The organism is Nitratidesulfovibrio sp. SRB-5 (assembly GCF_019931275.1).
GTDB lineage: Bacteria > Desulfobacterota > Desulfovibrionia > Desulfovibrionales > Desulfovibrionaceae > Cupidesulfovibrio.
On the sequence record NZ_JAIOTY010000001.1, the window covers coordinates 57,672 to 115,342 of the forward strand.

The window sequence follows — 57,671 nt, forward strand, 5'->3', positions numbered from 1 at the left end:
AGACCTCCATCGACAGCGAGGTGTTCGTGCACCTCATCGCGCACAACATGAACGGCAAGAGCTTCGAGGAAGCCGTCATGGCCGCGTGCAAACGGGTGAAGGGCGCGTATTCGCTGATCATCCTCGCCAACGACAAGCTTATCGCCATGCGCGACCCGAACGGCATGCGTCCGCTGGCGCTGGGCCGTCTGGCCGGTTCGCCGGTGCTGGCAAGCGAAACCTGCGCCTTCGACCTGATGGAGGCGGAATTCATCCGCCCGCTGGACCCCGGCGAAATGCTGGTCATCGAAGGCAACAGCGTGAAAAGCTACAGCCTGCTCGACGAGGGCAACAAGCCGCCCACGCGCCAGTGCATCTTCGAACTGGTCTACTTTGCCCGGCCCGATTCCATCGTGTTCGGTGAAGACGTGTACCAGTGCCGCAAGGAGATGGGCCGCCAACTGGCCCTGGAATCGGCACCGGATGTGGACTTCATCATGCCCTTCCCGGATTCGGGCATCTACTGTGCGGTGGGCTTTGCCCAGCAGTCGGGCCTGCCGTACGAACACGCCATGATCCGCAACCACTACGTGGGCCGCACGTTCATCCAGCCCTCGCAGGACATGCGCGACTTTGGCGTGCAGGTGAAGATCAACCCGGTCAAGAGCATGATCAGGGGCAAGCGGATTTGCATCGTGGACGATTCCATCGTGCGCGGCACCACCATCCGCACCCGCGTGAAGAAACTGCGCGAACTGGGCGCCAAGGAAGTGCACTTCCGCGTCAGCTGCCCGCCCATCAAGCACCCGTGCTTCTATGGCATCGACTTTTCGTCCAAGGGCGAACTGATCGCGGCCAACCATTCCATTGCCGAGATCGAGCGCTTCATCGGGCTGGATTCGCTGCACTACCTGTCCATCGACGGGCTGCTGCGTTCCGTGTCCCACCCCGAAAACTACTGCCTGGCCTGCTTCAACGGCGACTACCCCATCCCCTGCGCGGGCGGCGGGTGCAGCCGGGCGTGCCTGGAAGTGACGGACTAGACGGTAGACGCGGGGCGGGCATGGGGCGGACACGCCACCTGCCGGGCTGCCACTTTTGATAAGGATATCGCGCCGGAGTACGCTTCGGCATGCACAAGGGGGCCGCAAGGCCCCCTTCGTGCGTGTGATGCCATGGAATGTGCCGAGAGGCGTGAGGGGGGCTTGCCGGTCTGACGGGCGGACACCCCGATTTTGTTTCAACCTACGCACCAGCGAGGAGGGCGACTAGGCGGACACCCCCTACCGGCGATTTCTGGGGCTGTTTCAACCCACGCACCCGTGAAGGGTGCGACAGGCGCAGCGTATGGCCGTCGGCAGGGTCGAACCGGTTTCAACCCACGCACCCGTGAAGGGTGCGACTTCGTTCGACGACTCCGCCAATCTGTCCCTGGTGGTTTCAACCCACGCACCCGTGAAGGGTGCGACTAGCGCACCCTGGAGTTCTGCGGCACAGGGAGCTTGTTTCAACCCACGCACCCGTGAAGGGTGCGACGCGCTACCCCGACGGCGTTCCGCAAGATGCGCTGGTTTCAACCCACGCACCCGTGAAGGGTGCGACGCCCCTCCCTCTTGTATCCAGCCCACTCGAAACAGTTTCAACCCACGCACCCGTGAAGGGTGCGACGCAACGGCGGTTTCGATGTTGCCCCGGCTGGTATGGTTTCAACCCACGCACCCGTGAAGGGTGCGACGCCATGACCGTGGACCTTTCCGGCCTGCCCGTGTTTCAACCCACGCACCCGTGAAGGGTGCGACGTGACGAGGCCCTGCGGGGCTGCGGACGCGATGTTTCAACCCACGCACCCGTGAAGGGTGCGACGATCAGCGGCTTCAGCGGGCGGCTGACATCGAGGAGGTTTCAACCCACGCACCCGTGAAGGGTGCGACTATGACACCGCCCTTGCGGGCGTGATTGCCGGGGTTTCAACCCACGCACCCGTGAAGGGTGCGACCCTCGCCAGGCTCTTTCAGCCACCATCCCTCGGCCAGTTTCAACCCACGCACCCGTGAAGGGTGCGACCTGATCCCAACGCCAATCCCTACCGCAAGAAATAGTTTCAACCCACGCACCCGTGAAGGGTGCGACTTGGCGCAACCCCTGTGCAGCAGACGCTCGAATGGTTTCAACCCACGCACCCGTGAAGGGTGCGACGGCCGCAGTATCGTGCGGACCCGCGCCGCGATTCGTTTCAACCCACGCACCCGTGAAGGGTGCGACATGCAGGGGCAGCTTTCCGCGTTTGCCGCGTACCTGTTTCAACCCACGCACCCGTGAAGGGTGCGACGCGCAATCACTTCCTTCCAGCGGGGGTGCTGGTGGTTTCAACCCACGCACCCGTGAAGGGTGCGACTTGCAGCACGATGGAGACCATTGCAGACGGCGGGTTTCAACCCACGCACCCGTGAAGGGTGCGACAACCCGCCTTCACATTGACGGACTCAACAATGTGTTTCAACCCACGCACCCGTGAAGGGTGCGACTGCACTACTATCGCAACAGGGGGCGCAACCGATGGTTTCAACCCACGCACCCGTGAAGGGTGCGACGAGAGCGCCAGCCCCATGAAGAGCGTGGCCCGAGGGTTTCAACCCACGCACCCGTGAAGGGTGCGACACGCAAAAGGTTGTCCCAGGCATTGCCAAGACGGGTTTCAACCCACGCACCCGTGAAGGGTGCGACGGGCTCCGGCCAGGGCCAGCACCTCGCAGTCCCAGTTTCAACCCACGCACCCGTGAAGGGTGCGACGTGCCGGTGGAGGATGCAACCCCCACCGAATGAGTTTCAACCCACGCACCCGTGAAGGGTGCGACGGCTTGGTTGGCAAGTCCCACACCGTGCGCGGACGGTTTCAACCCACGCACCCGTGAAGGGTGCGACCCTCTTTGGGGGGGGGCTTGCGCCCCCCTTGGGTCAGTTTCAACCCACGCACCCGTGAAGGGTGCGACTGGTGGACTACCGCAAGTTCCTGTCCGGATGGTTGTTTCAACCCACGCACCCGTGAAGGGTGCGACCAGGCAAGCTGTTGCGAAGGCGCGGCACAAGCACGTTTCAACCCACGCACCCGTGAAGGGTGCGACCTGTATGACATCGGCATCAACCGCTACGGCAAGGTTTCAACCCACGCACCCGTGAAGGGTGCGACGTTGGCCGTCTGCGACATCGTCATTACCGCGCGCGTTTCAACCCACGCACCCGTGAAGGGTGCGACTTGGCCGCAGCGGTTTCACGGAGCGTCACTGGGAGTTTCAACCCACGCACCCGTGAAGGGTGCGACGCGAAGCGCCGCCCCGCCCCATGCTGCCCTGGGAGTTTCAACCCACGCACCCGTGAAGGGTGCGACACGGGCGGAACTGGCTGTGCAACTCACCGCAAAGTTTCAACCCACGCACCCGTGAAGGGTGCGACGGAGACGAGGAAGCAGAGGCCGAGGCACCGGGAGTTTCAACCCACGCACCCGTGAAGGGTGCGACAACGGGCGCGAGTTGCTAGGAAAGAGTGCAAATGTTTCAACCCACGCACCCGTGAAGGGTGCGACGGACCTGGCGGGCGGCATCGGCGGCGTGCAGGGTGTTTCAACCCACGCACCCGTGAAGGGTGCGACTATCGCGCCATGTGACGCGGCGCGTCTCACTGTTGTTTCAACCCACGCACCCGTGAAGGGTGCGACGCCCCCCAGCGTGACATTCCGGAGGGCTTTTATCGACGACCACTATTCCGCGAATCGGTCGGACTGTCCATGCGCAAAGGGGCAAAGTGTGTTGCCCTGCGGGGGGACGTGTGTGATTGCAGGCTGTTGAGCAACCGCGGACCCGCTGGGATTTTTCGGTGCATATGAGGTTCGCGGTTGTCGCGTGCAATGCGGCTAGGGGCTGGCGTGCGCCTCGCCCGGTGACCGGTGCTGCCACTACGGCTCTGTCTTTCGTGTGCTCGCGGGTACAGGTTGACCCGCCCCGCATTTCGGGGGAAGAGAAGGACGCCGCGCCAGCGCAGCCCGTCAGGCAATGTCAGGCAATGTCGGGCAATGTCGGGCAATGTCTGGCAATGTCCGGCCCATCCGGTTGTACCCGGCTCGTCTGGTCGTAACCGGTACACCCGGTCATGACCGGCCTGCCCGGCAACCCCGGCATATCCGCAACATCCACAGGATTTCCACGGCATGAGCGATTGCACCTGCGGCGAACGCCGCACCGACTGGATACCCCTCGGGCGCGACGTGCTCGATATCGAAATAGAAGGCCTGACGGCGGTACGCGACAGGCTTGGCCCCTCGTTCGAGGCGGCCTTGGCCCTGCTGGCGGGCTGCCGGGGCCGCGTGGTGGTCACCGGGCTTGGCAAGTCGGGTCTGGTGGGCCGCAAGCTGGCCGCCACCCTGTCTTCCACCGGCACCCCGGCGTTCTTCCTGCACCCGGTGGAAGGCGCGCACGGCGACATGGGCAGCCTGCGGGCCGAGGACGTGGTCATCGCCATCTCCAATTCCGGCGAGACGGACGAACTGAACGCCATCCTGCCCAGCCTGCGGGCCATCGGCACCTCCATCATCGCCATGACCGGCAAGGCGCAGTCCACACTGGGCCGCGCCGCCGACGTGGTGCTGGATTCCGGCGTCCCGCGCGAGGCGTGCCCCCACAACCTGGCCCCCACGGCATCCACCACGGCGGTACTGGCTCTGGGCGATGCCCTTGCGGTGTGTCTCATCCATTGGAAATCGTTTACTGAAAACGACTTTCTGCGCTACCACCCCGGCGGTTCGCTGGGCCAGCGGTTGCGCCTGCGCGTGCAGGAGCTGATGCACACCACCGGCATTCCGGTCACCCAGGACGACGTGGGCCAGGAAGAGGCCGTGCGCGTGCTGGACAAGGGCGGCTTTGGCGCGGTGGCCGTGGTGGACGGCAGCGGCAGGCTGATGGGGATACTTACCGACGGCGACGTGCGCCGTGCGGTGATCCGGGGCGACTATGCCCCGCGCACCCCGGTGACGGCCATCATGACCTGCAACCCGCGCAGCGCCCGCAGTGACCAGTCCGTGGCGGAACTGCTGGACATCATGGAGCAGAAGGCCATCACCGTGCTGCCCATCGTGGACGATGCGCACCGCCTGCTGGGCCTCATCCACCTGCACGACCTGCTGGGCAAGGGCGGCGTGAGCTTTGCCGGGTAGCCACGGCGCGCGCCCCGCAGCGTACGTTTCCGTCCCCCGCGTTTCGTCACCCCAACACCGCCCGGAGCCAGCCGCATGAGCGCCAAGCGCGTGCAAGACAGCGAAGTGGTGATGACCCACCGCCCCCTGCCAGAGGACGCCAACCCCGCGGGCAACGTGCACGGCGGGGTGATCCTGAAGCACATCGACCTTGCCGGGGCCGTGGCCGCCATGCGCCACTGCCGCACGGCCGTGGTGACGGCCTCCATCGACCGCATGGACTTTCGCGCGCCGGTGCACGTGGGCGAGCTGATGCAGCTGAAGGCCAGCGTGAACCTTGCCGGTGGCACCTCGCTGGAAGTGGGCGTGCGGGTGGAAGCGGAAAACCTGCTCACCGGCGAATCGCGCCATGCCGCCTCGGCCTACCTGACCTTCGTGTCCATGGGGCCGGACCGCAAGCCCGTGCCCGTACCTGAACTGTTGCTGGAAACACCCGCCCAGCACCGCCGCAACCGCGAGGCGCAACGCCGCCGCGAACAGCGGCGCGACGAGCGCAAGCGCGAAAAGGCCGCGCAAGAAGCGCTGGCCACGGCCACCGTGGAAGAGGTGGAGCACTATTACTGAACTGCCGCTCCGGCGGCGCAAAGGCGGAAAGCCGCCAGCGCGCCACGCCGCGCCGGGCTGCGGAAGCAGGGAGCGCAGAATGGAAATGGGGGATGCCGCGAACGCGGCGTCCCCCATTTTTCTGTGTTGGTGCATGTTCGGCGTGAAGCGCCATGTCTTCGCACGGAGCGTCCGTGCATCGTCCCGCTATCTGCCCAGAAGTTCCAGCACGGCTTCCGCCAGCCCGGCCCCGTCCTCCGCGTCGGGCCGGTCGCGGTAGGTGTAGCGCACCCGCAGCCATGGCCGGTCGATGCGGATCAGCCGGTCCAGACGCACCGGTGTGCCCAGCAGCACCAGATCGCAGGGGGTGGCGTTGATGGTGGCTTCCAGATCGTCCAGTTGCTGGCGCGAATAGCCCATGGCGGGCAGGGCCTTGCCCAGGTGGGGGTAGTTCTCGAACACCTGCTTCAGCGAGCCCTGCGCATACGGGCGCGGATCGGCGATGCGGCCCGCGCCGTGCATCTCCGCCGCAGCCTCGGCCGCGCCGAAGGGCAGGCCGCCGTGGGTCAGGGTGGGGCCGTCTTCCACCAGCAGCACCCGCGCCCGGCGGATGGCGGCGGGGTCGTCCACCTCCACCACCGAATCGGCCAGCAGCACCCGCGCGGCGGGGTTGGCGGCGGCGATGCTGGCGCGCACCGTGGCCACCTGTTCCGGCGTGGCCGTGTCCATCTTGTTGATTACGGCAACGTGGCACATGCGCAGGTTGGTTTCGCCGGGGTGGTAGGTCAGCTCGTGCCCGGCGCGCAGCGGGTCCAGCACGGTCAGATGCACGTCCGGGCGAAAGAAGGGGGTGTCGTTGTTGCCGCCGTCCCATAACAGCACGTCGGCCTCGGCCTGGGCCGCCGCAAGGATGCGCGCATAGTCCACCCCGGCGAACACCGTGATGCCCGCATCCACCAGGTGTTCGTATTCCTCGCGTTCCTCCACCGTGCAGTCGGCGGCGTCCATGTCCGCGTGGCTGGCGAAGCGTTGTACCGCCTGCCGTTCCAGGTCGCCGTAGGGCATGGGGTGGCGCACCACCACCGGGCGGATGCCCCGCGCCAGAAACGCCGCGCACAGGTGCCGGGTGACCGGCGACTTGCCGCAGCCGGTGCGCACGGCGGTGACGGCCACCACGGGCTTGTCCGCGCGCAGCATGGTGGCGGCGGGCGACAGCAGGCGAAAGTCCGCCCCGGCGGCCAGCGCCAGCGAGGCGGCGTGCATGACCGTTTCGTGCGATACGTCGCTGTACGAAAAGATCACCTCGTGCACGTCGTTGTCGCGGCACAGGGTCGTCAGCTCGCGTTCGGCCAGGATGGGCACCCCGTCCGGGTAGTGCGGCCCGGCCAGCGCCGCCGGGTAGCAGCGCCCGTCGATGTCCGGGATCTGGGCGGCGGTGAAGGCCACCACGTGCACGGCGGGGTCGTTGCGCAGCAGCACGTTGAAGTTGTGGAAGTCGCGCCCGGCTGCGCCCATGATCACCACGTTGCGCACTCCAGCGCCGTCGGCGGGCACGGGCGCGCGGCAGGTGGCGGCCAGTTTGGCCGATTGGGCAGGTCGGGCGGAGAGGGCGGGGCTGGTGGCGCGGGATGATCTGGTCATGCGGCGGACCTCCTGTGGTGGCGGAACTGCGCAGGGGGTAGCTTGCGATGGTCCGGAGAGATTGGATGGGCATCCCCCGCATTCACACGGGGGATATTTCTTATGACATGGCAAGCTATGCGGACGGCGTCAACCCGCGGGCAGGGAGACCTGCGGGGGGTGCGCAAGTCTGTCGCGTCTGGTCGTGTCCGATGACAGCTGGCAGCATCCGGTTGCGGACCGGTTGCTGACCGGCTGCGGATCGGCACGGGCCTGCCCGAACCGGCGCGGCACGGGGCCGCGCCGACAGCTCAGGCGGCGGTTATGGCGCCGCGTTCCACGGTGAACAGGGCGGCATCGGGCGCCGCCGTGCGCAGCATGTCCACGGTGTGCGGGTGGCAGGTGAAGAACAGTATCTGGTGCGGCTTGCCGCCTGCGATTGTGGCGGCATCGTTCGGGGGGGCGTCGGCAGCATTCGGGGCCACGTCGTCCCGCCCGTCGCGTTTCCCGCACAGTTCGGCCAGGGCGGCGGCGGTGCGCGCCGCCCGTTCCGGGTCGAAGTTGACCAGGATGTCGTCCATTATCAGGGGCAGCGGCTCGGCGTGCAGGGCGTGGGTGCGCACGTAGCCCAGGCGCAGGGCCAGGTATAACTGCTCGCGGGTGCCCCGGCTGAGGTGCTCGTGCGGCACCGGTTCGCCGTCGGCGGGCACGGCGCGGGGCACGCCGTCTTCCAGCGATGCGGCGATGGACTGCCAGCGTCCCCCGGTGATGGTCCGGAAGATGGCCGCCGCCTCGCGGATCACGTGGGGCTGGCGCTCCCGCTCGAAGCGCCGCCGCGCCGTGTCGATGAGGTGGCGGGCCAGGGCGTTGCGGCTCCATTCCAGGGCCATCTGGCGGGCAGATTCCAGCAGGGCGGCTTCCTGCCTGCGCAGGGCGGCCACTTCGTCGGCGGTGGCCACCTGCTCGCGCTGCACGCGCAACGCGGCGGCCTTGTCCACCAGTTCCGCTTCCTGCGCGGCCAGAGAGGCCAGTTCCCCGGCCAGTTCGTCGCACCGGGCCTGCATGGCCTCGCGGTCGGCGCTGGCCATTTCGGCGCGCAGCGCGGCCAGTGGGTCTGCCTGAGGGGTGGCGGATGGGCCATCGGACCCGCTGCCCGTTGCGGGAACCGAAATGTCGGGCAGGGCGGCGGTCAGGTGGTCGGTCAGGTCGCCCTTGCGGCGCAGCAGTTCCTGCCGCTCCGCAAAGGATGCGGCGCGGCGCAGGAAGTCTTCTCCGTCGGCGGCGTCGCCAGCGGCCAAAAGCTCGTCCACGGCGGCTTTGGCCGCGTCGTGGGCGGCCTCCGCCTCGTGCAGTTCGGCCCGCAGTTCCGCGTGTCGGGCGGCCAGCCTGTCCCGCTCGGCGGCCATGGCCACGGCGGTCTGGGCGGCGGCGGCCAGCGCGTCCAGCGTGGCTACGGGGTCATCGCCACGGGCGGCGTCGGGCAGGGCGTTGGCGCAGTCCGCTGCAATGCGCGCCAGCGGGGTTTCCAGCGCGGCCAGTTCCGCGTCCAGCGCGGCGCGTCGGGCGGCAAGACCGGCAGCTTCGTTGTCCAGGCGCAGCCAGTCGTCCATGATCCCAAGGGCATCGCGGGCGGTGGCCGGGGTCAGGTCCGGAGAAAGGCCGCGCTGGGCCAGCCAGGCGCGCCATGCGTCCGTGGCCGCGTCCGCCGTGGCGGTTGCGGCGTGCAGCGCGGCGTCGGCGTCCTGCACGGCGGCCAGGGCCTGCTGTTCCCGGTCGCGCCGGGCGGCCAGTTCCGCCAGCGCCCGTTCCCGCTCCTGCCGCCGGGCCTCGGCGGCGCGCAGGTCGGCCAGCAGGCGGTCCACACCGGCCAGCAGGGCGGCGGCGGCTTCGTCAGTCATTGCCGGGCCGTCCGCCTCATTGGGACATAGCGGGGCAAGGGCGGGCACGCGGCGGGCCATATCGGCCAGAGTGGTCACCTGCGCCGCAAGGGCGGCAACGCGGGCGGCCAGTGCATCGGCCTGCGCCGCGCGGGCCATGCAGGCCTCCACCCGGTCGAACAGGCCGGGGGCCGCTTCGGGGGGGAAGGATTCCGGCAGGGCGAGCGCGGCGCAGTGCGCGGCCCAGTCCGCGCGGGCCTGATGCAGGGCCGTTTCCGCCGCTTCGCGGGTGTGCAGGGCCTGCATGTGCCGGGCGCGCAGGGTGGCGCAGTCGGATTCGCGGGCGGCGGCCTCGGCATCGGCCCTGTCGCGCTTGGCGCGCTCGTCGCGGGCGCGCTCCAGCGCGCGTTCGGTCATGTCCACGCGGTCGGCAAGGCCGGATACGTCAAGGAAATATCCGTCGGGGGAGGCTTCGGCATCGGATATTCCCGCCTCGCGCAGCAGGCGAGCGGCATCGGCGCGCAACGCGTCGCGGCGTTCGGCCAGTTCACGTTGCCGCGCGGCAAGCTGGGTGGCGCGGGCCGCGTGGGTGGCCTGTTCCGCCGCATCGCGCCGGGGCCAGCCCGCTGCCAGCAGTGCAAGGCCGCACAGCGCGGCCACCCCGCACAGGTACACGGGCGCAAGGCCCATGGCCGCAAAGGGGGCCAGCCCGGCGAGGGGAGAGGCGGCGGAAATGTCCAGCGCGCCCCGCATTGCCGCCAGCAGCAGCCCGGCGGACAGCGCGCCCCCGGCCAGCAGCACGCCGCCAAGGGCCAGCAGCGCCACCGACGTGCGGGCCACGGGCGCGTTGGCGGCGTGGTCCCGCTCCGAGCGGGCGGCTTCGGTCGTGCGTTCCGTCTCCAGCGCAAGTCCGTTGACCACATGGCGCAGGCGGCGCACGGCCTCTGTCCGGCGGTCCAGTTCCTCGCGACCGGGCGCGGCAATGGCCCGTGCGGCCATGATGGCCTGGTCGCGCCCGGCGGACAGGTCGTCCAGCTGCGCGGCCAGTTCGTCGGCCCTGCGGGCGGCCTCGCGGGCGGCGTCGGCGGCATGGGTGACGGTGCGGGCGCGGGCGGCCAGCGCCTCGCGGGCGCGGGGAGAAGTGTCGAAGCCGCGCAGGGTGTCCGGGGTCCAGCCGGGGGAAATGTCCGTCAGTGACCGGGCCAGTGCGGCGGCCTGCACGCCCTGTTCGGCGCGCAGCCCCGGCAGCTCGGCCTGCGCGGCACCGGCCTGGGCGCGCAGGGTGCGCAGCCGTTCGGCCTGTTCCGCGCCGAGGGTATCGACGGAGTCCGCGCCCAGCGCGTCGGTCTGGGCCTGCGCCAGTTCCGCCGCGTGGCGGGCGGATTCGTGTTCTGCGGCGCGTCGGTCACGCTCGGCGCGGGTCTGGCGCAGGTCGGCCCCGGCGGCGTCCATGGCGCCCTCGTGCGTGGCGATGGCCTCGCGCGTGAACAGGGAACGGTCGAAGCCGCGCACCCGCTCCGGGGTCCAGCCCGCGCCAAGGACGGCTAGCAGCCGTTCCCGGTCGGCGCGGTTGCGTTCCAGATCGGCCAGCAGGGCGGGCAGGGCGGCACGAGCGTTGCGGTAGCTGGCCTTGCGTTCCAGCAGGGTGCGCAGTTCGGGGGCGGCGGCCAGCAGCCGGGCGTCGGGGGTGCGCTGGGCCAGCGTTGACTCCAGCCCCGCCAGTTGGGTGCGCAGCCCCTGTGCCCGCAGGCCCCGTTCGGCGGCGCGCTCTCGCTCCCGTTCGAAGCGGGCCTTGCCGTCCTGCGGAAAGCGTTCCACCACCACGTCCAGCCGGGCCAGCTGCCCTTCCACGGCCACCAGTTCCTGCCATTGCCGCCACACGCCCAGACGGCGTTCCAGCGCGCGGTGTTCGGCCTCGCGCCCGGCGCGATCGGCGCGCACACCGGCCAGCCGGGCGGACAGGTCGTCCAGCTCGGCGGACAGGGCGTCGTAGCGGGCGGTGTCCCGCTCGTGGGTGCGCAGGGTGGCGCGCAGGGTTTCCAGTTCCTTCAGCGCCTCGTTGAGCGGCGGCTTGCGGCCCTCCGGCAGGTACAGCGCGGCCATGCGGCCCGCAAGATCATCCAGCAACTGGCTGGGCGGACGCAGCCCCTGCCCGGCCCCGGCACCCAGCAGCACGTTGCGCGCGCCTTCCGCCGAGAGCGAGGAAAATTCCTGCAATTCCGAAAGACTGAACCCGTAGATGTTGCGGTAGAGGTCGGGCGTCACCCCGTGCAGCAGGGCGGCGGCCAGTTCCGCGTCCAGCGGCGTTCCGTTGGCATCGGTAAAGGTCAGCGTGCCGCCGTGCGCGCCGGGTCGGCGGGTAAGCCGCACCACGCCGCAGCGGTCGGTGTGCAGGGTGAGCGTGCCGCCCGCATCCGCCGCGCGGCCCGAAAGGGGCACGCGGTGCGCGGCGCGGCTGCGCGGGTAGCCCGCCAGCATGGCCCGGAAGAAGTCGAGGCAGGTGGATTTGCCCGCCTCGTTGCTGCCGAGGAAAATGGACAGCCCCGGCGGCAGTTGCTGGATGGTCTGGCCCGCCAGAACGCCGAAGCCGTCGATGTGCGCGCGCTGGATGTACATCAGTCGGCCTCCAGCATGTCGCAGCAGATGCGTTCGGCGTCGTCCAGCAGGGCGGCCAGGTCTTCGGGGGCAAGGGCGTCGGACGGGCCGAGGAAACGGCGACCGCGCGGGCCGTCGTACAGCGGGGCGAGCACGGCTGCGGCCAGGGCGCGCAGGGCAGCGGGGTCTGGCTGTGGGGAAAGATCGGGTGCCGGGGTGCCGGGGGGCGCGCCGTCTGATGGCGCGTCGGGTGATGCGGCGTGGGGCTTGCCCGTGGGGCAGGCGGCGTCATCGCCCGCTGGAGGTTCCGGCAGGCCCCGCGCGGCGGCGGCCACGCGCAGCACCTCGCCCAGCAGGTCGTCGCGGCGGCGCAGTGCGTCCATGTCTACGTCGGGCCGGGTGCGCAGTTCGATGTCCTTGACCCAGGCAAGGGGATCCAGCGAGGCACCGGCCTCGCGCAGCATTTCCAGCAGGCCTTCCACCGCGCCGGGGCGGCGCAGGTGGCGGTCCAGCGGGCCGCGCCCGTGCAGGATCACCCGGAACAGGGCGGCTTCCACCGGGAAGGCGGGCGCGCCAGACACACCGGGCGTGCCGGGCGCGCTGTCCGCCGCATCCCCTGCGGCGGCGCGTTCCATGGCCTCCAGGATGCGGCCATGCAGGGCTTCCAGCGAGGCCGCGCCGGTGGGCGTGCCCGCGTCGTCGCCATTGGCTCCAGTGTCGCCGTCCGCTCCGCCATTGCCATTGGCCCCTATGGCCACCTCCACCACCTGCCAGCGCACCGGGGCCAGGGGCCGGAATTCCGTTTCCACCTCGCCGTCGTCGTGCACGGTGACCAGGTGGCAGCCGCGCGGGCCGTCCTCGTTGATGTGCAGCCCCTGCGTGGAGCCGGGGTAGACCACATGGGGCCGCGTGCGCAGCACCTGCGGCAGGTGGATGTGCCCCAGCGCCCAGTAGTCCAGCCCCGTGCCGATCAGGTCGTCCAGGGTGCAGGGGGCGTAGCGGCCCGCGTCGCGCGTGCCGGGCGTGGCGCCCACGTTGCAGTGCAGCACGCCGATCTGCGGCGCGCCGGGGGGCACGTCCACGTCCTGAACCATGCCGTGAACCATGCCCTGCACGGTGGCCGCGCGGGCAAAGCGTTTGGCCAGGTTGCGGCCTTCGCGGTCTGTCTCGTGGCTGATGCCGTGCACCACGGCCACCACGCGCCCGTCGCGGGTCAGGGCGTGCGATTCCACCTGCGGGCCGAACACGGTGACCCCGTCCGGCCAGTGCAGCGAATGCACCCGCGAGGTAAGCGGGTCGTGGTTGCCGTGGGCGATGAACACCCGCACCCCCGCGTCCGCCAGACGCGCGCAGCCGTCGCGCAGGGCCACCTGGGCGCGCAGGCTGCCGTCCTCGTGGTTGTGTACGTCGCCCGCGATGAGCAGGGCGTCGGGCCGTTCGGCAAGGCACAGGTCCACCAGCCGCTCCCACGCGGTGAAGGTGGCGCGGTGCAGCCGGTCGGCCAGGCGGGGCGAAAGGTCGCGCGAGACGCCCGTGAAGGCGGCGTCGAGGTGCAGGTCTGCGGCATGGACGAAGCGGAACGCTGGCATGGGTGACCGTGGGTTGAAGTGCGGGGTGCGGCGGAAATTGCGCCGAACGAACGTGCGCCCTGCGGCTTGCGTGGCGAGCGGGGTGCCCGTCAGCAGGATGGCCGTGCGGGGATGGCCGTGCGCAGGAGGCCGTGCGGGGATGGCGAAATGTCCCGTGCGGCAACGGCACCCACCCTGTCTAGCACGGCGGGCGGCGGGCCGTCACCGTGTCCGCGCCGCAAAGGGCGGTCAGGCGGGATGAGGTTGCCTGTCAGGGCCGGATGTGATTGCCGGTCTGGCGGGATGTGATGGCGGCCAGGGCGTGATCGCCAGCCCGGGCGGTATTCTTCGCCGGGTGAACCCACCGGGCCCGACAACCGCGCCCCGCTTCCGGCCCCGTCGCCCCTCTGCTAGAACGTGGGCATGGCGCAACGCTGGATCATGCATATCGACATGGACGCCTTTTTCGCGTCCGTGGAGCAGATGGACGACCCTTCCCTGCGGGGCAAGCCGGTGGCCGTGGGCGGCTCGCACCGGGGGGTCGTTTCCGCCGCGTCGTACGAGGCGCGGCGCTTTGGCGTGCGTTCTGCCCTGCCCATGAGCACGGCGCTGCGGCTGTGCCCGCACCTGATCGTGGTGCCGGGGCGCATGCGCCGCTACGCCGAGATTTCGCACCGCATCATGGACGCGCTGCGCGAATTCTCGCCGCTGGTGGAACCCGCCTCGGTGGACGAGGCCTATCTGGACGCCACGGGGCTGGAGCGGCTGTTCGGCCCGGTTGAGAACATGGGCATGGCGGTGAAGGCCCGCGTGCTGGACGTGACCGGGGGGCTGACCTGCTCGGTGGGCGCGGCGCCGGTGAAATTCCTGGCCAAGATCGCCTCGGACGTGAACAAGCCCAACGGCCTGTTCATCCTGTACCCGGAAGACGTGGCGGAATTTCTGCGCACCCTGCCCGTGGGCCGCATACCGGGGGTGGGCAAGCGGTCACTGGATGCGCTGGAACAGCTGGGCGTGCGCTTCGCGGGCGACGTGCTGCGCTATTCGCGCGAATTCTGGGAGCGGCGCTTCGGCAAGGGGGGCGTGCACCTGCACGAACGGGCCAGCGGCGTGGACCCGCGCGAGGTGGAACCGTATTCCGAGCCTAAGTCGGAAAGCGCGGAGAACACCTTTTCCGAGGACACCGCCGACCGTGCCGTGCTGCGGCGCTGGCTGCTGGCGCAGGCCGAGCGGGTGGGGGCATCGCTGCGGCGGCAGCGGCTGGCGGGCCGCACCATCACGCTGAAGGTGAAGTACGCGGACTTCCGGTCCATATCCCGCAGCCACAGCCTGCCGGAGCCCACGGCGTCCACCGAGACCATCTTCGACGAGGCGTGCCGCCTGCTGGACGCCCTGACCCTGGCGGACAGGGTGCGGCTGATCGGGGTGGGGGTGTCCAACTTCGGCCCGGCGCACCACGGCCCGCGCCAGCTCACCCTGCCGCTGGAGATTCCCGGCAGGGGAAAGGGTGGGAAGGGGGTTGGCAGGGACGGGCCGGGACGGGGAACGGCAGGCGGGGGGGGCGGCAGGGACGCCGGGGCGCGGGGCGCGGACGGTGCGCGCCGCGTGGGGGCATCCGCCGAGCATGACGAGCAGGACGGGCCAGATGCGCCAGATGGGCCAGATGCATCGGGTGACCACATCGCCGCCGCCGCCATTCCCGCCGAATCCATCCCGCCGCCGGACGAGAAGCGCCGCAGGAAACTGGATGCCGCGCTGGACGCCCTGCGCGATCGGCATGGCCGCGAGGCCGTGGTGCGTGGCCGCCTGTTCGGGTTCGATTCCAGGAAGAAGTAGGTCGCTCCGTTGCGGCTGCCTTTCAAGAGGCAGTTTCCGGCAGTCTTTGCTTATTCCCCCAGCAACACCGGATTGCACCGCTCGCAGGTGGCGAAATCGGGCGTGAAGGCATGCGAGCCGATGACCGTGACCGGGCGCATGCCTTGCAGCGAATTCAGCATATAGGCGTGGCGGAAGGCGCGCAGCTCGCCGGCGCGCACGGTGCAGTCGCGCACGGGCAGCAGCTCGCGCACGGCGGCCAGGGTGGTGCTGGGCAGGCGGCAGCCGCCGGTGGGGGTGCAGAAGCAGTCGCCGTCGCCGAACAGCAGCGCGGCGGTGGTGGCCTCGGTGACGATGCCGCCGGGCTGGGTGAGCACGGCGTCGTCCTGGCCCAGGGCGCGGGCGGCCCTGCGTTCCAGGTAGCAGAGCATGTAGTTCATGGACTTGTGCAGGGCCAGCGAGCCCAGCGTGGCGGGCGGGGCCAGGCGCAGGCTGTAGGTGCGGTCGGGCGCGGGCGGGTCGTAGGGGGCGGCGGTGACCAGCGGGGCCATGGCAGCGTCCTCGTCCTCCAGCGGGGCGATGATGTTCACCCGCGCCTGCCGTTCGGCAAGGCCGTTGGCGCGCACCACTTCCGCGATGACCGCCGGGTAGTCCACGGGCTCGGCCACCAGGCCGAAATGGTCCAGGCTGGCCTGCAGGCGCGCCAGATGCGCGTCCAGGCGGCTGGGCCCGTGCCCGTTCCACAGGATGGTTTCGAAGAACCCGGCCCCGTACCGGAATGCCGGACTGCCGATGTCCAGCCGTACCCCGCCCTCGTGCAGCGCGCCGCTCCGCCAGTGGATCATGCGCATACCTCCCGGAAGTTGGCTGCCTTGGCCCATGTTTCTTCGTATTCGCTTTCCGGGTCCGAGTCCACGACGATGCCGCTGCCCGCGCAATGTTCGAAGCGGCCCGTTGCCGCGTCGTGCCAGCCGGTGCGGATGGCGATGGAGGCGTCCATGGTGCGGGCGTCGGCCATGGCCAGCAGGCTGCCGCAGTACACCTCGCGGCTGTGCGGTTCCCCGGCCTCGATGATGGCCAGGGTGCGCCGCTTGGGGCAGCCGGTCACCGATCCGCCGGGAAAGGCGGACAGCAAGAGGTCCAGACAGGTGCGGTCGGGCCGCAGGGTGCCGGTGACGTCGGAATACATCTGCACGAGGCCGCTGGCCGCGCCGCCCACGCGAAAGGTGGCGCAGTGCCGGGCCACGGCCACGCTGCCGTGGGCGCAGTCCGCCGAGATGTCGTTGCGCACCAGGTCCACGATCATGGACAGTTCGGCGCGCTCCTTGGGGGTGGCGGCCAGCAGGCCCGGCAGGCCGGGATGCCAGACGGGATGCGGCGTGCCGGGGCCGAAGGCCAGTGTGCCCTTGATGGGCTGAGACAGCACGCGGGCCGGGCCGCCGCCCGGCGCATCCACGCGCAGGAATCGCTCCGGCGAGGCGGACACCACGTGGCGGCCGCCGATGCGGAACAAGCCGTGGAAAGGGGCGGGCCGGGTGCGCCACAGGTGCAGCGAAAGGGCCGCCGGGTCCAGTCCCGCCGAGTCCAGCCCCGGCGCGTGCAGGCCGAAGCGGGTGGACAGGTTGCACTGGTAGGTATCGCCCGCGCGGATGCGGCGCAGCACCTCGCGCACGCCCGCCGTGTACCCCGCGCGGTCCAGCGAGGGCGGCAGGGCGGCGCAACTGGCAAGGGTGGTGAACGCGGCGGGCGGGGGGGCGTCGGCCAGCAGGCGGGCGCAGCGGACGGCCATGTCCGGCGGGGCGTCCGGGTGCACGGACAGGGTGAGCGCGCCGGTGGCCGGGTTCCAGCGGGCCACGGCGTGATAGCGGCGCAGCAGGGCGTGGGGCAGCACGCGGGGCTTGGCGCTGCGGATGCCGAAGCGCGGCAGGCCGTAGGTGTAGGCCAGAAAGCCGAGGGCGATGTCGTGGTCGGCGCGGGCGGGCTGCCAGGGGAGGGGCGCGCCGTCGCGCGGTGGTGTTGTGGAATGCGCCCCGAGCGGCGGCGGCAGGCCGAGGAAGGCGGCCAGCGCGGCGTCGGTGTGCGGGCCGGGTTCATGGTCCGGGGGAAGCGTGTCGGACGCCGGGTCGCCCAGACACAGTTCCGCGCGCGGGCCGATGCCCACGAGGCAGCACGGGCCTTGGCCCTCGCCGCCGGGCCAGACCGTCCAGCCGGGCGGCATGGCGGTGTGGACGTGCGGGGCGGCGGTTATGACGGTTGCGCCAGTTACGTTAGTTGTGCCAGTTACGTTAGTTGCGCCAGTTGCGTCGATTGCGCCGAGGGTGGCGCCGAGGGTGGCGCCGGGGGGGGCGGCGGGCAGGCCGGACGCGCCGACACCCGCGCGCAGCACCTCCCCCATGCCGGAATCCGCATGGCCCGCATCCGCGTGCCCGGAATCCGGATGGCACAGCAGCAGGTCCGCACCCTGCCGGGCGCAGGACAGGGCAAAGGACGCGAAGGCGTCGGCGTCAGCGCAGGCAGAGAGCGTGCAGCGCATGGCGTATCCACCACACCCCGTCCGGGGTGAGGAATGATTCGGGGTGAAACTGGTAGCCCAGCAGGGGCAGGCAGCGGTGCCGGGCGGCCATGACCACCCCCTGCCCGTTGCGGGCCAGCACGCGCATGCCCGCGCCCATGGCGGACAGGTGCAGCGAATGGTAGCGGGCCACGGTGCGGGCCTGCCCGGCGTAGTGCAGGGTGTCCGGCTTGCCGTGCACGCAACCCGGCAGAGGCGCTGTGACCCCGCCGAAATGGGCGTTGATGATTTGCAGGCCAAGACAGATGCCCAGCACGGGCACCGGCACGGGGCAGGCTGGGGCGCAGTGGGGAGACGCCGTGGCGGCGGGGGAGACTGCGGATCGGTCGGGAGATGATGTGGCAGCCGGAACGGCGGGCACGGCCACGGACGGATCGGGGGACGAGGTTGCGGCCAGTGCGGTGATAATCCCGGCGGATTGACCGGCGCGCAGGGTGGCATCGGTGCCGTCGCCCGTTGTGCCCGTTGTGCCTGTTGTGCCTGTCCCGCCCATTGCGCCTGTCGTGTCCGTTGCGCCCGCCATGCGAGACGCGCGCGCCACCCGCGTGGCCTCGCCGCCCAGCAGCGGCGCGTACTGCGGGTATTCCTCCGGCGTGCCGGGGCCGGGCGAGATCACCAGCAGGTCCCAGCGGGCGGCGGGGTCTGCGGGGGCCGGACCGTCGAACGCATGGGGCCAGCCGGTCGTGACTTCATCCAGCCGGTCCACCGGCACGACCGTGGGCACGCAGCCGGTGGCGGCCACCAGCAGGTGTTCGAGGTTGCGCGTGAAGCTGTCGTGATTGTCGGCAAGCAGGATGCGCATGCGGTTGTGGTGCGGCGTCCGGTGGTGGCGGGCCGGCCTACCCCTGGCCTTCCATCCAGATGATGGACGCCTGCCGTCCGGTGGTGGCGGCGCGGCGGTAGGAGAAGAAGTCGTCGGTCAGGGTGTGGGTGCACAGGTCCAGCCCGTAGATGCGTTCCGGCAGCAGGCCCGCCTCGGCAAGCTGATGGCGGGTCAGCGTCCACAGGTCCATGGTGCGGCTGGCCGAGCGGAACCAGCGGGCGAAGTCCTGCCCCCATTCCGTGGCGAAGTTGACGAATTCCGCCGCCGCCGGGCCAAGGCTGGGGCCGCGCACGGCCAGCACCTCTTGCGGGGGAAAGCCGTAACGTTCGCAAAAGGCGCGCACGCCCGACTGCGGAAAGCCGATGCGGTTGCCCCGCCACCCGGCGTGCAGCGCGGCCACGTACCTGCCGCTTTCATGGGCCAGCAGGATGGGTTGGCAGTCCGCCGTCTTGATGACCAGCCCCACGCCGGGGCGCGCGGTGGCAAGGCCGTCGGCCTGGGCCACCGGGGTTGCGGCCAGCGCGGCGGCCAGTTGCACAGGTTCCGGGTCGATGATCATGGCATCGCCGTGCACCTGCTTGGCCTCCACCCATTCGGCCAGGTTCAGGCTGGCGGCCAGGGCGGCGCGGTTGGCGGCCACGGCGGCGGAGTCGTCGCCCACCTCGTAGGAAATGTTGCCCCCGGCCCACGGGCCGTCGGAGATGCCGCCGCGCCGGGTCTGGAAGGCGCAACGCACCCCCGGCACGCCGGGAAAGGCGAAGCGGATGCAACGCGGGGTGACGTCGTCAGGACTGGTGGCGGGGGAGCCGGAACGGGAAAGCGGCGGAAAGGCCAGCGACGGGGTGGTTACAGCCATGTCAGTCCCTCCTCGGTGCACAGTGCGTGGACGGGGCGGTCCCATGGGGCCACGGGCAGCGCCGGTACGATCTGGAAGGCATAGGCCAGCCCCACCAGCGCGGTGCGGGCCATGGCCGGATGGGCCAGGAAACGGTCGTAGTAGCCTGCGCCGTGACCAAGGCGGTTGCCCTGCCGGTCGAAGGCCACGCCGGGGATCACGGCAAGGTCGGGTGCGAAGGAGGACGCGGAACCGGGGGCAGCGTCCATGTCGATGGCCGGGCAGCGAGCGGGGTCCGGTTCCGCGATGCCGTAGCGCCCCGGCTTGAGGTCCGCCGCGCAGGCGCAGGGGGCCAGGCACATCTCGTTGTCGCAGTTGGCGGTGGGGGCGGATGTGGAGCCGGATGCGGCAGCATTTGCGGAGGATGCGGCAGCATTTGCGGAGGACGCGGCAGCATTTGCGGAGGATGCGGGAGCAGACGTCACGCAACGCGGCAGCAGCACCTGCTTGCCGTCCGCCCAGGCGGCGTCCAGCAGGCGGGCGGTTGCGGTCTCGTTGCGCACGGCCACGTACAGCAGCACCTGCCGGGCGGCCTGCCACGCGGGGGATGCCAGCAGGGCATCCTGCGCGGCATGGCCCAGGCGGGCGACCTCGTCGGGGGGCAGCGCGGCGCGACGGGCCAGCATGGCGCGGCGCAGGGCCTGCCGGGCTTCGGCGTCTGGCGGGGTGGAGTGCGTCATGTGGGATGCCGGGTTGGAGTCGTGTTGGTGCGGGGGCTTCGTAGCCGCCGGATGTCTGGCGGATGCCCGCCGGGCGCCTGTCAGGTATGGGATGTCTGGTGGAGCCGGTGGGGACCGGCGTGCCGCAACGCCTTCGAAATGCCCCCCCCCCCAGGGTGTTTTGTCAGGTGGCGGGTGCGTGGTGTAGAGTGCGGGCGCGGGTGGTACCAGCGCTACACATCTCCCTCCCCGTCACGCAATCTAACAAGGAAGGCTCCGCATGCAAAGCGCACCCTACTGGATAGCGTTCGGCGACATCCACGACGACGTTTCGCCCATCGCGGACATTCCCGGCCTGTCCGAGGCGGCGGGCGTGATCATTACCGGCGACATCACGGTGGTGGGCGGCGTGCGCCAGGCCGAGCGCGTGCTGACGGCCATTGCCGCGCGCAACCCGGCCATCCACGCCCAGATCGGCAACATGGACAAGGCCGAGGTGACCGACTGGCTGGACGGGCGCGGCTGGAACATCCACCGTGCCGCGCGAGAACTGGCCCCCGGCGTGGGCCTGCTGGGCGCGGGCCATTCCACGCCCACCCCCTTCGGCACGCCCAGCGAGGTGCCGGAAGCGCGGCTGGCCGAATGGCTGGACGCGTTGCGGGCAGAGGCGGGGCGCTGGCCCCGGCTGGTGCTGGCCGTGCATACCCCGCCCAAGGACAGCCTGTGCGACAGGCTGGGCAACGGCGCGCACGTGGGCAGCCCGGCGGTGCGGGCGTTCATCGAGGCGGTGCAGCCGGACGTGTGCCTGTGCGGGCACATCCATGAATCGCGCGCGGTGGACCGCATCGGACGCACCGTGGTGGTGAATCCCGGCGCGCTGGGCGCGGGTGGCTACGCCGTGGTCAGCGCACCGGAAGACGGCCCGCTGACGGCGGAACTGAAGGTCTTGCGCGGGTAGCAGGCCTGGGGCGGTTGGCGGGACGGGCGGACCGTGCGTCCGACCCGCGCGAAAGCAGGTTTTCGCGAAAGTTTTTATCCATCTGTGTCAGTGTGTTGTTGCTCTCCCCCGATCTTTTTTCAGTTTTCTGTTGACACCGGGGGGCGACGGGCATACTTCTAACGACCCGACGGCAAGGCCCTGCCAACGCCGTCGGACCCGAATACCGCAGGTGACGCGGGGTGGAGCAGCTCGGTAGCTCGTCGGGCTCATAACCCGAAGGTCGTCGGTTCAAATCCGGCCCCCGCAACCATATTTGAAGGCCCTGAAAGGCAACTTTCAGGGCCTTCTCTGTTTTTTGTCACGTTTTCGCAGGATATTTGCACGAGCATGCGTGGTGCGGTGAATACGGCGCCAATCGCCGCAAAATGTGCGGAGATTGGCTCGGCGCCTTCCGGCCATGGTGCCACGTCACCCGACCGCATCTGCCCCCAGCCCCCGGCTCCCCGGCGCTACTTCCGGAACAGCGCCACCACGCTGGTCAGGTTGGCGTCGCCAAGGCCCTCGTCCATGCCGCGCCGGAACACCGAGCGCGCGGCGGCGATGGTGGGCGCGGCATCGGGAGAACCGGCGGCCTCCAGCGCGTAGCCGAAGTCTTTTTCGACCAGCTCGACAGGAAACATCACGGGCGCCTCGCCCGAAAGCAGCGCGCCAATGGCCCGCTGGGCGTAGGGGCTCCACACCGCCGTGCCGGCGATGATGCCCATGATCTTCTGGGCGTCCGCGCCGTTGCGGCGCAGCATGCCGATCAGTTCGGCGATGGCGGTCACCTGGACGCCCAGCAGGGCGTTGGTTGCCAGCTTGGTCAGCGCGCCCGTGCCGATTTCACCCGTGTGGTTCACCGCGCTGCCCATGGCCAGCAGCACCGCTTCGGCCTGCTTGCAGGCGTCCGCGTTGCCGCCCACCAGAAAGATGAGCTGCGCGGCGTCGGCCTGCGGCAGCGACCCGGAGACAGGGGTTTCCAGCAGGGTCACGCCTCGGTTGGCCGCCTCCGCGCCCAGCTTCTTGATCCAGTCCACCGACAGGGTGGAGCTGTCCATGGCGATGGCGCCGGGCCGCATGCCCGCGAAGGCGCCGGTTTCGGGGTCCAGCCAGACCCCGGCGGATGCCGCGTCGTCGCGCACCATGGCCAGCACGAAGTCCACCCCGGCGGCGGCTTCCCTGGGGGTGGCGGCCTGCGTGGCGCCCAGGGCCAGCAGCGGCTCCGCCGCCCTGGCGGTGCGGTTCCAGACGGTGACCTGATGCCCGGCCTTCAACAGGTTGGCGGCCATGCGCCTGCCCATGGCTCCAAGGCCCAGTATGGCGATATGCGACATGATGGTGCTCCTTGCTTGCGATGCTGGTTGGCTCCCCGATGTGGCCGGAAGTGCCCGGATGTGGCCCGGTGTGAGCCCTGTGCTGGAAGACATGCGCGGACGGGGCTGGCGATGGCGCACACCCGTGCCGCGCCCGCCGCAGGGGATGGCGCCCTTCGTTCAATATAGGATGCTTGGCGCGCTTTACAATACGAAAAGGCGGACCGTGCGACCCGTGCCCGTGCGAACGGGGGGGGCGTGCGGTCCGCCTTGCTTGTGGGGGGCGGGGTGGAGTGCCGCCGTTGGGACGGCAGTGACGGGCATGCCGCCTTTGGCGGCCTGTGTGGCCCGTCGGGTCCGTCGGGTCCGTGTGGTTCGTGCGCGCCGCGCGGGCAGTGCGCCCTATGCCGCCGTCACGCCGCGTCCGATTTGCCGGGTGTGGCCCGCCTGTCGCGCGAGCCGCTCACGGTCCCGCAGGTGCTGAAGCAGGGCAAGCGCCTCCTGCGGGGGGCGCTGTTCCACGCGGCGGTACTGGCGGCCATCCGGGGTGCGGGTGGCCATGCCCAGGTCGCACAGCCAGCGGCGCAACAGGGCATGGTCGCCGAAGTGATGGCAGGCGCGCAGGGTGTCGTCCATCCGGGTGCCGGTCAGTTCCTGTCCGGCGGGCAGGCGCGACCACACCCACCACAGGCAGAGCCGTTGCAGGCTGACCTTGCCGGGCCAGCGGGCCAGCAGCCCGTCCGGGCCGAAGTGGCGGGCGGCGCGCTCCACGCGGCGCAGGTCCACCGGTTCTTCCGGGGCGGCGGGTTCCGGCGCGGCAAGGCGCTGAAGCCGTTCCTGCGCCGCGAACTGGGCGCGATAGTGCTGGAAGTTGCGGTAGCCTACGGCGCGGACCAGCATGTTCAGCAACTGGACATGGCTGATGTGGCCGGGGTCGCGGGGGTTGGTGCGGCCCGTGCCGTGCGCGCCTGCCGTACGGGGCGCGACCGGTGCATTGCCCGCGCCGGGGGCATTCGCGGGAATGCGCGGGGCATCGCCGGCGGAGCCGCCGGGGTTGTTCGGCGCTCCGTCGGTCAGGTTGGCCGACTCCGACGGCATGGCGCACGCCGCCAGTTCGCGTTGCAGCGAACGGGCCAGCGCGGATACGTCCTTGGCGATGAAGGGAAAGCGGGGTCTGGACATCACCTATCCTCTCGACGTGCCGATCCGGATGGGGTGTCGATGGTCACTGGCTTTCGACGCGGCACGAGGCAGGTGCGTGTCGGGATGGAGAGATGGCAGGTTTAGCTTCCCGCAGGGGGACAGTGACGCCTTGGTGAACTGCCGACCGGTTCAGGGTCTACACCGGGGCGCGGGGTTTTTCAAGCCGGGGGGGGCAGCGCCGCGGGCGGGCCAGCCGGTGAGGTGGGCGCGCCATGCGATACGGGGCGGCCCGGCTTTCGGCGGGTCCGTGTCATTCGAAACGGGGCGGTCCAGCTTTCGGCTGGTCCGTGCCATGCAAAAGGGGGGCGGTCCAGCTTTCGGCTGGCCCGTGCCATGCAAAAGGGGGGCGGTCCAGCTTTCGGCTGGTCCGTGCCATGCAAAAGGGGGGCGGTCCAGCTTTCGGCTGGTCCGCCCCGTCGGGCATGCATTGCGCCTTGTTCCCCGGCTACCCCGCCTTGGCGGGGGGCAGCGAGGCCAGCGGCGCACCGTAGTACGCCTTCAGGTACAGTTCGCGGATTTCGGCGATCAGCGGGTAGCGCGGGTTGCCGCCGGTGCACTGGTCGTCGAAGGCCTGTTCGGCCAGCAGGTCCACCCGCTCCAGAAAGTCCGCCTCGGCAATGCCCGCCTCGCGCAGCGAGCCGGGAACGTTCAGGTCGGCCTTCAGTTTTTCAATGGCCTGCACCAGCCGGGCCACCTTGCGGTCGCGGTCGTCGCCGCAGCCTTCGGTCAGCCCCAGCATGTCGGCGATGCGCGCGTAGCGCCCCTTGACGAAGGGGTAGCGGTACTGCGGCATCAGCCCCTGCTTGGTGGGGGTGTCGGTGGCGTTGTACTCGATGACGTGCGAAAGCAGCAGCGCGTTGGCAAGGCCGTGCGGCATGTGGAACGCGGCCCCCAGCTTGTGCGCCATGGAATGGCACACCCCCAGGAAGGCGTTGGCGAAGGCCATGCCCGCGATGGTGCCCGCATAGTGCATCTTTTCGCGGGCCATCACGTCGCGCGCGCCATCATTGTACGCCCGGCGCAGGTACTTGAAGACCAGCCGGACGGCCTCCAGCGCGTTGCCGTCGCTGAAGTTGTTGGCATAGGTGGAGGTGAAGGCCTCCACCGCGTGGGTCAGTGCGTCCAGCCCGGAATGGGCGGTAAGCGTCTTCGGCATGTCCATGACGAATTCCGGGTCAACGATGGCCATGTCCGGCGTCAGTTCGTAGTCGGCAATGGGGTACTTCATGCCCGTGGCGTCGTCGGTGATGACCGCGAAGGGCGTCACCTCCGACCCGGTGCCCGAGGTGGTGGGCACAGCGACCATCACCGCCTTCTTGCCCAGCGCCGGAAAGGCATGGACCCGCTTGCGGATGTCCATGAAGCGCAGGGAAATTTCCTCGAACTTCAGGTCCGGCTGCTCGTACATCAGCCACATGATCTTGGCCGCGTCCATGGGCGAGCCGCCGCCGAGGGCGATGAACATGTCCGGCTGGAAGGCGCGGATGGAATCGAGCGCCGCGTAGGTGCCGGACAGGTCGGGGTCGGGCTTCACGTCGCTGAACACCCGGAACTGGATGCCCAGCTTTTCCAGCACGGCGGTCACCTTGCCCACGTGGCCCAGGTCTTCCATGGTGCGGTCGGTAACGATGAAGGCGCGCTTCCTGTCGCGCATGTCTTCCAGCGCCAGGCGCAGCGCCCCCATCTTGAAGTAGATTTTCGGGGGCACCCGGAACCACAGCATGTTCTCGCGCCGTTCGGCCACGGTCTTCACGTTCATGAGATGCTTCACCCCGATGTTTTCGCTGACGGAATTGCCCCCCCACGAGCCGCAGCCCAGCGTCAGCGAGGGCGCCAGTTCGAAGTTGTACACGTCGCCGATGGCGCCCTGCGACGAGGGCATGTTGACCAGGGTGCGCCCGGTGGTCAGCACGTTCTGGAAGTGGACGATGCGCTCGCGGTTGGCCTCGTCGGTGTACAGCACCGAGGTGTGCCCGGCCCCGCCCAGCTCCACCAGGCGCTGGGCCATGTCCACGGCGGCGGCGAAGTCGGGCGCGCGGTAGAAGCCCAGCACGGGAGAAAGCTTTTCGTGCGCGAACGGGTCCAGCGGGTCGATGGCGTCGCGTTCCGCAATGAGGATCTTGGTGGTCGGCGGCACGGTGATGCCCGCCATGGCCGCGATTTCCGCCGCCGATCGGCCCACGATGGCCGCGTTGATCCTGCCGTCGGTGAACACCACGCCCGCAAGGGCCTCTGCCTCTTGCGGCGAGGCAAAGTGGCAGCCGCGCGCCGCGAATTCGGCCTTCACCGCGTCCGCCGCCGTGTCCTCCACGATCACCGCCTGCTCGGAGGCGCAGATCATCCCGTTGTCGAAGGTTTTCGACAGGATGATGGAGTTCACCGCCATCTTCACGTTGGCGGTGGCGTCCACCACCACCGGGGTGTTGCCCGCGCCCACGCCGATGGCGGGCTTGCCCGAGCTGTAGGCGGCATGCACCATGCCCGGCCCGCCGGTGGCCAGTATCAGCGCCACGCCCCGGTGCTGCATGATCTGGCGGGTAAGGTCGGGCGTGGGCGCTTCCACCCAGCCGATGACCCCGCGCGGCGCGCCAGCGGCCACGGCGGCCTCGTGCACGATGCGCGCGGCCTCCACCGTGGATTTCGCGGCGCGCGGGTGCGGCGCGAAGATGATGCCGTTGCGCGTCTTCAGCGCCAGCAGCGCCTTGAAGATGGTGGTGGAGGTGGGATTGGTGGTGGGGATGATGCCCGCGATGACCCCGATGGGCGCGGCCACCTCGCGGTAGCCGTAGGCCGGGTCGTCGCGGATGACCCCGCAGGTCTTTTCGTCCTTGTACTTGCTGTAGATGTATTCCGAGGCGAAGTGGTTCTTGATCACCTTGTCCTCCAGAATGCCCATGCCCGTTTCCTGCACGGCCATGCGGGCAAGGTGGATGCGCTGGGCCGTGGCGGCGGCAGCGGCGGCGTGGAAGATGGCGTCCACCTGCTGCTGGGTGAAGTTGGCGAAGGCGCGCTGCGCCTCGTTCACGCGGGTGACGATGTCGTCGACTGAGATGCTGTTCGGGGCGATGTCGTTCAGGGAAGTGGCGTCCGGCGTGGCGACCGGTTTCGCGTCCTGTGCGTTGGGCTTCTTGCTCATGGGGGCTCCTTGCCGACGGGAAGGCGGTGCCTGCCCGGCGGACGGGTTCCGGCGTCCGTTGCGCCGCTTGCGGGTTGCCCGTGGCCGCCGCCGTGTCGGGATGGGCGGAGGTTGCGTCTATATTTGTGCATGCAACCATTCATGGGCAAGGGCGTCAAGACCGGCATGGTCCGGAATGGGAGCGTGCCGGTGTGGTGGCCTTGCCAGTGACGCGCATTGTGATGATTTTGTGAATCTGTCCTGTGGTTGGGTTTTTCTGAATAACACTTCATGAAAATTCAGAGTGATGTGGTGTTGTGTGTAATGGCGGCGCAGCCCGCTCGGAGTGGGGGAAGCCCTTTGCCCCTCGACGGATGGTCACGGGTTTGGCATGCTATGGGTGTGAATTCACGTTTTCGGCAATAGGCAGGCGGGGCGCGTGCGCCCGCCTGCGGGATGTCAGCGCTTTCGGGCGGCGGCAGCCCCTCAAATGCGGCAACGGAACAGCCAGGGAGGCCACATGAGCGACCATCGGACAGCGCAGCCGGACGTCACGGCGGTTCCGGACGCGGTGGTGCAGTGCCTCCATCCGGACGGCAGTCCGGCAGAGGTGTTGTTGGTGGAACGGGTGGAGCTGGCCAGCCCGGCGGGCGTGCTGGTGCCCCAGTACGAGCCGGAAGACCCCCGCAGGCAGCGGGTGCAGCCGGTGGAGTTGCACCCCGGCGGCGGGCTGAAGGCGGTGTCGTTGCAGGAAAAGGCGGTGATCGAAACGCCCGTGGGCCCCATGGCGGCGGAGCGGGTCACCTTTCATCCCGGCGGCCAGCTGCGCCGGGTGTTTCCGCTGGACGGCAAGATTTCCGCCTACTGGAGCGTGGAGAACGAAACTGCCCTGGCCGGGCCGCAACGCATGGAAACGCCCATCGGCGTGGTCAGTGCGCGGATAATCTCGGTGCACTTCTTTCCGTCCGGGGCGTTGCGCAGCGTCACCCTGTGGCCCGGCGAGCGGGTGACCATCGCCACCCCGCAGGGACCGGCCAGCGTCAGCGTGGGGTTTTCGTTCCACGAATCGGGCGCGCTGCGCTCGTTCGAGCCGGACGCCCCCTTCGAGGCCAGGACACCGGTGGGCACGGTGCTGGCCTTCGACACCGACCCCGAGGGCGGCATGGCCGCCGACCTGAACTCGTTGCAATTCGACGAGGCAGGCAACGTGACCGCCCTGACCACCGCCACCGACAAGGTGGTGGTGACCTGCAAGGCCGTGGCGGATGCGGGGCCGGGGGAGGATGGTGGTGGCGGGAATGGCCCGAACACGTCAGACCCGAGCATGTCCGGCGCGGCCGCCTGGCCCGCCTGCTGTCCGGACTGCGCCCGCTGGGCCGCCGCCACCGGCAGGCAGGTGCGCCAGCCCGGACGCCTGGCCCTTGGCCCCGGCTTTCGGGAAAGCCTGTGCGGCACCACGCCCACCGACCTCGTGCCGCTGCGCATGGGTTTCACCGCCGATGCCGTGAGTCTGGACGGCCACGCCTTTTCCCGCGCCGGGCACGGCTTTTCCGTGCTGCGCGGACTCATGCCCGTGGCGCGCACCACCTATTCGTGCTGAGGGCGAAGGCTCCTGCCTGGGTGCCTGGGGCAGGAAATGCACGGGCCGAAGTGGAAAACCTTCGCTTTGCCCCGGTTTGTCCCGGTGCGCGTTGCCGCAACCTGCCGTGTGGCGCGTGTTGCGGCGGCTATTTCGATGAGCCGTGCCGCGCCTGCATGGCGCGCAGGATGGCCTGCCGCAGTCCGCTCATTTCCACGGGTTTCGATACGTAGTCGTCCATGCCCGCTTCCAGGAAGGATTCGCGGTCGCCCACCATGGCGTGGGCGGTCATGGCCACCACGGGTATGGCCGCGCGGGCGGAGAAGGCCGGGTCTGTGCGGATGGCGCGGGTGGCCGTCAGCCCGTCCATGACCGGCATCTGCACGTCCATGACCACGCAGTCGAACGCGGCGTGGTGCAGGGCGTCCAGCGCCTGCTGGCCGTCGGTGGCCAGGGTTACCGTCATGCCCGACTTTTCCAGCATGCGCCGCACGGCAAGCTGGTTCACGGCATCGTCCTCCACCAGCAGCACATGCAGCCCGGCCTGGTATTCCGGCGGCGCGGCGTTGGCGGGGACCGGTTCCGCCTGCTGCGCGGGCGTTGCGCCGCGCAGCCCGGCATGGTCCTTGCCGGACCGTGCCATGCCCCGGGGCAGGGCGGAAACATCGGCGTGGCGGGCGGGCATGGCCATCCCGCCGTCACTGCCGCCGGCGTCGTCATGTCCGACTGCCGTGCCGGATTCGTTCGTTCCGGTGGGGCCGGTGGCGTCCGGCAGGGCGAACGGCCCGCGCGCGGGTGCCCGGTCCGCGCCGTCGGCATCCCACAAGGCGCCAAAGGGCAGCGAGATGAAGATGGTGGTGCCTGTCCCCGGCGTGCTTTCCAGCGAAAGTTCGCCGCCCATCAGGGCCACCAGCCGCCGCACGATGGACAGGCCCAGCCCCGCCCCGCCGTGCCGCCGCACGTGCGAGCCGTCCAGCTGGCTGAACGGCTCGAAAATGCGTTCCAGATGCGATTCCGGAATGCCGATGCCGGTGTCGCGCACCTCCAGCAGCAGGCGCAGCTGGGCGGGCCGGTGGGCCGGGGTGTTTCCCGCCGGGCCGCCGGTCGCGTCGTCTGCTGCGTTCCCGGCGGTGCGCGCAGCCGGGGGCAGGCCCAGCGGGGTCAGTTCCACGGTCACCGAGCCCGTATCGGTGAATTTTATGGCGTTGCCCACCAGGTTGAAGGCGATCTGGCGCAGCCGGGCCTCGTCGCCCACCAGTCGCGCGGGCAGGCGCGGGTCCAGCCGGATGTCCAGTTCCAGTTCCTTTTCGCGCGCGGGCAGCAGAAAGATGTCGCGGATGGACCCGGCCACCCCTTCCAGCGCGAAGGGCGCGGCGCGCAGGGCCAGCCTGCCCGCTTCCACCCGCGAAAGGTCCAGCACGTCGGACAGCAGCTGGGTAAGCCGCCGGGCCGAGGTGATGGCGCTGGTCAGGTAGTCCTGCTGCTCGTCGTCCAGGGTGGTGGTGTGCAGCAGTTGCAGCATGCCCAGCGCGCCGTTGAGCGGGGTGCGTATTTCGTGGCTCATGTTGGCCAGGAATTCGGACTTGGCCAGGTTGGCGGCTTCCGCCGCGCCCTTTTCGCGCAGCAGGGCGGCTTCCGCTTCCTTGCGCCCGGTAACGTCCACGGCCATGCGAATCACCGCGCGGCGGCCATCGGGCAGCGAGCCCAGCGGGGCGGAACTGAAGTCCCACACCCTGGCCGAGCCGTCGGCGCAGGTCACCGGGTGTTCGCCGTCGGCCCTGCGTGCGCCAAGGGCGTACAGCGTGTCGGTATCGCTGGTGGGGTGGCCGGTGCCGCCCGCCGTGGTGCCGCCCGCCGTGATGCTGCTGGTCTGGTCGGCTGCCCTGCCGGGTGCCTGCCCGCCCTGCCCGCCCTGTCCGTCCAGTCCGTCCTGTTGGCCACCAGGGCCCGCGTCCGCATCCGCATCGGCCACGTGCACCGGCTCGCCCTGCATGGCCAGTTCTTCCCAGCGGGCCAGGGTGGGCACGTCGCCGGGGGTGTAGCCGGAAAATTCGCACCAGCTGCGGTTCAGGGCCAGCACGGTGCCGTCCTCGTCGTGGATCATCACCGGCACGGGCGCTTCCTCGATGGCCGCGCGGAACTGCCGCTCGCTGGCCAGCAACTGGCGGCGCGCCGCGTACTGGGCGCTGACGTCGGTGAACACCAGCACCGCGCCGGTGATTTCGCCCGCCGCGTCGTGGATGGGGGCGGCACTGTCCGCGATCTGGTATTCCGCGCCGTCGCGGGCCAGCAGCAGGGTGTCGTTGGTCAGTTCCACCACCTTGCCGGTGCCTACCGCCTGCGCCACCGGGTCGGGCACGGGGTCACGCGTGCGGCCCGCCACGATGACGAAGACTTCTCCGATGTGCCGCCCTTTGGCGGCGGCAAAGGGCCAGCCGGTCAGCCGCTCGGCCACCGGGTTCATCAGGGTGATGCGTCCGGCCCGGTCGGTGGCCATCACCGCATCGCCGATGGAGCGCAGGGTGACGGCCAGGTTTTCGCGGCTGGCGCGCAGGGCTTCCTCGGCCTGGCGGCGGGCGGTGATGTCGGAATGGGTGCCCACGAAGCGCAGCGGCGTGCCGTCTTCCGCCAGGGACATCACCCTGCCGCGGGCCAGCACCCAGATGTAAGCGCCGTCCTTGCGCCGCATGCGGTATTCCGACTGGTAGGTGTCGGTGGCGCCGGAAAGATGCATGTCCATGTCGGCCTGCACCCGCTGCCTGTCGTCGGGGTGGACGCGGCCTTCCCATTCGCGGGGCGAGGTGCCTATCTCGTTTTCTTCGTAGCCCAGCAGCCCCTTCCAGCGGGGGGACAGGAACACCTGGCCGGTGCGGATGTTCCAGTCCCACACACCGTCTCCGGGGCCCTCCAGGGCAAACTGCCAGCGCTCTTCGCTGTCCACCAGGGCCATTTCGGCGGCGCGGCGGCGGTCGGCGGCGATCTTGAACAGCAGGGTAAGCCCGCACAGAAAGATCATCCACAGCACGAAGACCACGCGGGTCAGGCGGCTCTGGCGCTCGGCGTCCTCCACGAAGCGGGAGAACACGCTGCGCTCCAGCGCATCGCCCAGCCGGTCCAGTTCGGTGAAGGCGCGGCGCTGCTCCAGCACCAGCAGGGGATGTTCTCCGCGCGGGGCCGCGAGCCGGGCGTTGGTGGTGCGGTTGAGGGCGCTGATGCCGTCTGCGTAGATGCGCAACTGGGCCACCAGCATTTCCGGGGCGTCCTCCTGAAAGGGCCGGATGGCCGAAAGGGCGGGCAGGGCGCTGCCGCCGGGGGCCAGCAGTTCGTCAACGGCATCGTACAGCCTGCCTGCTCCCTGTTCGAAGTAGGCGCCGTGGATGCCGGGGGGAATGTCGGCGTCGCCCGCCAACTGGCGCTCGGCGGCCAGCTGGCCCTTCAGCAGGTCGGCCCTGGCGATGCGCAGCGCCTTCACCACCGGCAGAAAACCACGCAGGCTGGCGTGCCAGCCGTGGTTCACCCACAGCAGCAGGATGCCCGAGCAGACCAGCGCCATGATGCCTCCGGCGATGGCGATGTTGCGGCTCTGCGAGATGGCGGGGCGTCTGGTCATGCGGCGGACCCTGTGGAGGTGGCGGGTGTGGTGCGACGGACGTGGTGTGGCGACGCGGGGAGCAGGATTCACGCAACCGGAGGATGCGGCGGCGGCCCGGTGCCGCTCACTGGCCGGGGCCTGGCCCGTTTCGTCCGTCCTGCCCGTGCGGCGTGCCGGGAACGGACCAGGGGGGCAGGGTGGAACCATCAAAGCCGAAGGGCCGCACCAGGGCAAGGTGCTCCGGTGTGCCGATGAAGGCGCGCAACTGCTCGTTCACCCTGTCCGCGAGGGGTGCGTCCTCCTTGCGAAAGGCAAAGGCGCACAACCCGGCCACGGATTTGCCGTTGATGACCGGCTGGGCGAAGGGATGCGCGGACTCCAGTTCTTCGGGGTGCTGTCGGGCCAACAGTACCACCGTGGGGCCGGAAAGGGCCAGACCGTCCACGCGGCCCTTGCGCACGGCGGTCATGCCCGCGTGCGCATCGGCCACGGGGAACAGCCTTTCGGCGGGCATACCCAGCAGCAGCAACTGGCGATGTTCCACCGCACCGTCCAGCACGGCAAGGGTGACATCGCTGCGCTCGGCAAGGGATGCGTAGTCGTGCAGGCCGCGCGGGTTGCCGCGCCGCACCAGCAGCCCCTGCCCCACGGAGCTGGTGGGCAGCGAAAAGGCGACGCGGGCGGTCCTGTCGGGCGTGATGAACATGCCCGCCGCGATCATGTCGATATGCCCGGCCAGCAGGTCCGGGATCAGGGCGTTGAAGTCGCCGAGCACCCAGCGCACCCGGGTGATGCCCGCGCGGGTCAGCGCGGCGCGGGCCACTTCCGGGGCCTCGCCGGTCACGGTGCCTTCCGGGGTGAGGTAGGCGTACGGGGGTTCAAGGGCGTAGCCCACCCGAATGGTGCCCCCACGCCATGCCGCATTGTCCGGGTCGGGCAGTTCCAGCAGCGCGTAGAGCAGGGGCGTCACCGCGCAGACCACGGCGATGACGCCGAGCAACGAGGGGGCGGAGCGGGGAAATCTGGGCATGGAGTACGTGTCCTGTGGCGCGGCGCGCGGGGCGCATGCCGGAGACGGTATTGCCGTCGCTGTGCCATATGCCAGCGTAGCGGAACATTATTCTTTGCCGCGGAATGGCGCGGCGTCAATTGGGGGGTTCCGCACCTTTGCCGGTGCTTTCCCATGGAGAAGGTAGGGTTAGCCCGACATGTGGAGCATGGGAGCCCGCAATGGTGCGCAACGGTCTTGACATGGCGGGTAAGGAAATGAAGTATGCGACAATCCACTGCCCGGGGAGGGCAGGACACCGGTCGCGCCATGGCGCGCAGCAGGGGAGCACCCGTGCACGACGAACAGTATCCGATCATACTTGGCGTTTATTCGTTGCAGCAGGATGCCATGGTTGGCATAGGCGGCACCGCCTCGCAGCAGCGTCAGGTTACCTATTGGTATGCGCGCAAACTGGATGCTGCCATCTGCGAAGTGCAGCCGCTCAACGTGCACCATGTGCCATCGGGTATCCGCAATCCCATGGAAGAGCTTGAATTTCTTCGTAATTACATGCCGGAGCCGATGTATTACAAGAACCACACGGTGCCCGCGCTGACATCACTGCATCGCAAGCTGGTCGAGGGCGAGGCCTGCCTGGCGGAACTGCGTCTGGACGAAGCGGAAAAGGCGTTCATCAAGGCCCTGATGATCGACGACCTGAACGTGCCCGCCAATTTCGGCCTGGGCGAGGTGTACGCGGAAAAGAAGGACACGGCCCGGCTGCGCAAGGTGCTGCACGTGCTGATGGGCAGCGACGAGGCGTTCCTGATGGAGCACCGGGTGCGTTTCAACAAGTTCGGCATCAGCCTGCGCAAGAACGGGCACTTCGACGATTCGCTGCGGTTCTACCACAAGGCGCTGGAATGCCACGAGGACGAGCACCTGCATTTCAACATCGCGCGGGTGCACTTCGACAAGGGCGACACCGGCGCCTGCGTGCAGCACCTGACCAGGGCTCTGGCCATGCGGCCCGACTTTACCGAGGCGCAGCGCTTTCTGACCTTCTGCGGCGGCCAGGCCTGTTCCGGTTAGCCGGGCAGGGCGCCGCGCAGCTTTCCACCGGGCACGACGCACGGGCACGACGAAGGCCGCCACATGATGTGGCGGCCTTCGTGCGTTGCGGGGGACGGGGTTTACCCGTTGCGTCCCTGTGGCCGCGCGGGGGATATGCCATTGTCCGCCGGAAACTGGCGGAAACTGTCAGCTCAGGCCAGCTCATGCCAGTTCTGTCGGTTCATGCCGGGGCGTCCCACGGACATTCACCGGGCAGGGTGCCGCCGGGCGGCAGATGGCTTCGCAGGAACCGGGTGTCGATGGCCCGTTTGACCAGGAAGGCCAGGCGCCCACCGAAGCACAGCGCGCCGCCGCCCAGCGGGCGGTGCAGCACCCCCGTGCCCGCGCCGGTATCCAGCACCAGCAGATGGCCGGGCCGGGGGATGTACGGGACAAGGGGCGGCTGGCCGGATGCCGGGGCCGCATTGGCGGCGTGCCGCGCATGCGCGTCCAGGCGGGTGCCCAGATTGGCGGCCAGCACCGGGCCCTGGCGTACGGCGTGCACACCCACGCGGGGCAATGGCGCCGGGGTGAAGTGAATGCAGTCGCCCCCGCCGAACAGGTCCGGATGGGCGATAGACTGAAGGTGCGCGTTCACCGCCAGCCCGCCGTCCGCCTCGCCATCAGGCCCGCCGTTTGCCCTGCCAATCAGGCCCGATGCCGCGAACAGCGGCGGCGGGGCCACTCCGGTAGCCAGCAGCACCACATGGGCGGGCAGGCTGCGGCCATCGTCCAGCAGTGCCCCTTCTGGTGTGGTTTCCAGAACCCGCGCGCCCTCGATGATGCGCACCCCGCGCGCGGCGGTCACCGTGCGGCACAGGTCGCGTGCCCGTTCCGGCAGGCCCGGCAGCAGCCCGCGCCCGGCCACCAGGGTGACCGAATCGCCGCCGGGAACAACGGGGGCGGCGTTGCCCCGCGCGCGGGCAAGGCACACCGCCGCGTTGCAGGCCACCTCCAGCGCGGCTGGACCGCCGCCCGCCACCAGCACATCCACCGCGCCGTGCGCAGCCAGCCGCAGCAGCGTCTGCCGGGCCCGGTACAGGTTTTCGATGGGCTTTACCGATAGCACGGGTAGCGTCACGGGGGATGGGGGCGCGCCGACAGTGCTGCCGTTGACGCCATCGCCACCCGGCAGGATATGCGCCACCAGCGACCCCACGTTGCACGAGCACACCTCGTATTCCAGCCGCAGGCCGGAGGCGAAGTGCACGGCATGTCCCGGCGCGTCGATGCGCACCGCCGTGTCGGTGACGAAGGTGCCCCCCGCCGCCTGCACCATGCGCCGCACCGGCAGGGCCATGGCCTGCGGCGCATATGTGCCGCCCAGCACGCCGGGGCCCATGCCGGAATAGCAGTGGCAGGGGCCGGGCCCGGCCACGGTCACCGTATGCCCCCGCGCCACCAGCGCCGGAATGGCGCGGATGGCGTCGAGGTGGGCGTGCCCCGCGCCGAGCAGCAGCAGGCGGGCCATGGGGTCTCCTTGGATGGGGTGGGAATGGTGGCCCCACCGTAGCAGCGGATGCGGGGCGCGGCAACGCGGCGGTCAGGACGGTCGGGGAAGGCAGGACGGTCCGGACGGGCAGGGCGACAAGGCCGTTCCGCCTGTGCAGGCCTGTTCCACTGTTGCTCGCCTTTCCGGGGCACGTACGGTGTACATTCGGGGCACATTCGGGGCGGTCGCATGGCAGTGCCGGGGTGGTTCCGGCAACGCGACCGCCCCGCACTCCATGCGGAATGCGGGGCGGCGTGCGGGAAGGGTCGGGCTGAAGGCGATGTAAAGGCACGGCCTCTGAGGCCGGTTGCAGTTGCGCCCAGCGTCTATGCGGCACTACGGTCGTGGTCGTGGTCGTGGTCGCGGTCGCGATACATGGCCCACTGTTGCAGGAAGGCGGCCTCGAAGGACCGGCTTTCCGCGTAGGAGCGGGCATCGGCCCGCATGGCGTCCAGCCGGGCCGGGTCGGCGGCCATGTCCAGCATGGCCCGGGCCATGGCCGTGGCGTCTCCTTCCGGCACGATGGCCCCGGTGCGCCCCGGCAACAGGTTTTCCTGCGGCCCGCCCTTGTCGGTGACCACCACCGGCAGGCCGGAGGCCTGCGCCTCCAGTACCACGTTGCCGAAGGTGTCGGTGCCGGAGGGAAACACGAAGATATCCGACGAGGCGTAGGCGTTGGCCAGGTCGTCTCCGGTGAGGTAGCCGGTGAAGGTGACCGGCAGGCCGCGCAGGGTTTCTTCCAGCTCGGCGCGAGCCGGTCCGTCGCCCACCAGCACCAGCCGCAGGTGCGCGGCGCGGGTGGCCACCAGCCGGTAGGCGTCGGCCAGCACGTGCAGGTTCTTTTCGCGCGACAGGCGCCCCACGTACAGGAAGCGCACCGGCTGGGCCGCGTCGCGCGGGGCCGTCCTGCCCGGACCTGCGGCGCGGGCATCCTGGCTGTTCGGGAAGGTGCGCGGCAGGGTCACGGCGGTGCCGTCGTATCGGCTGAAGAACCCGTTGCGGCGGGCCGGGGTGAAGGTTTGGGTGTCGATGCCGCGCGGGTAGAAGGCGATGCGTTCGCGTGCGATGCCCCGTTCCGCCAGTTCGTCGCCGGTGGCGTGCGAGGGCACGTACACCCGGTCCATCTGGTTGTAGTACCAGATCATGTACCGCCACATGGCTTCTTCCAGCCCGGCGTCCTCGGTCAGCATCATCACGTACTGCGGGAAGGCGGTGTGGTAGGTGGCGTGAATGGGCAGACGCAGGATGCGCGCCGCCGCCAGCGCCACCAGCCCCACCGGGCCGGGCGTGGCCGAGTGCAGGTGGGTGAATCCCTGCCGGTAGCAGTGGTCCAGCATCTTCAGCACCGGCGGGTAATACAGGGCAAGGCCGGGGTACTCCGGCATGGCGAACGACCCGATGGGCGAAAAGGTGAATACGTCGGAGCGGTGGGCCAGTTCCGGGTCGGCCACGCCGTCGGGCGCGCAGGTGATGACCTGCAACCGCTTGTCGTTGCGGCGGGCGATGTCCAGTTGCATCTGAAGGGTGCGGGCCACGCCGTTGACGTCGTAGAAGGTGTCGGTGAAGTGGCCCACGTGCAGGCGGCCCGTGGCGTGCCATTCGTCCGTGTCCGTCACATGGGGGGGATGGGGCCGGGTACCGCACGCGCCGGACGAGGCGCCAGCCTGCCCCGGCGCGCCGGGCACGGCCTCTGCCGCGTGCGGCAGGAAGTGGTCGCGGCAGGCGCGGGCAAAGGCACGGTCCTTGGTGAACAGGGTGTACCCCACGAAGTACGGGGCCAGGATGGCGTAGAGCGACCCGGCGGAGCCCACCACGTTGAACACGCTGAACAGGTCCGCGCCCATGGCGTTGTCCAGCAGGGTATCGGCAAAGGTGCGCAGCACCTTTTCCGAGGCCTGGTCGGCAAAGCGCATCCAGGCCTGTTCGGTGCGTTCGCCGGTGATGTCGGCGGCGGGGCCGTCCAGCAGGGCTCGCAACTCCGGGTCGCGGCGGATGATCTCCGCCGCTTCCGTTTGCAGGTGGTCCTGCACGGTGCGCGGGGTGGACGCGGAAAAGGACAGCCGGGGGCGGCGGTACCCGATGAGGCCGTGCAGCCTGGTCAGCAGGCCGCCTTCCGGTTCCGGCGCGCCGGTCAGCACCCTGTCGGCGAAGCGCAGCACCGTGTCGCGGTTGACGTGGCGGCCCAGACCGAAGCGCTGCTTATAGAACTGGTAGGCGATGGCGTACAGGTTGTGGGCCATGGTCACCGGGGTGGCGGCGCTGCCGTGCGGCGTGCCGCGCCCCTCCATCACCCCGCGCAGGGCCTCGCGCACGCGGCCGTGCCCCACGCCGGAAACCCCTTCGATGCTGGTGTGGCTGCGGGCGATGTTCAGCGAGGAATGGTCGTCCGACCCGGCCATGAGGTGCTTTGTCCACGCCCGTTCCATGCGCGGGGCCATGTCCTGCCGGTCGGCCATGGCGTCCATGTCCGCCGGGGTCAGCCCCTGCACGATGGCCCGCAGGATGCCGTTCTGGAAGTCGTCGCGCGAGCCGTTCAGCTCGAACACCCGAAACAGCAGCAGCAGCCGTTCCATGTGGTCCAGGGTCAGGCGCTCGTTCAGCGAGTACATGGCGTGGGCGCAGGCATGGGGGATGCCCGACACGGTCAGGTAGTCCACCAGGTCGTAGATGTTCTCGCGCAGGCGGGTGATGTCGGCGTGGTGGGCTTCCGTCAGGTCCCAGGCCAGCACGTGGATCTTGCAGCGGTCTTCGGGGAAATAGGCGGTGATTTCCTCGCTGACGAAGGTGTGGTCGAGGTGGGCGATTTCTAGGCTGCCCGCCAGGGTGTTGTGGTCGGTGATGGTGACCAGGTCCATGCCCCGGCGGCGGGCGATGTCGTACAACGCCCTGGGGTCGGTGTAGCTTTCCGCGCAGCCCAGCTTTTGCAGAATCCACTGCGAGGGGCGGGTGGAGTGGCGCGAGTGCACGTGCAGGTCGATGGACAGCGGCGGGGTTGGGGACGGGGCCGCCGAGGGGGGCGGAGAAGAGGAACGCGCGGATGCGGCGGTGCGGGGTGCGGAACGGGGGACGCCAGTGGCCATGCGGTGCGACCTCCTGCGGGTTCCGGGGCCGCGCGGGCGGTGCGAGCGCCTTGGCGCGGCGGCGGGTTGGGCGATTCTGGAACAGGTATGCAGATCGCCTGTCGGTGTTGCAGGAGGAATGCGCCCCGGCGGTGGCGCATGCGTGACGGTGTGGTGAATCTTGCGGACGGTTGGGTGACGTTGCGGCGGCGGGGGGAAAAGATGGGGAAGGGCGTGCCGCGTCGGGCGGGCGAGCGCGGACGATGCGCCGGGTGTGCTTCCCTACGCCGCCAGAATGTAATCCCGGCCCTGCACGTAGCCCGCACCGTCAAGGAACGCCGTCAGCTCTTCCGCCGCGCCGTGCCCGGCCAGGTACGCCACCAGAAATCCCTCGCCCGGCGCGGGCATGGCCTCGCGCCCCAGCACGGGCAGGCCGTCCACCCGGTTGCCGATCTTGCGCGGGTCGATGTCGATCCACGCGCGCACTGCGATGCCCTGATCCATCAGCAGGCGCGCCCGGCGGCGGCTGGTGCGGCCCGCGCCCACCACCCACACTTCGGGGTGGCGCGGGTTGTGCCGGGCCAGCCAGCGGGCCAGGTACAGCCCCTTCAGGGTATAGAAGCCGCCTTCCGCGTAGTTGGGGTGGGTGCGCGAAAGGCGGCCCGGCGGGTCGTTCCAGGTCAGCAGGGTGTGCGGCAGCTTGGCCATGGCCACGCCCGCGTCCATCCAGCGCAGCCACAGTTCGTAATCTTCCGGAAAGGGGCCGTCGGTGTACGCGCCGTGCAGGCCGGGCAGTTCCGCGCGGAACATCACCGAGGGGTGCGCGAAGGGCGATTCGCGAAAGCGCGCCAGTGCGATGTCTGTGGGGTCCAGCAGGGTGTTCACCCAGTCCACGTGCCGGGCGTAGCCGCCGCAGCGTTCGCGGTCACCGCCGAAGTCCACGCGGCAGCCCACCAGCCCGATGTGCGGGTGCGCGTCCAGAAAGGCGCATTGCAGGGCCAGGCGCTGCGGGTGGCAGGTGTCGTCGGCGTCCATGCGGGCGATGTGGCGTCCACGGGCAAGGGCAAGACCGTGGTTCAGCGCGGCCACGATGCCGCCGTGGGCGATGCGCGCCGGGCGGATGCGGGCATCCTGCGCGGCGAATGCGGCGAGCAGGTCGGGGGTGGCGTCGGTGGAGCCGTCGTCCACGGCCACCACCTCGAAGTCCGCGCCGGTTTGCGCCAGCAGGCTGTGCAGGGTGGCGGGCAGGGTGGCGGCGGCGTTCCAGACGGGCAGCACGACGCTGACGGCGGGGCAGGGCTTGGTCATGGCGGCGCGGGTTGGGATGGAAATACCCGGAGGGGGGAGTTGCCGGGGGAAGGAACCTTTTGGAAAAGGTTCCTTCCCCCGGACCCCCATCCTCCCAAACTTTTTCATTGTGGGTGGAATGAAGGGTTATGCGGGGAAGGTGCGCGGATATCCCCGCTTCTGTCTCTGCTATTCTGCCCCTGCCGCCCCGTCCACCTTGTCGCGCAGGGCATCGCGGATGCGGCACACCCCGCACACCTCGTTGGAGGTGGGGTAGCCGCAGCGGGTGCAGCCGCTCAGGTCCACGCCGTCCTCGTTGTCGGCACGGGCGAACACGGGGCGGCCCCGTTCCAGGAAGCCCTGGTAGAAATCCAGCTTGCGCCCGGGCATTTCTTCCTCAAGGTCGGTCAGCAGCTTCTTGTAGAAGGTGAAGCTGGCCCCGCCGGAATAGGGGCAGGGCGCGTAGTGGTGCTCTATGCCCATGAGGAAGGCGTAGTTGGCGGTCTCGAACTCCGAAAGCCGCCACAGGGGCTTCACCTTGCGGGCAAAGCCGCCGTCGGCGGCAAGGTCCGGGCCCTGGTCGCTCAGGTAGGCCACGTCCCAGCGCAGGGTATTGCTGAACAGCCGGGCGATTTCGTCGTCCAGGTTGTGGCCGGTGGCCAGCACGGTGAAGTTTTCGTCCAGCGCGGTCTTGTTGAAGAAATAGCGCTTGATCTTGCCGCAGGCCGAACACACCGGACGGTTGAGCCGGGCCTTCACGTCGGGAATGGCCAGCCCTTCGGCACCCATTTCCTTCACGATCAGGTTCAGGCCGTGCTTTTCGCAGAAGCGTTCCACCACCCCGCGCGCGGCGGGCGAGGAGCCGGGAATGGCCAGGTCGATGTGCAGGCCGGTCACGTCGTAGCCCAGCCGCGAAAGTTCCAGCATCAGGCTCAGCGAATCCTTGCCGCCGGAAAGGGCGACCAGGATGCGGTCGTCATGGGTGAACAGCTTGCGTTCCTTGATGCCGCGCTCCACCTGGCGGGTGAAGAACAGCAGGAAGCATTCGGCGCAGAAGCCGGTATGGTGGCTGGGCAGGGACACGACTGCGGTATCCTTGCAGCGTTTGCATTTCATGGTGCGTTATCCTTTCGGGTTGCGGTGCGTGCGGTGCCCATGGTGAAGGGCGCCGGCCACAGCCGGGGAGTAGGAAACATCGCAAACGGCGGGGTTTTGTTCTCTGGCAAGGAAGACGAAGCTTTTGCGGAGGGAGCGTGCGGCAGCCGTTGCACGAACAACGTGAGTGTTACGGATGGCGGCCACAGAGCGCTCTTTGGTCCGTGACCGGAGCAAAAGCGAGTCTGACGCGTTACTCTTGATGTTCGTGGGGCTCGCAGGCTCGCCCAACGGCCACGCTACGCGCCCTTCGGGTCGCTCAGCCAGAGGGCAAAAGCGCGCCGGTTGCTATCCGCTGGAAGTGACAATGCGGATCAGCAGCTCATCATCCGGCAGCACTTCGCGGTCGGGGGTCAGCAGGCCGCCGTCGCGCACCACGATGGCCGTGGTGGGGCGGATGCCCAGCTTGCGCAGCACCTGCAACACGGTCTTCTCGCGCGGCATGGTCAGCAGCTGTTCCTTGGGTTGCAGGCGCACCGTGATGGTGCGCGGGGCGAACGTGCGGCGTTCGCCGGGGGTGGTTTCCGGGGTGTGTTCCATGGTCCCGTCTTTTGGTGAAGGTTCGTGGGAGGGGCGCGACCGCAACGTTTTCCACGGCGGCGCCCGGGCCGCGTACCGGAAGCGCACCATACCCGTTTGCCCCCCGATGGCAAGGTGCGGCGCGGCGGGCATCAGGCGCTGGCGCGGCATCTGGTGCAGGGCCCGGCGCGGGGCCCGGCGGGGCTCGGGCGGCGTGGCGCGATCCCCGTCATCCTTCGGGGTGAAGATGTCGCGCCGCCGGGGCGGGTTGCTTGTCTTCACCGCGCGCCTGTACTATCCTTGGCAAAGGTCCGGGGACAGCCTGCCGCCCACGTGTGCGTGGGGCGTGCATCCCGCGCGGCCCGCGTGGCCCCCGTATCCCTGTATCCTTGCGTGCCGGGCGCTCGTGCGCCTGTGTGCATGCACGCAACGTGTGGCGGGCGCGGCGCCCGCGGCCCTTGCCCCGTCATCCCCCAGCGCCCCAGCCTTCGGAGGTGAACCATGTCGGCCAAGAAGATACTTGTCGTGGACGATGAAAAGCACATCCGCATGCTGTACCAGGAAGAACTGGAAGGCGAAGGCTACACCGTGGCCGTGTCCGACGGGCGCGAACCCATCCTCGACGTGGTGGCCCGCGAAAAGCCCCTGGTGGTGGTGCTGGACATCAAGCTGGGGCCGGACCTTTCGGGTCTGGACCTGTTGCAGGAAATTCGCCGGGGCGAACCCACCCTGCCGGTCATCCTGTCCACGGCCTACGATTCCTTCCAGCACGACCTGAAGTCCGTGGTGGCCGACTACTACGTGGTCAAGTCCGTGGACCTCACGGAACTGAAGGCCAAGGTGGCGCTGGCCATCGAAAAAAGATCGTAGCCCTTTTCTCCCCTGTCTTTCTTCTTTTTCGCCAGCACCCGTCGGTGGCGGCGTAACTGCCCCGCTTTCTTCGCGCAGATGGCATGCCCCTTGCTTTTACCCTGTGGGGCGGGTCTTGGTTTGCGCGATATTGCGCGATAGCCGCGCCGTGCGGCCGTCACGCGGTTTGCGTGCCGCGTGCGCCTGCCCGCGCCGCCCGGTGCGGCCCGCCCCGTTTTCAATTTCTGCACGCTGGCGTCCAATGGGCCGGTGCGTCAGTGTGCCTGCCAGGCGGGATGCTGGGCGCGCGCCGTCTGCGCGATTGCGTGTCGCGCTGCCGTGGCAGCCCGCCCCGGCGGCATCATGCCTGTTCCGTGTCCGCACCGCCCGGTGCCAACCCCAGAGGTGCCCATGCCGGACTCCCTGTTTCCCGTCGGCCGTCGCGTCGCGCTGAACCGGCTCATCTACATGGGCATTCTGGTGGCGTCGGTGCTGCCGCTGGTGCTGATACTGGGGGTCATGAACCTGCACCTCGGGGTGTCGTTCCGCGAGATGGTCTTCGGCCAGTCGCGCGAAATCGCCGACCGGCACAGCCAGAAGATCGACGATTTCCTGCACGAACGCCTTGCCAGCGTGCAGATGCTGGTAGAGGCGCAGGGCGCGGGCCTGCTGGACCCGGCCAACCTGAACCGCAAGCTGGCAGCCATGCGCAGCGCCTATGGCGGCGTGTACGTGGACTTGGGCATGGTGGACGATGCGGGCATCCAGCGGGTGTACGCCGGTCCCCACCGCCTGGAAGGCACCGACTATTCGCACGAGAACTGGTTCTTGCAGGCTGGCGCGCGCGACGTGTTCATCAGCGACGTGTTCATGGGGGTGCGCAAGTCGCCCCACTTCATCGTGGCCGTGAAGCTGATGGTGGACGGCAGGGCGTGGATCCTGCGTTCCACCATCGATTTCGCCAGCTTCGTCTCGCTGGTGGAGGACGTCCGCGTGGGGGCCACGGGCCAGGCCTGCATCATCAACCGGGCTGGCGCGTTCCAGACCTCCGGGGGGCGTCATTCGGCGGGCGACGGCGCGCAACTGGCGGAATTCGCCCGCCGGGTGTTCGGCGGCGGCATTGCGGGCATGGAACAGGACCGCGCCTTCGAGGAAGGCGACATGGTCTACGCCATGTCACGCCTGAAGGGCGGCGACTGGATACTGGTGTTCCAGCAATCCACGCGCGAGGCGTTGCAGGGCCTGCACGCGGCCCAGCGCACCCTGTTTCTGGTGCTGGGGCTGGCCTCCATCGCGGTGCTGGTGCTGGGCATGTTCCTGGCCCAGCGCATCATCGAGCGCATCGACGGGCTGGAGCGTGAAATGGCCGCCCTCAATGCCCAGGTGGTGGAGGCGGGCAAACTGTCGGCCCTGGGCGAGATGGCGGCGGGCATCGCCCACGAGATCAACAACCCCGTGGCCATCATGATGGAAGAGGCGGGCTGGATAGAGGACGTGCTGGGCGAACTGCAAGAGCAGGACGCCGTGCGCGAGATAGGCGACAGCGCCCGCCAGATCCGCACCCAGGGTGTGCGCTGCCGCGACATCACCCACAAGCTGCTCAGCTTCGCGCGCCGCTCCGACCGCGAGGTGCACGCCGTGGACATCAATGCCATGGTCACCGAGATGGTGGAGCTTTCCGGCCAGAAGGCCCGCACCGTCAGCGTGCACGTGGTGGTGGCCATGGCAGAGGGGCTGCCGCCGGTGGCCGCCTCGCCCTCCGAGTTGCAGCAGGTGTTCCTGAACCTGTTCAACAACGCCTTCGACGCCATGGAAGGTTCCGGCGGCACCCTGAAGGTGGCCACCTTGATGAGCGACAACGGCATGGTGGCCGTGAACGTGGCCGACACCGGCCCCGGCATGCCGGAGGCCATCCTGCAGCGCATCTACGACCCGTTCTTCACCACCAAGCCGGTGGGCAAGGGCACGGGCCTTGGCCTGTCCATCTGCTACGGCATCATCAACAAGATGGGCGGCGAGATAAAGGTGAGCAGCATCGTGGGGGTGGGCACCACCTTTCAGGTGTTGCTGCCGCCGTTCGACCCTGCCGTGCACGCGGCGCAGGCCGCCCAGGGAACCGGATTGCTGGCGGGCGGGGGACGCCTGACCTCGGCCTGCCCGGCCCCGAACCCGTCAGGCGGAAAGCCTGAACTCCCCGGCACGACACCCCCCGATGGGGGCAGCAAGGATACATGATGAGCGAGACCCACTCCAACACCTCTCCGCCGGGTTCGCCGTCCGATGCGGAAACCGGCTCCGGGCCCGGCAGCGCCGCAGCCCCCATCCGGCTGCTGCTGGTGGACGACGAAGCGGGCTTCATCCGGGTGATGCAGAAGCGCCTGTCCCGGCGCGGCTACGTGGTGGACACCGCGGGCAGCGGCGCCGAGGCCCTGCGCACCCTGCGCGGGGCGGCCTATGATGCGGCGGTGTTCGACCTGAAGATGGACGACATGGACGGCTTCGAACTGCTGCGCGTGGTGCGGCGCATGGCCCCGGAAATGGCCGTGATCATGCTGACCGGCCACGGCGGCGCCGAAGAAGCGCGCGAGGGCATGCGCCTTGGCGCGGCGGGATACCTGCTGAAGCCGTGCGAGATGGAGGAACTGGTCTGCGCCATAGAGCGGGCGCTGGGGCGCGGCGCGCCGGGATAGCCCCCGCGCGACGGAGTCGCCGGGCATGCCCGGCATCCGCCCGCCGTAGCCATCAAGAGTTCGTTTCATCCGTATCCAAGGTGCCGCCGGGGCCGCCGTCCACGACGGTTTGTACTGACGAACCTGCCGCCAGTGCCGCCACCGCCTCAACGGGCGCAAGGCCCGCGAAGCCGCAGGCCCCTTGCCCTGCCCCCGCCTTCGTGGTAGCCGCAGGGGTCATGTTCGATACCGACCTTGCCGTCAACATCAAGCGACTGGCCGTCGCCTTCGTGCCCATGCTGCTCGGCATGGTCTGTCACGAGGTGGCGCACGGCTGGGCCGCCTGGAAGCGCGGCGACCCCACGGCCAAGATGCTGGGGCGGCTGACCCTGAATCCGCTGCCGCATCTGGACGTGATGGGCTCGCTGCTGTTCGTGTTCACCGCCCTCACCAGTCCGTTCATCCTCGGCTGGGCCAAGCCCGTGCCGGTCAACACCCGGTATTTCCGGTCGCCCCGGCGCGACATGGCGCTGGTCTCGTTTGCCGGTCCGCTGGCCAACATCGTGGTGGCCGTGGGCTTTGCCGTGGCCTATCGCCTGCTTACCCTCGCCATGCCCATCTCGCAGTGGGAGGGCAACGGCGTGTACGATTTCTTCCTGAACATGTGCGCCGTGGGCGTGTGGGTGAACTTCACCCTGGCCTGGTTCAACCTGACCCCCATCCCGCCGCTGGACGGCAGCAACATCCTGGCCGGGGTTCTGCCGCGCAAGCTGGCGTGGCATTACTACCGCCTGGAACGCTACGGGCTGATCCTGGTGGTCATCCTGCTGGCCACGGGCATGCTGTTCAAGGTGGTCTGGCCGCTGGTGCAGATGTCCGTCGATCTTGTCTCGGCCATCGTGGGCATCCGCTAGCCCCACCTCGGCCCGCCAGTCCTGGCCCGCGCCGGTGCGGTATGCAACGCCCGGCGCGCCTGTTTTGCGCAATTCCGCATGGCGCCCGGCCTCGCCGCCGCGCACCACGCTTCGACATCCCATTCCCTTCCGGAGGATCGACAGATCATGACCACCCCCGACAAGCGCACCGTTTCCGGCATGCGGCCCACCGGGCCGCTGCACCTTGGCCACTACTTCGGCGTGCTGAAGAACTGGGTCGAGATGCAGCATGAAATGGAAGCGTTCTTCTTCGTGGCCGACTGGCATGCCCTGACCAGCGACTACGCCGATCCTTCGCGCATCCGCGAGTTCGTGCCCGAACTGGTCACCGACTGGGTTGCCGCAGGCCTCGATCCGGAAAAGTGCGTGATGTTCCAGCAGTCGCACATCAAGGAACACGCGGAACTGCACCTCATCCTGTCCATGATCACCCCGGTGAGCTGGCTGGAACGCAACCCCACCTACAAGGAACAGAAGCAGGAAGTGGTCAACAAGGACCTCGGCAACTACGGGTTCCTCGGCTACCCGGTGCTGATGGCCTCCGACATCCTGATCTACCACCCCAAGTGGGTGCCCGTGGGCCAGGATCAGCTGCCCCACCTGGAGCTGACCCGCGAAATCGCCCGCCGCTTCAACTTCCTGTACGGCGACTATTTCCCCGAGCCGGAAGCGCGCCTGACCCCGGCGGCCAAGTGTCCCGGCCTTGATGGCCGCAAGATGTCCAAAAGCTACGGCAACGCCATCTACCTGCGCGACACCATGGAGGAAATCGCCCCCAAGGTGCGCGGCATGTTCACCGATACCAACCGCCTGCGCAAGAGCGACCCCGGCAACCCCGACGTGTGCAACCTGTTCCCCTACCACGAGCTGATGGCCAGCCCGGACCAGCAGGCCGAAATCCGTCAGGGCTGCACCTCTGCCTCGCTGGGCTGCGTGGACTGCAAGAAGATATTCCTCGAAAACCTGGGCGCCTTCCTGGGGCCGCTGCACGAGCGCCGCGCCGCCCTGCTGGCCAACCCCAAGGGCATTCAGGACATCCTGGATGCCGGGGATACCCGCGCCCGCGCCGAGGCGTCGAGGATCATGGACGGCGTTCGCGACCGCCTCAACTTCTAGCCTACCCTCAGGCGACGCACGCCGCTGCAAGGCGGGGCGCGTCGCTCGGTGCCGCCTTGCGCGGGCAAACGCCTTCCTTGACGTAGCGCTGCTACGCCTGCGTCGGCGTTTACCCGTGCGCCTTGCCCCGAACGCCGCGTCCGCCTTTCGCATGGCGCGCGCCGTCCTCGGGCAGGCTGTGGAAAGGTAGCGACAGGTAAATTGCTCTGCCCCACGGCAAGAGACATTGGTATCGCTCGGGTGCCCACCCAATGACCGCGCCGGACATCCGACGCACTGCCAAGCGAGGCGAAGATGACCGGCGAGACGAACAAGTGTAGCGGATGCGGCCCGACTGGTGCGGAAGTGGCTCAGGGCGACGAGACCCAGGCTTTTCTGGAAAGCCTGCCGGAGTTGCAGGCGGGGCAGACCTTCAGGTTTGCCTGCCATCCCGGCGTGCGCTGCTTCAACGCCTGCTGTTCCGACCTGAACATGCCGCTCACGCCGTACGACGTGTTGCGGCTGCGCCGCAATCTGGGCATGGGCAGCGAGGAGTTCATCAACACCCATGCCCGCGTGGGCCAGTATCCGGACACCGGCTTTCCCGCCCTGTTCCTGCGCATGAGCGACCACCCGCTGAAGTTGTGCCCGTTCGTCAGCGATGCCGGGTGCACCGTGTACCCCGACCGTTCCGGCGCCTGCCGCACCTATCCGCTGGGGCGCGCCACCAAGGAAGACGAGGCGGGCAGCGTGGTGGAGCAGTTCTTCGTGGTGCGCGAGGAACACTGTAGGGGCTTCGACGAGTCCGGCGAATGGTCCAGCGGCACCTGGCTGGCCGATCAGGGGCTGGAGCCATACAATGCCTCCAACGACCGCTACATGCGCCTCATGGCGCGCTGCAAGCGGCAGGGCGCGGCCATCAGCCCCAAGCAGGCCACCATGGTGTTGCTGGCCTGCTACCAGTTGGACCGTTTCGTCGATTTCATCCGGGGCGTGAAGCTGTTCGACCGGTTGGAGATGGACGCGGACCGCCAGCAGCAGGTGCTGGACGACGAGGAAGCCCGCCTCGATTTCGCCTACGACTGGGCGGAACTGGTGCTGTTCGGCGATTGCGCGGCGCTGCGCATGAAGGCGTAGCGGGAGTGTCGCGCACCCCTTGCGGGTGCGTGGGTTGAAACCGCAGGTCTTCTTTGGCCTTGGAAACGGTGATTCGTCGCACCCTTCGCGGGTGCGTGGGTTGAAACAAAATCCACGAAAAGCATATACCGGACTGCGTCGTACCTTTTCGTTGGTGCGTGGGTTGAAACATCCGTCACGTGAAGCATCAAGCCGATTACCCCGGTCGCACCCCTCGCGTGTGCGCGGGTTGAAACCTCGGGGGCATGTTGTCGCGATACCAGCCTCGCGTCACACCCCTCGCGGGTGCGTGGGTTGAAACAGCCAACGCCGAAGCGTTGGCCCCTTCCGTCCGGTCGCTCTCCCTCAGGTGGAGCTCCACGCGGCTCCGCATTCGAGCATTGGGGCGGCCCGTGTTCGCCCGTTTCCGCCGCGTCATCGTCTCGCCTCCAATGTTCAACCAATGTCCAATGCGCGCCCGGCGCATCTCCAGTGCTTTCCGGGCGGTCTTCGGAGCCATGCATGCACACATCCCAGCCTGACCTGAGCCATCCCGCCGTCGTGGACCGCGCCGCGCTGCCCGGCCTGCTGGCGCCTCGCCGCGTCGCCGGACAGCGGGTGGTGTTCACCAACGGCTGCTACGACATCCTGCACCCCGGCCACGTGGACCTGCTGGCCCGCGCCCGGGCCGAGGGCGACCTGCTGGTGCTGGGCCTGAACTCCGATGCCTCCGTGCGCCGCCAGGGCAAGGGTGCCGACCGCCCGGTGAATCCCTTTGCGGTGCGGGCCTACGTGCTGGCCCACCTGGCCAGCGTGGACTACGTGGTGGAGTTCGACGAGGACACGCCCCACGCGCTCATAGCGGAAGTCCAGCCCGACGTGCTGGTGAAGGGTGGCGACTGGCCCGTGGACCGCATCGTGGGCCGCGACATCGTACAGGCCCGAGGCGGGCGGGTGCTCAGCCTGCCCCTGCTGCCCGGCTTTTCCACCACCGGCCTCGTCCGGCGCATTCGGGCCGGTGTGTCGGCGGGTGAGCTCGAATAGTTCGCAGCATATTTTTGGGGCGTGTACGGAAGGATGCTTGCGCGTCAAGGATTGTGCTGTACGCAAAACATCCCGGTATTCCATGGGAATGCCGGGATGTTTTGTTTTTGCGCAAAGGCTTCGCGCAGACATTATCGCGCGACGTGCATTTTGCGTGATTAAATTGCGCCTGCCGTGCTCAATGGTACCGGCCACTCAGGAAATTATCCGCAAAGCGCTGCACCGCCGCTTCGTCCACCATCAGCATGTCCATCTGCCGGGTGACGATGAGCAGCCGCCCCAGTTGCACAAGCCGCTCGGCGATCTGCGGCGCCGCGAATTTCTGGAAGCGTGCGGTGACCATGTCGCCGCGCACTTCCACATGAAACCCCAGCGCCTCCAGGATGATGCCTATGCAACGCACCCTGCGGTTCTTGCGCGTCTCGTCCGCCGCGCCGCCCTTGAACTGGAAGGTGATGTAGTTCTTGTTCATGGTCTGGCCGCAGTAGGCATCGAGAACGCCGTAATGATAGCCCACGCGTGAACTGAAATTCAGGTACTTGTCGGACACCAGCGCATAGCTGCGGTCTCCGAAGCGCTGGCCGTGCATGGTGGGCGGCTCGATCATGTGGCGACTCATGACGGACAGAAAGCCGCTCATGTCCACCGGGCGCGGTTCGCGGTGATGCACGGCCGGGTCCAGCATGCCTTCAAGCAGGGCCTTGAACGGTGCGGAAACCGCCTGCTCCGGGTGTACATAGGGGCCGTCCACCTCGGCCAGCCCCCCGCCAAGGTCGATGACGTGCAGGTCCAGCGGCACCGGAGCCTTCATTTCCACGGCCACGGCCCCGGCATCGGAGACGGTGTCCGACAGCCGGAACATGTGGGCATAGGACAGTTCGTGCACGAAGCGCATCACGTCGTGGATGGTGCGGCACGCGTCGGGGGTGAAATTGTCCGCCTTGGGGTCGTGCAGGTTGAGGGGGGAGACCAGCGCTGCCACCTGCTTGAGCAGGTTGTGGATGGGCGTGTCGCGCAGGCACACGGCGCGTTCCTCGCGCAGGGGCAGCAGTTCTTCCACCCGGCCTTGATAGACGCGGCAGGAGAAGGCATCCACGGTCACCTGCGTGCCCACGGGCAGCGTGCCCATGGCCCCCGGCGCGTTGACGATGGTGGGCACGCCGAATTCACGCGCCAGCGACGCCATGTGTCCGGTGATGCTGCCCGCCTCGGCCACGATGGCCTGGGCGCGCTGCATGACCAGCACGTAGGACGGCGAGGAGTGCGTGGCCACCAGTATGCCCCCTTCGGGGAACAGGGCCAGTTCCTCCGCGTTGGCGGGCTGCACCACCGGCCCGCAGCCCACGCCGGGGCAGGCGGGCTCGCCGCCGTGCAGCAGCACCGGGTAGCCTTCGATGAGCGGGGTGGTGCGCGCTTCACCGCGCGGGGTGGTGGTCAGCGGGCGGGCCTGGAGCAGCAACAGCCTGCCAGCCGGGTCCAGCGCCCATTCCACGTCCTGCGGCACGCCGTAGTGCGCTTCCACCCGCATGCCGATGCGGGCCAGCTCCACGGCCTGGGCGTCGGTCAGGCAGGGGGTGTCGCGCTGGGATTCGGGCACGTCTTCTTCGCGCAGGCGGCCATCTTCTCCGGGGATAAGGCGGTGCGCCTTGCAGACCACGTTGCGCGAAAGGGGGTGGGGTGCATCCTCGCGGCTGAACAGCCAGGTGTCCGGCTCCATCTCTCCGTCCACCACGGCGGCGCCCAGCCCCCATGCGGCGTTGATGACCATGGAATCGGACAGCAGATCCACCGGGTGGCGGGTGAACAGCACCCCGGCGGCCACGGAATCGACCATTTCCATGCAGGCCACGGCCATGGCGCTGGCGTCCAGGGTGATGCCCTGATGCAGGCGGTACACGATGGCCTGGGGCATGAACAGGCTGGCCACCACCCGCTTCCACGCATCCACCACGCCGTCGCGGCTCACGTTGAGCACCGACAGATACTGCCCGGCGAAGGAAACGTGGCTGTCCTCGCTGAGCGCGCTGGAGCGCACGGCCAGACGCAGCGTGGCGCCTCTTTCCCCGGCGTCGGCGTCGGGCCCGAATGCCTCGTCGCAGGCGGCGCGCAGGGCATCCACCACGTCCGGCGGCACGGTGGCGGCGGCGAACAGGGCCTGGATGTCGTCGGCCACGTCCAGCACGCTTTCCGGGTCTTGTGGGTCCACATCGCGCAAGCTTTTGCGTATGTTGCCCATCAGCCCGTCATGCTCCATGAAGGCGTAGTAGGCGCGGGTGGTTATGGCAAAGCCGCGCGGCACCGGCACCCCCACGCGCGAGGTCAGTTCGCCGAGGTTGGCGCACTTGCCTCCCACCCAGTCCACCATGTCGCCGTTGATGGCGGCAAAGGGCAGGGCGTAGGCCTCCACCGTGGCCTGGGGGCGGCTTTCCATCAGCTCGGTGATTTCGGCGTTGATGCGTTCCACCACCCCGGGCAGGGACGGGTACGCATCGCCCGAGATGGCATTGAGGGCGGTGGCCATGCGCATGGCGTGGAACACCGACCGCGTGGCCTGCGAACGCAGCCAGGTGGCCCCGAACAGGGTGCACCCCGCGATCTTCTCGTCCATGTCCGCGAGAATGCGCGCGAGCTCGGCGTTGGAGTCCAGCAGGTCCTTGAAGTGGGCGTAGCGGGCGCGGAACACCCGCATGACCCGCTCGCGCGATTCGGCATCCACGGAGCGCCTGTGGCCGAACAGCCAGCGCAGACGTTCCAGCAGTGATACGGGCGGCGGCGCGGCCAGCATGGGTTACCTCCGTGGCGGTACCGGCACGCCGCCTTCCGTCAGCACGTACCGGGTGGCGGGCCCCTTGCCCACCTTGCGGATGAAGCCCTTGCGCACCATGTCCTGCAGGTCGTACTGCGCGGTGCGCACGGGTATCTCGTTGCCCACTATGTCCTGATACTGGGTGCGGGTGATGCCGCCGTTGCGGCTGATGAATTCCCAGGCGGCGCGCTGGCGCGGGTTCAGCGCGGAGAGCGGCGGCGTGCCCGCGCCATCCTGCCCGTTGTGTGGCTGGCGACCGTTGCCGGAGTTGCCGCCCGCGCGATCATGCCTTGCCCGTGCGCCGTGCATGGCCCCGGCGTCAGACCAGTCCGGCCCGCCGTTGCCGGTGCCGCTGGCCACGATGCGGCCACTGACCGGGTCGTACATGGTGGCGCCCGCCTGTGCGCCGGGCATGCCTTGCGGCGTCTGGGATCCGTACGGGACGCCATACGCGGTGCCGTCGCCGGGGTAGGGTGCGGCGGGTTGTTGCGCCTGCGGGTAGGGGGGCTGGCCCGCGTGCGCCGGGGCCGGACTTGGCGGCAGCAGCGCCCCGTGCGACAGGGTGGGGTCCAGTTCCGCGCCAAAGCGCAGGTCTTCGGCGTACAGGGTGTCCCCTTCGGCAAAGGCCACGGCGCGGGTGATGCAGTTCTTCACTTCGCGCACGTTGCCCGGCCAGCCGTAGGCCAGCAGCTTTTCCAGCGCCCCGCGCGAAAGGCCCATGGCCGGGCGCTTCAGGGTTTGCGCGGCCTGCTTCAGGAAGTAGTCGGCCAGGGCGGGGATGTCCTCTCGCCGATCGCGCAAGGGGGGCGTGTTGATGGTGATCACCGCCAGCCGGTAGTACAGGTCTTCCCGGAAGGTGCCCTGACGGGCGCATTCCTTCAGGTCCACGTTGGTGGCGGCGATGATGCGCGCATCGAAGGGCACTTCGTCGTCGCTGCCCAGGGGGCGGATGCGCCGCACCGACAGGGCGCGCAGCAGGGCCTGCTGCACCTTGGGCGAGGCGTTGCCGATTTCGTCGAGGTGCAGCGTGCCGCCGTCGGCGGCCACGAAGGCCCCCTTGCGCTCGCCCCGCGCCTCGGAAAAGGCCCCCTTCACGTGGCCGAACAGCGCATCCAGCAGCAGGTTCTCGTCCAGGGCGCCGCAGTTGATGGAGATGAACGGTCCGCCCACCCTGTCGCTGGTCATGTGGATGGCCTCGGCGGTCAGTTCCTTGCCTGTACCCGTTTCGCCGATGATAAGCACGTCGGCCTCGACGCCGGCGGCCTTGCGGATCATGCCGCGCAGGCCGCGCACCGATTCGCTGGTGCCCACGATGCCGGGCATGGTGTCCTGCGGCGAAAGCTGGCTTTGCGGCTGCTGTTGCGCGATTTCCGTGTCCAGGCATACCCGCTGCCGTCGCCGGGTGGACTGGATGTGTTCTTCGCGCAGGCGCAATTCTTCATTGCGCGCCTGCAGGGCGGCCAGCATTTCGTTGGTGGTCTGGAGCAGGGCCTCCGCTTCCGGGTGCACCCGTTCCAGATGGATGGGAGTGAGGTCGCCCGATTCCAGCTTGCCGCTGGCTTCCTCGGCGATGCGGTGCAGCGGTCCGGCGATGCCGCGTCCCAGCATGGCCAGAATGAAGGCGGCCACAGCGCTGGCGCACAACCCGAACACGAACAGCGCGCCATACAGCTTGTAGGACGCGGCCATGGCCAGGAAGCTGGTGTCGGTGTACGCGATGCCGCCCACCACCACGGTGCTGGCGCCGGGGCCTTCGCTGAAGGTGACCGGCGCGTAGCTGATGTAGAAGGCCCGGTTCATGGGCGAGGGGTCTTCCAGCATGGTGCCCAGGCGGCTCTGGCCGGAATTGCCGGACTGCACTTCTGTGACCATGCCCCAGTATCGCTCCTGCTCCGGATTGGGACGGAAGGCCGCCTCGAAGCCGGGGCGTCCGAAGTCGCCGCGCATGCCCGAACGCACCGTATCGGTGGACAGGTCCAGGTTGGGATGTTCCGGCGATTCAGACTGGAACAGGATCCATCCGTGGGAGTCGAAGAAGAAGCTGCGGTGCTTTTCCGTTTCTTCCGGAAAGATGTACAGCGGCGACCGGCGCGATGCGTAGACCGACAGCACGTTGCGCAGGGCCAGCATGTCCACCGACAGGGTGAGCAGGCCGGTCTGGTTGCCCGCGGCGTCCAGTACGGGCGTGGTAAGCCGCAGCACGTGCATGGACAGCCCCTGCACGGTGCCCGCCGTGGGCACGGAGGGGTAGACCACCTCGGTGGGGGCGGAAATACGCACGAAGCCCGGCTTGGGCTCCTGCGTGTTCTGGCGGGTCAGCGGGCCGAAACGGGTGGCCAGGGCCTGCTCCAGCGGCACCATCCATACGTCGCGGCCGGTGTTCAGCAGCAGCAGGCGGTTGTCCGGCGTGGAGCCCTGATAGGCGATTTCGCGGTACAGGGTGCCCATGGTCTCGGCGCGAGTGCGCAGATGGTGGGCCAGCGAGGCGGAGGAAATGTCGGTGCGGGCAAGGTAGAGCAGCTCGCGCCGGGCCTGCTGGAGCACCTGTTCCATTTCGTGGGCCTGGGACAGGGTGGCCAGCAGCGAACTGCGCCCCAGCGCGTCGTGCAGGAAGTTCTGGGAAATGCGGTGGGAGATCATTCCGCTGATGATCAGCAGCAGCATGAACGCGGGCAGCGCCGCGAAGAGCAGCCGTTTGGCGATGCTCCATTCCGAGAAATTGCCTTCCAGTCGGAACAGCGTGCCGAACAGCGGCGGCCTGTAGTAACGCATGCCTTCTCCCTGCCAGGGGTGTGGGGCGGAGGCCGCCCGTAGCGGAACCGGGGCGCCGGGGGCCGGGACGGGCGACACCGGGGAGGTTCGTCGTTTCACGCCTCCGGGGCTGGTGTGCTCCCGGTGGCGCAAGGGCCATTGCGGACCGCCGTGCCAGCGCATGCCCGCTGCATTCGCATGAAGCGCACACCTTTGCTTATGCGCATTTCCCCCGTCTTTCGCAACACGCGGCACGGGGCGAAATGCCGACAGCAGCAGAGTGAACTTTGTCGTGTGGCGGTTGAGAAATTATGTACAAGGCTTTGCGCGATCGTGCAAGCGCAACTTGCGCGAAAAGAAATTAATGTATGTTTTGTCGTGTGTTAAAATGTTTGGCATGCGGATTGCTAGCTCTGGGTCGCGCGGCGTCAACCGCGCAATGCACAGGACCAAAACCGCGCTCCAAGGGGGGGTGCGGGTGGACACAAAGGCGGGCTCCGACGCCGGACGGGATCGCAACAAGCGAGGACGGGCCGGAGGCGGAAGCCGAAAAGGGCGGCAGGGCTGCCCGCAACCTGGAGGATGCACATGAGAAGGATCAAGACGCTGTTCATGTCGTTGCTGACGTTCGTGCTGGCCATTCCCGGCCTGGCGCTGGCCGCTGGCGGCGGTGGCGCACCCGTGGTCATCGTGGCCGACACCCGCAAGCTGGACGGCGTGATGGCCTGGTGGGCCAACCTGTACAACGAGAGCCATGTCCAGTTCACCACGCTTACCATCATCCTGATCCCGTTGGTGGGCGTGCTCTTCGGCGTGCTTGCCGACATCGTGATGAACTGGATCGGCATCGACCTGAAGTCCCGCGAACTGGCCGAGCACTAGGCCGCGCCCGCACCAAAGGAGAACAACGATGGAATGGCTCTATATTCTCATGCCCATCGCGGGCGTTAAGATCTTCTGGCCCGGCCTGATCATTCTCGGCGTGGGCGTCGGCATCATCGGCGGCTTCTTCGGCATGGGCGGCGCCTGGATGGTTACCCCCGGCCTGAACATCCTCGGCTTCCCCATGGCCTTCGCCATCGGGACTGACATCGCCCACATGGCGGGCAAGTCGCTCATCTCCACCATGCGCCACGGCAAGTTCGGCAACGTGGACTACAAGCTGGGGATGATCATGCTGGTGGGCACCGTCGTGGGCTTCGAAGTGGGCGCCCAGATGGTCATGTGGCTGGAACGGATAGGCAACGTCGAAAAGGTGGTGCGCTGGATCTACATCGCGCTGCTTGCCGCCATTGCCTGGATGGTCTTCCACGACGTGGCCAAGCGCCGCGAAAAGGAACGCCAGGCCGCCGCGCGTGGTGAAACGCTGGAAGCGGGCGCCACGGGCGTCGAGTGGCACAAGGCCCTGCACAAGATCAAGATTCCCCCCATGGTGCACCTGAAGGAAGCGGGTGTGTACTGCTCCGCGTGGCTGCCCATCGTCGTCAGCTTCGCCACCGGCTGGCTGGCCGGCATCCTGGGCATCGGCGGCGGTCTCATCCGCATGCCCGCCCTCATCTACCTCATCGGCTGCCCGACCCACGTGGCCGTCGGCACCGACCTGTTCGAAGTCATGATCTCCGGCCTGTACGGCGCCGCCACCTACACCTACAAGGGCCGCACCGAACTCGTTGCCGCCATGATCATGCTGGTGGGCGCTTCGGTCGGCGCGCAGGTTGGCGCCGTGGCCACCAAGTACATCAAGGGTTACGGCATCCGTATCGCCTTCGGCCTCGCCGTGGTCGGCTGCGCCCTTTCGATCCTGATGAAGCTCGTGCAGCCCTGGTTGCCCCAGTTCAAGAGCGTGCTCGACGCTGGCGCCACCGTACTGGTGCTGGGCCTGGTGTCCTGCATGTCGCTGTACATCTTCGTCCGCATGATTCAGGGCGTGAAGATGGAACTGGCCCGCAAGAAGGCCGCCTAGCCGTACCGCACGCGAGAGAAGGAGAAAACATATGAGACGCTTTCTGCTGATGCTGCTCGTGGTGGCGCTGCCCCTCGGCCTGGTGGGCTGCGGTGAATACGGCAAGGTGGACCAGGGCCGGGTGATCGCATACGACAAGAACGCGAAAACCGTCACCCTGATCCAGGACAAGGCCATGGAGCCGCTGAACCCGGACTACTCCATCCTGCCCCCGCACACCTACAAGCTGCCCGTGGATCCCGCCGAAATGGGACCGGAGCCCAAGGCCGGTCAGCGCATGAAGCTGGATACCAAGACCAACATCATCCGCATCTTCAACACCAAGACCCAGGCGTTCGAAGACATCACGTTCAAGATGGTGGACCTGCAGGAGAACATCGACCGCAACCATCCGCTGGTGTACGACAAGGCCACGGAAGCCGCGAAGAAGTTCCCCATGGTTGACCGCGACAAGAAGACCGTGACCATCTATTCCGGTCGCCAGAAGATGCTGTGCACCATCTCGATGCCCGACGAATACTTCGCCCTGCCCGATTCCACCTGGGACGCCGGTGACGAAGTGCGCGTGTACTACAAGGCCGAGGGCGTGTCCCTGCGCTTCATGAACATCACCAAGACCGACATCTTCAAGAAGTAGCCACAGGGCGGCGGGGCTGGCGACAGCCCCGCCCCTTCCCCCCCTTCCGCCCCGCCATCACCGCGCAAGGCCATGCATGGATGACGCGATGGCGGGCCGGAACGGGCGGAAGAAGCCCGGCGGACATCAAGACAAGGAGCAACACCGTGGAAGACCAGATGGATTACGCAACCACCGTGGCCCACAAGCTGCTGGTGCTGACCATGAACCTGCTGGCCATC

At 68.8% G+C, this 57,671-nt stretch carries 38 protein-coding genes, 1 tRNA gene and 1 CRISPR repeat array (2 of these 40 cut by a window edge); of the genes, 19 read left to right on the forward strand and 20 right to left on the reverse strand.

Annotation, left to right across the window (positions count from 1 at the left end; genetic code table 11):
* From purF to K6142_RS00235, 3 genes are all read left to right on the forward strand, one after another.
* On the forward strand, positions 1-1,022 hold the 3' portion of the coding sequence (gene purF, locus K6142_RS00225) for an amidophosphoribosyltransferase (RefSeq protein ID WP_190243788.1). The gene continues 382 nt to the left of window position 1, outside the view; the window shows 1,022 of its 1,404 coding nt (coding positions 383-1,404); its start codon lies beyond the left edge, outside the window; the stop codon is at positions 1,020-1,022.
* A gap of 194 nt (positions 1,023-1,216) precedes the next feature.
* A CRISPR array of direct repeats spans positions 1,217-3,691; the repeat unit is 32 nt; unit sequence GTTTCAACCCACGCACCCGTGAAGGGTGCGAC.
* 489 nt (positions 3,692-4,180) lie between these two features.
* Positions 4,181-5,182, forward strand: coding sequence for an SIS domain-containing protein (locus K6142_RS00230; RefSeq protein ID WP_190243789.1), 1,002 nt, complete (start codon positions 4,181-4,183; stop codon positions 5,180-5,182).
* A 75-nt stretch (positions 5,183-5,257) separates the two neighbouring features.
* Entirely contained in the window at positions 5,258-5,785 is a 528-nt protein-coding gene (locus K6142_RS00235) for an acyl-CoA thioesterase (RefSeq protein ID WP_012613416.1), read from the forward strand.
* 186 nt (positions 5,786-5,971) lie between these two features.
* Here K6142_RS00235 and K6142_RS00240 read toward each other — a convergent pair whose 3' ends face one another.
* From K6142_RS00240 to K6142_RS00250, 3 genes are all read right to left on the reverse strand, one after another.
* Positions 5,972-7,279 carry a GTPase gene (locus tag K6142_RS00240; protein ID WP_190243800.1) on the reverse strand — a complete coding sequence of 436 codons (1,308 nt, stop codon included), beginning with the start codon at positions 7,277-7,279 and terminating at the stop codon, positions 5,972-5,974.
* Positions 7,280-7,695: 416 nt separating this feature from the next.
* Positions 7,696-11,877: an AAA family ATPase gene (locus tag K6142_RS00245; RefSeq protein WP_223380701.1), complete on the reverse strand. Its 4,182-nt coding sequence runs from the start codon at positions 11,875-11,877 to the stop codon at positions 7,696-7,698.
* A complete protein-coding gene (locus tag K6142_RS00250; protein ID WP_223380702.1) occupies positions 11,877-13,445 on the reverse strand; it encodes a DNA repair exonuclease in 1,569 nt (522 codons plus the stop codon). The genes K6142_RS00245 and K6142_RS00250 overlap by 1 nt, the downstream gene beginning before the upstream one ends.
* Positions 13,446-13,847: 402 nt before the next feature.
* On the opposite strand from K6142_RS00250, the gene dinB reads away from it, so the two are divergent.
* Complete coding sequence (dinB, locus tag K6142_RS00255) at positions 13,848-15,260, forward strand: DNA polymerase IV (protein WP_223290488.1); 1,413 nt, start codon at positions 13,848-13,850, stop codon at positions 15,258-15,260.
* A 50-nt stretch (positions 15,261-15,310) separates the two neighbouring features.
* Here the strand turns inward: dinB and K6142_RS00260 are convergent, their stop codons facing one another.
* The 5 genes from K6142_RS00260 to K6142_RS00280 are packed head-to-tail and all read right to left on the reverse strand — an operon-like array spanning position 15,311 to position 20,209.
* Entirely contained in the window at positions 15,311-16,084 is a 774-nt protein-coding gene (locus K6142_RS00260) for an aminotransferase class IV (RefSeq protein ID WP_190246033.1), read from the reverse strand.
* Positions 16,081-17,772, reverse strand: coding sequence for a chorismate-binding protein (locus tag K6142_RS00265; RefSeq protein WP_223380703.1), 1,692 nt, complete (start codon positions 17,770-17,772; stop codon positions 16,081-16,083). The genes K6142_RS00260 and K6142_RS00265 overlap by 4 nt, the downstream gene beginning before the upstream one ends.
* Positions 17,744-18,613, reverse strand: coding sequence for an aminodeoxychorismate/anthranilate synthase component II (locus K6142_RS00270; RefSeq protein WP_190243913.1), 870 nt, complete (start codon positions 18,611-18,613; stop codon positions 17,744-17,746). Before K6142_RS00270 ends, K6142_RS00265 begins: the two co-directional genes overlap by 29 nt.
* Before the next feature lie 37 nt (positions 18,614-18,650).
* Positions 18,651-19,490: a polyphenol oxidase family protein gene (locus K6142_RS00275; protein WP_190243914.1), complete on the reverse strand. Its 840-nt coding sequence runs from the start codon at positions 19,488-19,490 to the stop codon at positions 18,651-18,653.
* Entirely contained in the window at positions 19,481-20,209 is a 729-nt protein-coding gene (locus tag K6142_RS00280; protein ID WP_190243915.1) for a 5-formyltetrahydrofolate cyclo-ligase, read from the reverse strand. The genes K6142_RS00275 and K6142_RS00280 overlap by 10 nt, the downstream gene beginning before the upstream one ends.
* Positions 20,210-20,468: 259 nt before the next feature.
* Between K6142_RS00280 and K6142_RS00285 the strand changes: the two genes are divergently transcribed.
* Together K6142_RS00285 and K6142_RS00290 are read left to right on the forward strand one after the other, a co-directional pair.
* Positions 20,469-21,146, forward strand: a complete 678-nt coding sequence (locus K6142_RS00285; protein WP_190243916.1) for a metallophosphoesterase family protein — start codon at positions 20,469-20,471, stop codon at positions 21,144-21,146.
* A 215-nt stretch (positions 21,147-21,361) separates the two neighbouring features.
* Positions 21,362-21,438, forward strand: a tRNA-Met gene (locus K6142_RS00290).
* Positions 21,439-21,637: 199 nt separating this feature from the next.
* Here K6142_RS00290 and K6142_RS00295 read toward each other — a convergent pair.
* From K6142_RS00295 to adhE, 3 genes are all read right to left on the reverse strand, one after another.
* Positions 21,638-22,594, reverse strand: coding sequence for an NAD(P)-dependent oxidoreductase (locus tag K6142_RS00295; protein WP_411722680.1), 957 nt, complete (start codon positions 22,592-22,594; stop codon positions 21,638-21,640).
* Positions 22,595-22,882: 288 nt separating this feature from the next.
* Positions 22,883-23,662 carry a DUF2087 domain-containing protein gene (locus K6142_RS00300; RefSeq protein ID WP_190243942.1) on the reverse strand — a complete coding sequence of 260 codons (780 nt, stop codon included), beginning with the start codon at positions 23,660-23,662 and terminating at the stop codon, positions 22,883-22,885.
* 466 nt (positions 23,663-24,128) lie between these two features.
* On the reverse strand, positions 24,129-26,819 hold the full coding sequence (gene adhE / locus K6142_RS00305) for a bifunctional acetaldehyde-CoA/alcohol dehydrogenase (RefSeq protein ID WP_223290244.1): 2,691 nt from the start codon (positions 26,817-26,819) through the stop codon (positions 24,129-24,131).
* 499 nt (positions 26,820-27,318) lie between these two features.
* On the opposite strand from adhE, the gene K6142_RS00310 reads away from it, so the two are divergent.
* Complete coding sequence (locus tag K6142_RS00310) at positions 27,319-28,398, forward strand: hypothetical protein (RefSeq protein ID WP_190243943.1); 1,080 nt, start codon at positions 27,319-27,321, stop codon at positions 28,396-28,398.
* A 127-nt stretch (positions 28,399-28,525) separates the two neighbouring features.
* Here K6142_RS00310 and K6142_RS00315 read toward each other — a convergent pair whose 3' ends face one another.
* Together K6142_RS00315 and ehuB are read right to left on the reverse strand one after the other, a co-directional pair.
* Positions 28,526-31,987: a PAS domain S-box protein gene (locus tag K6142_RS00315; RefSeq protein WP_190243944.1), complete on the reverse strand. Its 3,462-nt coding sequence runs from the start codon at positions 31,985-31,987 to the stop codon at positions 28,526-28,528.
* Positions 31,988-32,093: 106 nt separating this feature from the next.
* Complete coding sequence (ehuB, locus tag K6142_RS00320; RefSeq protein ID WP_190243945.1) at positions 32,094-32,999, reverse strand: ectoine/hydroxyectoine ABC transporter substrate-binding protein EhuB; 906 nt, start codon at positions 32,997-32,999, stop codon at positions 32,094-32,096.
* A 288-nt stretch (positions 33,000-33,287) separates the two neighbouring features.
* On the opposite strand from ehuB, the gene K6142_RS00325 reads away from it, so the two are divergent.
* Complete coding sequence (locus K6142_RS00325; RefSeq protein ID WP_190243966.1) at positions 33,288-34,052, forward strand: tetratricopeptide repeat protein; 765 nt, start codon at positions 33,288-33,290, stop codon at positions 34,050-34,052.
* Positions 34,053-34,254: 202 nt separating this feature from the next.
* Here K6142_RS00325 and K6142_RS00330 read toward each other — a convergent pair whose 3' ends face one another.
* The 5 genes from K6142_RS00330 to K6142_RS00350 form a co-directional block, all read right to left on the reverse strand.
* The gene (locus tag K6142_RS00330; RefSeq protein WP_190243946.1) at positions 34,255-35,544 is read right to left on the reverse strand and encodes an NAD(P)/FAD-dependent oxidoreductase; all 1,290 of its coding nucleotides are present in this window, start codon (positions 35,542-35,544) and stop codon (positions 34,255-34,257) included.
* A 347-nt stretch (positions 35,545-35,891) separates the two neighbouring features.
* Entirely contained in the window at positions 35,892-38,645 is a 2,754-nt protein-coding gene (locus K6142_RS00335; RefSeq protein ID WP_223290245.1) for a glycosyltransferase, read from the reverse strand.
* Between the two features lie 261 nt (positions 38,646-38,906).
* On the reverse strand, positions 38,907-39,932 hold the full coding sequence (locus tag K6142_RS00340; RefSeq protein WP_190243947.1) for a glycosyltransferase family 2 protein: 1,026 nt from the start codon (positions 39,930-39,932) through the stop codon (positions 38,907-38,909).
* A gap of 168 nt (positions 39,933-40,100) precedes the next feature.
* Positions 40,101-41,027, reverse strand: a complete 927-nt coding sequence (locus K6142_RS00345; protein WP_190243948.1) for a TIGR00269 family protein — start codon at positions 41,025-41,027, stop codon at positions 40,101-40,103.
* Between the two features lie 327 nt (positions 41,028-41,354).
* Complete coding sequence (locus K6142_RS00350) at positions 41,355-41,606, reverse strand: hypothetical protein (protein ID WP_190243949.1); 252 nt, start codon at positions 41,604-41,606, stop codon at positions 41,355-41,357.
* 480 nt (positions 41,607-42,086) lie between these two features.
* On the opposite strand from K6142_RS00350, the gene K6142_RS00355 reads away from it, so the two are divergent.
* The 7 genes from K6142_RS00355 to rfaE2 all read left to right on the forward strand — a co-directional run bounded on the left by K6142_RS00355 (position 42,087) and on the right by rfaE2 (position 49,293).
* Positions 42,087-42,455 carry a response regulator gene (locus K6142_RS00355; RefSeq protein ID WP_190243950.1) on the forward strand — a complete coding sequence of 123 codons (369 nt, stop codon included), beginning with the start codon at positions 42,087-42,089 and terminating at the stop codon, positions 42,453-42,455.
* A 390-nt stretch (positions 42,456-42,845) separates the two neighbouring features.
* Positions 42,846-44,669 (forward strand): PAS domain-containing sensor histidine kinase, encoded by a 1,824-nt coding sequence (locus tag K6142_RS00360; protein ID WP_190243951.1) that lies wholly within the window; start codon positions 42,846-42,848, stop codon positions 44,667-44,669.
* A complete protein-coding gene (locus tag K6142_RS00365; protein WP_190243952.1) occupies positions 44,669-45,124 on the forward strand; it encodes a response regulator in 456 nt (151 codons plus the stop codon). The genes K6142_RS00360 and K6142_RS00365 overlap by 1 nt, the downstream gene beginning before the upstream one ends.
* Before the next feature lie 218 nt (positions 45,125-45,342).
* Complete coding sequence (locus K6142_RS00370; protein WP_015945969.1) at positions 45,343-46,017, forward strand: site-2 protease family protein; 675 nt, start codon at positions 45,343-45,345, stop codon at positions 46,015-46,017.
* A 147-nt stretch (positions 46,018-46,164) separates the two neighbouring features.
* Entirely contained in the window at positions 46,165-47,154 is a 990-nt protein-coding gene (gene trpS / locus K6142_RS00375) for a tryptophan--tRNA ligase (protein ID WP_190243953.1), read from the forward strand.
* Positions 47,155-47,448: 294 nt separating this feature from the next.
* The gene (locus K6142_RS00380; RefSeq protein ID WP_190243954.1) at positions 47,449-48,270 is read left to right on the forward strand and encodes a YkgJ family cysteine cluster protein; all 822 of its coding nucleotides are present in this window, start codon (positions 47,449-47,451) and stop codon (positions 48,268-48,270) included.
* Positions 48,271-48,771: 501 nt separating this feature from the next.
* Complete coding sequence (gene rfaE2 / locus K6142_RS00385) at positions 48,772-49,293, forward strand: D-glycero-beta-D-manno-heptose 1-phosphate adenylyltransferase (protein WP_190243955.1); 522 nt, start codon at positions 48,772-48,774, stop codon at positions 49,291-49,293.
* A 178-nt stretch (positions 49,294-49,471) separates the two neighbouring features.
* On the opposite strand, the gene K6142_RS00390 is transcribed toward rfaE2, so the two are convergent.
* Positions 49,472-52,078 (reverse strand): PEP/pyruvate-binding domain-containing protein, encoded by a 2,607-nt coding sequence (locus tag K6142_RS00390; RefSeq protein ID WP_190243956.1) that lies wholly within the window; start codon positions 52,076-52,078, stop codon positions 49,472-49,474.
* 3 nt (positions 52,079-52,081) lie between these two features.
* A complete protein-coding gene (locus tag K6142_RS00395; protein WP_190243957.1) occupies positions 52,082-54,871 on the reverse strand; it encodes a sigma 54-interacting transcriptional regulator in 2,790 nt (929 codons plus the stop codon).
* A gap of 567 nt (positions 54,872-55,438) precedes the next feature.
* Here K6142_RS00395 and K6142_RS00400 point away from each other — a divergent pair.
* The 4 genes from K6142_RS00400 to K6142_RS00415 form a co-directional block, all read left to right on the forward strand.
* Positions 55,439-55,732: a DVU0150 family protein gene (locus K6142_RS00400; protein WP_015945975.1), complete on the forward strand. Its 294-nt coding sequence runs from the start codon at positions 55,439-55,441 to the stop codon at positions 55,730-55,732.
* Between the two features lie 28 nt (positions 55,733-55,760).
* Positions 55,761-56,813, forward strand: a complete 1,053-nt coding sequence (locus K6142_RS00405) for a sulfite exporter TauE/SafE family protein (protein WP_190243958.1) — start codon at positions 55,761-55,763, stop codon at positions 56,811-56,813.
* Between the two features lie 31 nt (positions 56,814-56,844).
* Positions 56,845-57,450: a DUF4881 domain-containing protein gene (locus K6142_RS00410; RefSeq protein WP_190243959.1), complete on the forward strand. Its 606-nt coding sequence runs from the start codon at positions 56,845-56,847 to the stop codon at positions 57,448-57,450.
* Between the two features lie 146 nt (positions 57,451-57,596).
* Positions 57,597-57,671: the 5' end (the start) of a hypothetical protein gene (locus tag K6142_RS00415; protein ID WP_223290246.1), read on the forward strand. 150 nt of this gene lie beyond the right edge of the window; only the first 75 of its 225 coding nucleotides appear in the window; its start codon is at positions 57,597-57,599; its stop codon lies off the right edge, out of view.

Coding starts and splice junctions, on each gene's coding strand:
- K6142_RS00230 (WP_190243789.1), top strand. CDS start 4,181: ATGAGCGATTGCACCTGCGGCGAACGCCGCACCGACTGGATACCCCTC.
- K6142_RS00235 (WP_012613416.1), top strand. CDS start 5,258: ATGAGCGCCAAGCGCGTGCAAGACAGCGAAGTGGTGATGACCCACCGC.
- K6142_RS00240 (WP_190243800.1), bottom strand. CDS start 7,279: ATGGGCGCAGCCGGGCGCGACTTCCACAACTTCAACGTGCTGCTGCGC.
- K6142_RS00245 (WP_223380701.1), bottom strand. CDS start 11,877: ATGTACATCCAGCGCGCGCACATCGACGGCTTCGGCGTTCTGGCGGGC.
- K6142_RS00250 (WP_223380702.1), bottom strand. CDS start 13,445: ATGCCAGCGTTCCGCTTCGTCCATGCCGCAGACCTGCACCTCGACGCC.
- dinB (WP_223290488.1), top strand. CDS start 13,848: ATGGCGCAACGCTGGATCATGCATATCGACATGGACGCCTTTTTCGCG.
- K6142_RS00260 (WP_190246033.1), bottom strand. CDS start 16,084: ATGATCCACTGGCGGAGCGGCGCGCTGCACGAGGGCGGGGTACGGCTG.
- K6142_RS00265 (WP_223380703.1), bottom strand. CDS start 17,772: ATGCGCTGCACGCTCTCTGCCTGCGCTGACGCCGACGCCTTCGCGTCC.
- K6142_RS00270 (WP_190243913.1), bottom strand. CDS start 18,613: ATGCGCATCCTGCTTGCCGACAATCACGACAGCTTCACGCGCAACCTC.
- K6142_RS00275 (WP_190243914.1), bottom strand. CDS start 19,490: ATGGCTGTAACCACCCCGTCGCTGGCCTTTCCGCCGCTTTCCCGTTCC.
- K6142_RS00280 (WP_190243915.1), bottom strand. CDS start 20,209: ATGACGCACTCCACCCCGCCAGACGCCGAAGCCCGGCAGGCCCTGCGC.
- K6142_RS00285 (WP_190243916.1), top strand. CDS start 20,469: ATGCAAAGCGCACCCTACTGGATAGCGTTCGGCGACATCCACGACGAC.
- K6142_RS00295 (WP_411722680.1), bottom strand. CDS start 22,594: ATGTCTTCCAGCACAGGGCTCACACCGGGCCACATCCGGGCACTTCCG.
- K6142_RS00300 (WP_190243942.1), bottom strand. CDS start 23,662: ATGTCCAGACCCCGCTTTCCCTTCATCGCCAAGGACGTATCCGCGCTG.
- adhE (WP_223290244.1), bottom strand. CDS start 26,819: ATGAGCAAGAAGCCCAACGCACAGGACGCGAAACCGGTCGCCACGCCG.
- K6142_RS00310 (WP_190243943.1), top strand. CDS start 27,319: ATGAGCGACCATCGGACAGCGCAGCCGGACGTCACGGCGGTTCCGGAC.
- K6142_RS00315 (WP_190243944.1), bottom strand. CDS start 31,987: ATGACCAGACGCCCCGCCATCTCGCAGAGCCGCAACATCGCCATCGCC.
- ehuB (WP_190243945.1), bottom strand. CDS start 32,999: ATGCCCAGATTTCCCCGCTCCGCCCCCTCGTTGCTCGGCGTCATCGCC.
- K6142_RS00325 (WP_190243966.1), top strand. CDS start 33,288: ATGGCGCGCAGCAGGGGAGCACCCGTGCACGACGAACAGTATCCGATC.
- K6142_RS00330 (WP_190243946.1), bottom strand. CDS start 35,544: ATGGCCCGCCTGCTGCTGCTCGGCGCGGGGCACGCCCACCTCGACGCC.
- K6142_RS00335 (WP_223290245.1), bottom strand. CDS start 38,645: ATGGCCACTGGCGTCCCCCGTTCCGCACCCCGCACCGCCGCATCCGCG.
- K6142_RS00340 (WP_190243947.1), bottom strand. CDS start 39,932: ATGACCAAGCCCTGCCCCGCCGTCAGCGTCGTGCTGCCCGTCTGGAAC.
- K6142_RS00345 (WP_190243948.1), bottom strand. CDS start 41,027: ATGAAATGCAAACGCTGCAAGGATACCGCAGTCGTGTCCCTGCCCAGC.
- K6142_RS00350 (WP_190243949.1), bottom strand. CDS start 41,606: ATGGAACACACCCCGGAAACCACCCCCGGCGAACGCCGCACGTTCGCC.
- K6142_RS00355 (WP_190243950.1), top strand. CDS start 42,087: ATGTCGGCCAAGAAGATACTTGTCGTGGACGATGAAAAGCACATCCGC.
- K6142_RS00360 (WP_190243951.1), top strand. CDS start 42,846: ATGCCGGACTCCCTGTTTCCCGTCGGCCGTCGCGTCGCGCTGAACCGG.
- K6142_RS00365 (WP_190243952.1), top strand. CDS start 44,669: ATGAGCGAGACCCACTCCAACACCTCTCCGCCGGGTTCGCCGTCCGAT.
- K6142_RS00370 (WP_015945969.1), top strand. CDS start 45,343: ATGTTCGATACCGACCTTGCCGTCAACATCAAGCGACTGGCCGTCGCC.
- trpS (WP_190243953.1), top strand. CDS start 46,165: ATGACCACCCCCGACAAGCGCACCGTTTCCGGCATGCGGCCCACCGGG.
- K6142_RS00380 (WP_190243954.1), top strand. CDS start 47,449: ATGACCGGCGAGACGAACAAGTGTAGCGGATGCGGCCCGACTGGTGCG.
- rfaE2 (WP_190243955.1), top strand. CDS start 48,772: ATGCACACATCCCAGCCTGACCTGAGCCATCCCGCCGTCGTGGACCGC.
- K6142_RS00390 (WP_190243956.1), bottom strand. CDS start 52,078: ATGCTGGCCGCGCCGCCGCCCGTATCACTGCTGGAACGTCTGCGCTGG.
- K6142_RS00395 (WP_190243957.1), bottom strand. CDS start 54,871: ATGCGTTACTACAGGCCGCCGCTGTTCGGCACGCTGTTCCGACTGGAA.
- K6142_RS00400 (WP_015945975.1), top strand. CDS start 55,439: ATGAGAAGGATCAAGACGCTGTTCATGTCGTTGCTGACGTTCGTGCTG.
- K6142_RS00405 (WP_190243958.1), top strand. CDS start 55,761: ATGGAATGGCTCTATATTCTCATGCCCATCGCGGGCGTTAAGATCTTC.
- K6142_RS00410 (WP_190243959.1), top strand. CDS start 56,845: ATGAGACGCTTTCTGCTGATGCTGCTCGTGGTGGCGCTGCCCCTCGGC.